This window comes from Caulobacter sp. CCG-8 (genome assembly GCF_037402475.1).
Classification (GTDB): Bacteria; Pseudomonadota; Alphaproteobacteria; order Caulobacterales; family Caulobacteraceae; genus Caulobacter.
In genome coordinates this window covers 56652-109163 of sequence record NZ_JBBEUD010000013.1, presented here as the reverse complement: position 1 = coordinate 109163, position 52512 = coordinate 56652, and the positions used below count along the sequence as shown (strand labels likewise).

Sequence of the window (52512 nt, the reverse complement as noted above, 5' to 3'; positions counted from 1 at the left end):
TTGCAGACATAGCGGTTGAAGCAACCCAGGCGATAGATCAGGGTCCCCTCGATCAATCGAATCTGAGGAGGCCGCCATGCAAGGCGATCCCGGCATCATCCGGCTCTTGAACGCGGTGCTCACCAACGAGCTGACGGCGGTGAACCAGTACTTCCTGCACGCGCGGATGTACGACAACTGGGGCTTCAAGCGCCTGGGCAAGATCACCTACGACGAGTCGATCGGCGAGATGAAACACGCCGACAAGCTGATCAACCGCATCCTGTTCCTGGAAGGCCTGCCCAACCTGCAGGACCTGCACAAGCTGAAGATCGGCGAGACCGTGCCCGAGTGCCTGGCCAGCGACCTGCAGGTCGAGCTGGGCGGCCGCGAGACCCTGATCCCCGGCATCATCCAGTGCGAACAGGCCCGCGACTATGTCAGCCGCGAGCTGCTGCGCGAGATCCTCAGCGACACCGAGGAGCACATCGACTTCCTCGAGATGCAGCTGGGCCTGGTCAAGTCGCTGGGCGAACAGAACTACCTGCAGAGCGCCGTGGGCGAGCTGCCGGCCTAGGGCTCGTAGAGGGGACGCCCCCTCCGTCGGGCTTCGCCCGCCACCTCCCCCGCTTCACGGGGGAGGAGAGGCCGCCCCTTTCCTCCTCACCCGCCCAGCGGGGGAGGTGGCGCGATGCGGATACGCATCGTGACGGAGGGGGCGTCCTTCCACCTCAGACATCCCGCGTCATGAACACTCGCGCGTCCTCGTCCAGGCCGCGCGCCCAGTGCTCCGCCCGGATCGCCAGCATACCCGGCGTCAGGGCCTCCACCTCCACAAACCCCAGCCGCCGATAGTACGGCGCGTTCCACGGCACCGCGCGGAAGGTCGACAGCGACAGGCCCGCCAGCCCCGCCGCCAGCGCCCGCTCCGCCGCCGCGTCCAGCAAGGCCGCGCCGATCCGGCGTCCCTCGAAGGCCGGCAGCACGTCGATCTGCTCGACATAGGCGTAGGTTTCGACCCGCCGGAACATCACGAAACCCGCGACGGTCCCGTCCTCGACCGCGACGATCAGGCCGCCGTCCGCGATCCGCGCGGCGAGCACCGCCGCGGGGCTGGGCTCGTCCGCCGCCAGGGCGTCCATCAGCCCGACGAACCGCTGGGCCGAGGCGCGTTCGAGGGCGCGGATCGTCTCGATCTCGTCGGGCCGGGCGGGGCGGAATTCGACCATGGCGGGCTCACAAACCGTTTCGCCGCCCTGGAACCAAGGTCCAGCTAGACGGGTTACAAGCATGTTTAGCGAGGAGTACCGCCATGCACATCCCGAACGGCCGATCCCACGGGAGGCGGACTCACGCCGGTCGCGAGTCGTTCGAGATGGACGCCAAGGCCGACACCGCCGTTTCGGCCGGCGCGCAGCTCGCCATCGGCCTGGCCCTGGCCGGCGGGGCGATCCTGGCCTCGACCCTGCTGGGCCGCCGCCACGAGCGGATGATCGACGACGAGGAATACGCGGTCGGCTACGCCGAGATGCACGAGCCGGTCGCCCATCAGCCCAAGGCCCTGACCAGCCTGATCCTGCCGCCGCTGTTCATCGCCATGACCCTTTCGGGGCTGCGCATCTGGAACGCGCCCTCCAGCCCCACACGCACCCGGGCTCTCACCCTCTGGAGCCTGGTCCAGGGCTTCAACGCCCTCTGGCTGGCCCTCGGCGCCAAGCGCGTCGGGGGACAGCTTGGCGCCGCCACGGCGTCCCTGGCCGCCTCGGGCGCCTACGCCCTGCAGGCCCGCAAGCTGGTGGCCCCGGCTTCGGGTTTCTCCAGCCCCTATCTGGGCTGGCTGGGCTTCGCCAACGCCCTGACCGAGGAGTTGTGGAAGCGTCCCCGCCGGGTGACCGTCCACTAGAAGAACGCCGTTCAGCGGCCGTTCAGGCGGCCAAGCTTTAGCTGTCCCCGAAACGTGTTTCGGGGAGGCTTTCCATGCGTGGTCTTCGGGTTCTGGGTCTGGCCGTCACGGTCGCCGCGCTGGCGGGCTGCGCCACCATGAGCAAGGAGGCCTGCCTGCAGGGCGACTGGGGCGCGCAGGGCTTCAAGGACGGCGAGGCGGGGCGCGCCCAGAGCCGGCTGGACGACCACGCCAAGGCCTGCGCCAAGGTCGGGGTGGTCCCCGAGGCTGGACCCTACTTCCAGGCCCGCGACCAGGGGCTGAAGCTCTATTGCACCCAGGACCGCGGCTTCGGCGAGGGCCGCGAGGGGAACAGCTACGCCGGGGTCTGCCCGCCGGGCGCCGAGCGCGGCTTCCTGGTCGGCTACGCCGACGGCCAGTTGGTCCATGCCGCCGTCTCGCGGCTGAGCCAGGCGGAGTCGGACCGCGACAGCGCCGACCACCGCGCCGAGAAGCGCGACCGCGAGGCGCGGGGCGTCGAGGACGAGCTGCAGAATCCCAAGCTGAACGACGAGCAGAAGCGCGAGCTGCGCGATCGCCTGAACCGCCTGCGGTCCGAACGCCGCCAGGCCGTCGAGGATGGCCGCCGGGCCGAGTGGGCCGCCCGCGACGCCGAGCGCGAGGTCGACGATCTGCACCACCGCTTCGGGGTGCGGTATGGGAGCTGGTAGTCACCCTCTCCCAGAGGGAGAGGGAGGGACCCATGCGCAGCATGGGAGGGTGAGGGGTTAAATCGTCAGACGGCGTGCCGGCAGGACGTCGTGAGAACTGCGGTGAGGGTGTAACCCCTCACCCTCCCACGCCTTCGGCGTGGGCCCCGCCCTCTCCCTCTGGGAGAGGGTGTCTATCGGACGCCCAGGGCGGCATCCAGGCTCCACTTCCCGCCGCCCTTGGCGACCAGGAACAGCAGGATCGCGGCCCACGACAGGTGGGTGCTCCAGGCGTCGGGATAGATGAACACCTCGATCACCAGGGTCATGCCCAGGAAGGCCAGGGCGGAAAGCCGGGTGAACAGGCCCAGCACCAGCAGGATCGAGAACAGGTGCTCGCTGTAGGTCGCCAGGTGCGCGGCGATGTCCGAGGGGATCAGCGGCAGGCGGTATTCGTCGGCGAAGAGCGAATAGGTCCCGTCGGTGATGTGCAGGATCCCGTCGACCTTGGTGCGTCCGGACAGGAAGAACACCGAGGCGATGCCCAGGCGCGCGACCAGGGTCAGGACCCCGTCGGGCAGGGCGCGATGGGCCAGGGCGGCCAGGCGGTCGAGCGGGCGGCTCCAGGGGCGCGCGGCGGCGGGGACGAGCATCTGGTCGGTCACGCGGGGTCTCCGGGGTCGAGGCCGACGAACACGCCGTCGGCGATGAGGGCGGCGAAAAGGGCGGGCAGGTCGGCGGCCGGATCGGCTTCGGCGGCGGCGGTGATCGCCTCGCCCAGGGTCGCGTCGGTTTCCGCGGCGGCCAGGAAGGCGTGGCCGGCGCGGTCGAGCAAACGGGCCGTCACGGCCTCGTGCGGGCGGACGATCAGGACGCCCTGCGGGTCTTCCGCCAGCTCCATCTCGCCGGGCTGGGGTTCGCGCGCCGCCAGCCACAGGCCGGGCAGGCCGCTGTCGAACCAGGCGAAGGCCAGGCTGGGATGCAGGCGCGGGCGGGCGGCCGCCAGGGCCTGGGGCTCCAGGGCGAAGGCCTCGGCGGCCAGCGGCCGGCCCTCGGGCGCGAACAGGGCGGTGGTCCACATCCCATCCATCCGGGCCATGGCCGGCAGGTAGGGCAGGTCGTCGGCCGGCGGGAAGCGCGCCAGCCAGTCCGGGAAGCCCGCGCCATAGGCCAGGAGGGCGGCGCTCTTCGGCGGATTGTCGCGCGCGAAGAGGGCGGCGGCCGCGCCGAACCAGTCGTCGCCGACCAGGCTGGCCACGGTCGGGAAGTTGGCGGCCAGGGCGTCGATGCAGCCCTTGGCGATGGTGTTGCGATAGACGGCCAGGCCGGCGGGATCGGTCTCGCCTTCCGGCAGCCAGCCGGCGATCGGCGCGGCCGTCCGCTCGGCGAGGGCGGCGGCGAAGGCGTCCTGGAATGTTCCGAGTTCACCCACGGGCGTCATCCCCGACAGGTTCGGGCCTGGACTGGGGAGAGGCGCATGCGCCTGTCCCATCAGCGTCCGCTGGAGCAGGCCATGCGCCCGGTCGCGCTCGGCCATCAGCACGTCGAAGGCGGGGATGTCGTCGTCGCGTTCGATCAGGGTGGGGCGCGGGCCGACGCGGTCGATCAGGCGGCGATAGAGGGCCCAGACGGGCTCGGCCACCGGCGCACCGTGGGTGTCGATCAGCAGGCTCGATCCGCTTCGCGCCTCATTGGCATCGACGCCGTGGCCGGCCAGGTGGATTTCACCGATCGCCTCGGCGGGCAGGACGTCCAGATAGGTCTCGGCGGCGTAGCCCAGGTTGCTGGCGCTGACGAACACGTTGTTGACGTCGACCAGCAGGCCGCAGCCCGTGCGGCGGGTCAGTTCGACGAGGAAGTCGGTCTCGTCCAGTTCATGGCCGGTCAGCGGCAGGTACAGCGACGGGTTCTCGACCAGGATCGTCCGTCCCAGGACGTCCTGCGTGCGGCCGATATTGGCGGCGATACGGTCGAGGGCGGCGCGGGTGCGGGGGAAGGGCAGGAGGTCGGGCTGGTGGACCCCGCGCCAGGCGCTCCAGGCCAGGTGTTCGGACATCACGAACGGCTCGAACCGGTCGGCCAGGGCCTTCAGGGCCAGGAGTTGGCCGAGGTCGGGATCGGCGTCGGCGGCCAGGGACAGGCCCACGCCGTGCAGCGACAGCGGGCGCGTCTCGCGGATCGCCTCCAGTCGGCGCAGGCGCGGTCCGCCGGCGGCCATGTAGTTCTCGGGATGGACCTCGAACCACAGCCCCTCGGCGTTGGCCGCGAGCGCGTCGTCATAGTGCTGCGGTTTCAGGCCGAGGCCGGCGGTGGGGGACATGGTCGCCATTCCGAAAACGAAAATCGGTTGTCATCCCGGAAGCCTCGTAGAGGCTGTCCGGGACCCAGGTGACTGGGCCAAGGCGGTGTGGCCGCCCCTGGGTCCCGGACAGCGCTACGCGCTTCCGGGATGACAACGAGAGAGGTGGCTTACGCCTTCGGCGGAGTCAGCGAGCCCGTGCCGTTCGGGGTCTTGATGGTCACGCAGGTGCCCTTGGCGACCTTCTTCCAGGCGTCGGCCTGGTAGTCGACCTTCGAGGTGCCCGCGCACGAGGTGCCGGCGCCGGCCTTGCAGTCGTTCTGGCCGGCCTTGGCCACGCCGTAGCACTTTTCCATTTCGGTCTTGGCCGGCTTCATGTCGTCGCGGGCCATGGCGGCGCCGGCGCTCAGGGCGAACACGGCGGCGAGGGCGAGGGCGGGAGTGCGTTGCACGGTACGGGTCATGGGGGGACGTTTCCTTCGTCTGTCCGACCGCGCCCGGCGCCGATCGTCGGCCCGTCCTGCGCGGTCATGGGGGAGTTACGGACGGGTGCGGCGAAAGGTTACACCGGTATCCGAACAAAAACGCGGCGGCCAAAACGGGGGTGTGAAAATCACCGCATCCGGTTCCCGCGCTCGCCCGCTTTCCGGTTGGGGCGACGCGGTGTAACCATCGGCCCGTCTCGCGCGAACAAGGGGGAGGCGTGACGGAAACCGAGGCCGCCCTGAAGGCGCTGATGCTGCTGGGCCTGGACGGCGACGCCCCGGCCTATCGGCTGTTGCTGTCCCAGTTGGGCGGTAGGCTCCGCGTCTATTTCGAGCGCCGCATGCGCGACGCTCCCGGCGATGTGGAGGACCTGGTGCAGGAGACCCTGATGGCGGTGCATACGCGGCGCGCGACCTACGATCGCGCCCAGCCGTTCACCCCCTGGGCCTTCGCCCTGGCGCGCTACAAGCTGATCGACCACTGGCGGCGGCGGAAGGTGCGGGCGGCCGTGCCGATCGACGACTATGTCGAGGTCCTGGCCGCCTACGCCCCGGAATCCGGCTCGGCGATGGACCTGGACCGCGCCCTGGACACCCTGCCCGAGCGCCAGCGCGAGCTGGTGCGCGCGGTCAAGATCGAGGGGCTGAGCCTGGCCGAGGCCGGCGACCGGACCGGCGTCTCGGAGGGCGCGGCCAAGGTCGCCCTGCACCGGGCGCTCAAGAGCCTGGGAGAAAGGATGCGCGGCCGTGCGGACGGATGATCTGATCGATCAGCTGGCGGCCGACCCGCGCGCCATCCCGGCCGGGGCGGTGCAGCGCCGCTTCCTCGGCCTGGCCGTGGCCGCCGCCCTGGCGGCCCTGGTCATGGTGCTGGCCTGGCTGGGCACGCGCCAGGACCTGGCCCAGGCCATGACCGGCCGGATGTTCTGGATGAAGGCGACCTATACCGGCCTGCTGGGCCTGGCCGGCTTCTGGGCGCTGGAGCGCCTGGCCCGGCCCGAGGGCGTCCCGAAGAAGGCGCTGCTGTTCGGGGCCCTGGTGCTGGCGCTGTTCGTCGGCCTGGGCTTCGGCCAATGGCTGGCGGCCGACTGGGCGCACCGCCGGTCGATGATGATGGGCGGGTCGTGGAAGGTCTGCTTCCGCTACATCCTGACCCTGGCCCTGCCGGGGCTGGCGGCGACCCTGGTCGTGCTGCGCGGCATGGCCCCGACCCGTCCGGCCCTGACCGGCTTCGCGGCGGGCGCCTTCGCCGGCGGCGTGGCGGCCACGGTTTACGGCCTGCACTGCGGCGAGAGCACGATGGTGTTCGTGGGCACCTGGTACACCCTGGGGGTGCTGGGCACGGGCGTGCTGGGCGCGGTGATCGGGAAGTGGGCGCTGCGGTGGTGAAATGAAGAAGGGCCGCACGGCTTTCGCCGGTGCGACCCCTCATCCGTCGGCTGGCGCCGACACCTTCTCCCGCGAGGGGAGAAGGGTGCGAAGACCTTAGTCCTTGGCGCGTTCCTGGTACGAACCGTCTTCCGTCAGGATGATCACCTTGGTGCCGGCCGAGATGTACGGCGGGACCATGGTGCGCACGCCGTTGCTGAGCATGGCGGGCTTGTACGACGACGAGGCGGTCTGGCCCTTCACCGACGGTTCGGTGTCGACGATCTCCAGCACCACGGTGCGCGGCAGTTCCAGGGCGATCGGCACGTCGTTGTGGGTCGACAGGGCGACGGTCATGCCTTCCTGCAGATAGGCGCCCAGGTCCCCGACCACGTCTTCCGTCGCCACGAGCTGGTCGTAGCTTTCCGGGTTCATGAAGTGATAGCCCTCGCCGTCCTGGTACAGGAAGGTGTGGTTGCGCTGGTCGACGAAGGCGCGCTCGACCTGTTCGGTCGTGCGGTAGCGTTCCGACACCTTCACGCCGTCCGAGATGCGGCGCATGTTCAGCTGGGTGACCGGCGTACCCTTGCCGGGGTGGATGTTTTCGGCGTTGAGGACCACGTAGAGCTTGCCGTCCATATCGACGACGGAACCCTTCCTCAGCGAGCTGGCGGCGACTTTAGTCACGAGTACGTCCTTGATCCCGCGGCGGCCTTAAGCCGCGCGAATTTGCGTTGGATATCGCCCTCCTATAGCGATCCTCGCCAAGTTCGCCACCCCGAGCAGAGCGTTTCCCGTGCCGACAGCCTCTCCTTCGCCCTGGTGGCGGCCCGAAAACCACGCCGACCGGCGGCCGTTCCTGCTGGCCCGCAACCGGATCAAGGCCGCTTTCCGCGCCTGGTTCGCCGAGCGCGGCTTCCTGGAGGTCGAGACCGCCGCCCTGCAGGTCTCGCCCGGCAACGAGGCGCATCTGCACGCCTTCGAGACCCGGGCCCTGACCTTGGGCGGCGAAAGCGCGCCGCTCTACCTGCACACCTCGCCGGAGTTCTCGTGCAAGAAGCTGCTGGCTGCGGGCGAGCGGCGCATCTTTGATTTCGGCAAGGTCTGGCGCAACCGCGAGCGCGGGGCGCTGCACCATCCGGAGTTCACCATGCTGGAATGGTACCGGGCGGGCGAGTCCTACCAGGCCCTGATGGACGACTGCGCGGCCCTGCTGGCCCTGGCGGCGGAAACGGCGGGAACCGTCGAATTCCGCTTCCGGGGCCATGTCTGCGATCCGTTCGCCCCGCCCGAGCGGGTGACGGTGGCGCAGGCTTTCGCGCGGCATGCGGACGTGGACCTGCTGGCCTCGATCGGGCCCGGCGGCGAGACCGACCGCGACACGCTCGCCGCCTCGGCCCGCGCGGCCGGAATCCGCGTCGCCGGCGACGACACCTGGGCCGACGTCTTCAGCCGGGTGATCGTCGAGAAGGTCGAGCCGAACCTGGGCGTGGGGCGGGCGACGATCCTCTGCGAATACCCGACCGCCGAGGCGGCCCTGGCCCGGCCCAAGCCCGGCGACCCGCGCGTGGCCGAGCGGTTCGAGCTCTATGCCTGCGGCGTCGAGCTGGCCAACGCCTTCGGCGAGCTGACCGACGCCGGCGAGCAGCGCCGCCGCTTCGAGGCCGAGATGGACGAGAAGGCCCGGGTCTACGGCGAGCGCTATCCGCTGGACGAAGACTTCCTGGCGGCGCTGGCGATCATGCCGCCGGCGTCCGGCTCGGCCCTGGGTTTCGACCGCCTAGTGATGCTGGCGGCGGGGGCCAGCCGGGTGGACCAGGTGCTGTGGACGCCGGTGGCGGGGTGACGCCGGGGACATGCCCTTGGGCGTGTCCCCAAACCCTTGCTCGGCGCCGGCGATGCAGCTGGGGACACGCCGCGAGGGCATGTCCCCGTCAGCGGGCCGCATTGCGTCCCCCGCCTAAACCCGCCATACCGCCCGCCTCATGACCGCCGCCCGCACCCTCCGCAGCGCCGCCGCCCTGGCCGAAGCCGGCCTGGTGGCGCCCGAGCGCCTGACCGCCCTGGAAGCGGTGGCGGCGCGCTATGCGGTGGCGATCACCCCGGCCATGGCCGAGCTGATCGATCCGGCCAACGAGAGCGACCCGATCGCCCGCCAGTTCCTGCCCCAGGCCGCCGAACTGGTCGAGAACCCCGGCGAGGTCGCCGACCCGATCGGCGACGAGACCCACAGCCCGGTCGAGGGGATCGTCCACCGCTATCCCGACCGCGTGCTGCTGAAGCCCACCCACACCTGCGCGGTCTATTGCCGGTTCTGCTTCCGCCGCGAGGTGGTGGGGCCCGACGGCGCCTCGAACCTGACGCCCGAGCAGCTGGACGCCGCCTTCGCCTACATCGCCGGCCGTCCGGAGATCTGGGAGGTGATCGTCACGGGCGGCGATCCGCTGGTGCTGTCGCCGCGCCGCCTGCGCGACCTGTCCGAGCGGCTGGCGGCCATCGACCACGTCAAGGTCGTGCGCTTCCACACCCGCGTGCCGGCGGTCGATCCCGAGGCGGTGACCGACGAGGTGGTCGCGGCCCTGAAGGCCAGCGGCAAGGCGGTCTATGTGGCCCTGCACGCCAACCATGTCCGCGAGCTGACGCCGGCGGCGCGGACGGCCTGCGCCAGGATCATCGACGCCGGCGTGCCGATGCTGAGCCAGACGGTGCTGCTGAAGGGCGTCAACGACGACCCCGAGGCCCTGGGCGCCCTGATGCGCGGCTTCGTCGAGACCCGCATCCGGCCCTACTACCTGCACCACGGCGACCACGCCCCCGGCACCGCTCACCTGCGCACCAGCGTCGAAGAAGGCCGCGCCCTGATGCGCGCCATCCGCGGCCGGTTCTCGGGGCTGTGCCAGCCGACCTACGTGCTCGACATCCCCGACGGCCACGGCAAGGTGCCGATTGGCCCGGACTACCTGGCGGTCGAGGGCGAGGTCGAGGACCCGAACGGCGGCGCGCACGCCTATCCGCCGAAGGGCTAGGGCGCCTTGCCGTCGGCGGCCGGGGCCTTGTCCTTCTTGGCGTAGTAGCCGCCGCAGATCCTCTGCAGGCCGAAGGCGTCGCGCCCGGTGTTGAAGTGGGTGGGCGTGACCTGGGCGGCCACGACCGGCGCGGTCACGCCGGGCCGCTCGGCCTTGAGCCAGGCCTCGAGCCCCGGTCGCCAGGGCTCCAGCTGCTCGGGCGCGGTCAGTCCCGGGCGCGAGCTGTCGAACAGGTAGTTGATGTCGGTGGACCGGGCGTAGCTGGGCAGGGCGCCCGAACCGACGGCCTGGCTCAGTTCCATCAGGCTGGCGGCGGGATCGTAGCGCCCGATGAACGTCACCTCGCCGGCCTTGACGTCGAACGTCCGGGAGTCGGCGTTGTAGCAGACGCCCCAGTTCATGACCGACATGCTGAGCAGCACGTAGCTGCCGGGCTTGGCCTTGGCCAGGTAGTAGGCGCGGGGCTGGTTCTTGCCGCCCACGCGGCCCAGATTGACCCATCCGCCGAGCGGGTTGGCGAGGGAAGCGTGCTCCTGGGGCGAGAACCGCGCGATGTTCAGCTGGTAGCCGCCGTTGGCGGCCGCCATGGGACCGCCGGGCTCGATCTCCAGCGCGACCAGGCCGTAGTCGGACGCCGGGTCCAGCTTCGGCTGGCCGGCGTGGGCCGCGCCGCCCGCCAGCGCGGTCGCCAGCGTGGCCGCCAGCATCGTTCCGTGTCGCATGATGTCCGCTCCCCCGAGCACAGCCTTTGCGCGAGTAGTCTGGGCGGTCGGGCGCGGAAGCGCAAGGCGGCCCCGGCCGCCGCCCAACGAAAAAGGCCTCCCGGGTCTCCCCGGAAGGCCTCATCGTTTTGCCGGGGACACGCCCAAGGGCATGTCCCCGATCGTGGACCTATTCCGCCGCCGCCTTCTTCGCCGCCGCGCCGAACTTGGCGTTCAGCTCGCCGGACGAATAGCGCTTGGCCATGGTCGCGGTGGACAGCGCCTTGATCTTGTCGGCGTGGCCGGCCGAGCCGAACTGCACGAAGCGGTCCTGGCAGACCTGGCGCATGGCTTCCTTGGCGGGCTTGAGATAGGCGCGCGGGTCGAACTCGTGCGGCTTCTCGGTCAGGATCTTGCGGATCGCGCCGGTGATGGCCAGGCGGTTGTCGGTGTCGACATTGACCTTGCGCACGCCGTGCTTGATGCCGCGCTGAATCTCTTCCACCGGCACGCCCCAGGTCTGGGGAATGGCGCCGCCGTACTGGTTGATGATGTCCTGCAGCTCCTGCGGAACCGACGAGGAGCCGTGCATCACCAGGTGGGTGTTGGGCAGGCGCTGGTGGATCTCCTCGATCACGTTCATGGCCAGGACGTCGCCGTCCGGCTTGCGCGTGAACTTGTAGGCCCCGTGGCTGGTGCCCATGGCGATGGCCAGGGCGTCGACGCCGGTGCGCTCGACGAACTCGACCGCCTGGTCGGGATCGGTCAGCAGCTCGTCGTGGCTCAGCACGCCCTCGAAGCCGTGGCCGTCCTCGGCCTCGCCCATGCCGCTTTCCAGCGAGCCCAGCACGCCCAGCTCGCCCTCGACCGAGACGCCGCAGCTATGGGCCATCTCGACCACCTTGCGGGTGACCTCGACGTTGTATTCGTAGGTGGCGGGGGTCTTGGCGTCCTCCATCAGCGAGCCGTCCATCATCACCGAGGTGAAGCCGTACTGGATCGCCGTGGCGCAGGTCGCCGGGCCGTTGCCGTGGTCCTGGTGCATGCACACCGGGATGTTGGGATAGATCTCGGCCAGGGCGTCGATCATCCGGGCCAGCATGATGTCGTTGGCGTAGCTGCGCGCGCCGCGCGACGCCTGGATGATGACCGGGGAGTTCACGGCTTCCGCCGCCTCCATGATCGCCAGGCCCTGTTCCATGTTGTTGATGTTGAAGGCCGGCAGCGCATAGTCATGCTCCGCCGCATGATCCAGCAACTGTCTTAGCGTGATCCTCGCCACGTGGTGTTCTCCTGCAAGCGTGAGTGAATTGGGTCGTTTCTTGTTGTTGGGGCCCGGCGCTGAAGCGCTCTTTGCCCAAGTTTTCCGGACCTCCGTGGTGTCCGTATTTTCGGTTCGGCGCGCCCTCCTGAGACGCGCCGAAGGGTCGTTTCTCCCTAGATCTCCAGAGCGGCGACGCCCGGAAGCGTCTTGCCTTCCATCCATTCCAAGAACGCGCCGCCGGCCGTCGAGACGAAGGTGAAATCGCCCGACACGCCCGCGTGGTTCAGGGCCGCCACGGTATCACCGCCGCCGGCGACCGCCACGATCTTACCCCCTTTGGCGAGTTTCGCGGCGTGTTTTGCCGCCGAAACCGTCGCTTCGTCGAACGGAGGCACCTCGAAAACGCCCAAAGGGCCGTTCCAGATCAGCGTATTGCTCGATTCCATGGCTTCGATAAGACGCTGGGCGCTCTTGGGGCCGGCGTCCAGGATCAGGTCGTCGGGCTGGACCTCGGAAAGCTCGCGGGTCTCGGCATCGACGCCGGGGGCGACCTTCTTGGCCACCACCACGTCGATCGGCAGCAGCAGCTCGCAGCCGCTCTTCTCGGCCGTGGCCATGATCTGGCGGGCGGTGTCGGCCAGGTCCTTCTCGCAGAGCGATCCGCCGACGTCGTGGCCCTGGGCGAACAGGAAGGTGTTGGCCATGCCGCCGCCGATGGCCAGGCGGTCCAGCTTGGCGACCAGGTTGTTGAGCAGGTCGAGCTTGGTCGAGACCTTGGAGCCGCCGACGATGCCCAGCACGGGCTTCCTCGGATTGCCCAGGGCCGAGTCCAGGGCTTCCAGCTCGCGCTGCATGGCCAGGCCCGGATAGGCCGGCAGAATCTTGGCCAGGCCTTCGGTCGAGGCGTGGGCGCGGTGGGCGGCGCTGAAGGCGTCGTCGACATAGAGGTCGCCGTTGGCGGCCAGGGCCTTGGCGAAGTCGGGGTCGTTCTTCTCTTCGCCGGCGTGGAAGCGGACGTTCTCCAGCAGGGCCACGCCGCCGTTCTCCAGGCCGTTCACCACCTTGGCGGCTTCGGGACCAACGCAGTCGCTGGCGAAGGCCACTTCCTGCTCCAGCAGCTTGCCCAGCGGCTCGGCCACGAAGGCCAGGCTCATCTCGGGCACCACCTTGCCCTTGGGGCGGTCGAAGTGGGCCAGCAGGATCACCTTGGCGCCCTGGGTCGACAGGTAGTGGATGGTGGGAAGGGCCGCGCGCAGGCGGGTGTCGTCGGTGATCTTCCCGCCGTCGACGGGCACGTTGAAGTCCACCCGGACCAGGGCGCGCTTGCCGGCGAGATCGGCGGTGTCGAGGGTGCGGAAGGGCATGACGGGATCACTCACATGGGATTGCAGGCGTAGGACATGCTGGAAGCCAGGTAGGCGACCAGCACGAACGCCAGAAAAGGGATGGCGGCGAACGCCAGATGAATCGGCCGGCTGCGGACGGACAGCGCGTAAAGCGACCAGAGCACGACCCAGGCCACGGCGAGGCCCAGCGCGGCCCAGCGGGAGGGGGCGGCTTCCGGCGCCCAGGCCAAGGGTATGAACCTCGGATTGGGGCCGAGGCTGGCTCGTCCCAGCCAGTAGCAGACCGGAGCGACCAGGCCGCCCCCCAGGATGCTCGTCACGGTCAGCAGGACGACGGCGACCCAGGGGCGGGCCCTGGTGAAGATCGTCTGGCTGGCGGCGGCGCTGGGCATCGTGGTCCTTGGCTGAGGCCGGCGTGCGCCGGTCAAAGGAAACCCCCGCGCCTCGGAGAGGGCGGGGGCTTGGAAGGCTGACCTAGAGGAACTTCGCCATCTCGAGAGCGGTGTCGCTCATGCGGGTCGCGAAGCCCCATTCGTTGTCGTACCAGCTGAGCACGCGGACCAGCTTGCCCTCGATGACCTGGGTCTGGGGCAGGGCGGCCGTCGAGCTGGCGGCGATGTGGTTCATGTCGTGCGAGACCAGCGGGTCCTTGGTGGTGAACAGCACGCCGTTCATCGGGCCGTCGGCGGCGGCCTGCAGGGCGGCGTTGACCTCGTCGACCGTGGTGTCGCGCGACGGCACGACCTTCAGGTCGATGACCGAGACGTTCGGGGTCGGGACGCGGATCGACGAGCCGTCCAGCTTGCCCTTCAGGGCCGGCAGCACCAGGCCCAGGGCCTTGGCGGCGCCGGTCGAGGTGGGGATCATGCTCAGGGCCGCGGCGCGGGCGCGGTAGAGGTCCTTGTGCATGGTGTCCAGCGTCGGCTGGTCGCCGGTGTAGCTGTGGATCGTGGTCATGTAGCCACGCTCGATGCCGGTCAGGTCCTGCAGCACCTTGGCCACCGGGGCCAGGGCGTTGGTGGTGCACGAGCCGTTCGAGACGATGATGTCGTCGGCGGTCAGGGTCTCATGGTTGACCTTGTAGACGATGGTCTTGTCCGCGCCGTCGGCCGGGGCCGAGACCAGCACGCGCTTGGCGCCGGCTTCCAGGTGCAGGGCCGCCTTGTCGCGGGCGGTGAAGATGCCCGTGCACTCGAACGCGATGTCGACGTTCAGGTCCTTGTGCGGCAGGTCCTTCGGGTCGCGGATGGCCGTGACCTTGATCTTGCCCAGGCCGACGTCGATCCAGTCCTCGCCCGAGGTGACCACGCCGGGGAAGCGGCCGTGGACGCTGTCGTAGCGCAGCAGGTGGGCGTTGGTCTCGACCGGGCCCAGGTCGTTGATGGCGACGACCTCGATGTCGCGGCGCGCATGTTCGGCGATGGAACGCAGGACGAGACGTCCGATCCGGCCGAAGCCGTTGATGGCGACGCGAATGGCCATGAGGTCTTTCTCCTAACGAGCGTTCGGCCGAGGCGACCGACGTTACCTTGATTTTGCAGCGCGTTTTGCGGGGCGGGGCGGGGAAGTCAACCCCAAGAAACCTGCGCGAGCGCTCACATAGGATGACCTATTGTTATCCGCACCGTTTCATCGCCCAATTGTCGCCATGGCGGGTGGCGAAGCGGACCGCAGTCTATATGTTGCGACGCATGATTTTGGGACGATGCCGATGACCCCGGGCGAAGGTAACGCCCTCGAACTGGCCGCGCGCCGCCTCGAGCGCGCCGTCAGCCAGCTGGAACAGAAGATCGCCGCCGAGCGCGCGGCGCGTCCGGCCGCGCCCGTTTCGGGCGAGCCGGGGCTGTTCGACGGCGACGCCGAAGCCGAGTCCAAGGCCGCGCGCCTGGCGCTGGACCTGGAGGCCGCCCGCGCCCGGGAGAAGGCGCTGGAGGAAGCCGGCGAGCAGGCCTCCGAGGCCCTGGGCCGCGCCATCGCCGAGATCCGCGCCGCCCTGGGCGACGAGAGCCTGATCACCGAAGGCGTCCACGACGACGACGAGGAAGAGGACTACGGCGACGACGGCGCCGATCTCTTCCCCGAGGATCGTTCGGAAAGGGAGGCCTGAGCCATGGCCCAACTGACCATCCAGGTGAACGGCCGGCCCTACACCGTCGGCTGCGAGGACGGGCAGGAAGCCCACCTCCTGGAGATCGCCCGCCTGTTCGACCGCCAGGTCCGCCAGGTCAGCCAGGACGTCGGCCAGCTGGGCGAGACCCGGCTGTTCCTGATGGGCGCCCTGCTGCTGGCCGACGAGCTGTCGGACCTGAAGCTGCGCCTGGCCCATGCCCAATCCGAGCTGGCCCGCCTGCAGACCGAACAGACCCGGGTAGAGGTCCGGGCCATCAAAGCCCTGGACGCGGCGTCCGAGAAGATCGAGGCCCTGGTCCAGGGCTGACGGCCTCCGGCCACCCTGGCCGGAATGCGCCTATCCCCGTCGGCATAATTGTGCTTGCCTCCAGCGCAATCTCGAGATGTGGAGGCGCCGGTGGGACAGAAGACGTTCACCTATCCGCGTGAGTTTTCCCTCGACGAGCTGAGCGAGGCGATCGCGGCCGACGAAGCCGGCGTCGGCAAGCTGGTCGGCCTCAATCGGCCCTTCGAGGGCAGCGTGGCGACCTTCGAGTACGGCGAGGGCCATCCGGAGAAGGGCGTGCGCCTCGTCCCCGCCGCCGGCGGCGTGCCGAAGGGCCACGCCAAGGTCTGCGAAGGCCAGGTCTGGGCCGGCGGCCAGGCCCAGACCGTGATCGCGGTGCGGGCCGACTGACCCCAGACTGGGTGGCTAAGGCGTGGCGGCGCCGGCCTTGGTCACGTGGTCCATGACCTGCTGGAACGGCGCGACCCAGATGTCGGGGTTCCGCTTGAGGTGATCCAGCAGCTGCTGGTGCGCTTGCGCCGAGACCTCGAGATAGTCGCCGCCCACGCCGTGGAACTGCAGCACGCCCAACCCTCCGGCCGCACGCACGCGCTCCACATAGGCGATCAATTGCGCGCCGTCGGGATGATCCACGGGGCCCCAGCTAGGCACGTTCAAGGGATCTAGCGACGCGGCGTCGGTGATCACCGACCGGTAGGCGTCGCCCCCGGTCCGCGCATAGCGGATCAGGCCGGAGGTCCGCAGGCCGCCGCGATAGTCCTCGCCGCCGACCAGGCTCTGGCTGCACGGATAGGCGTAGGTCCGCGCGGTCCGGCCGTCGATGCCGAACAGCACGGCGTTCATCACCCCGATCTCGGCCAGCATCGACTGCGTGTCGTAGGTTTCGGTCACATGGTGCTCGGCGCGGGGCAGCATGGCGCGCGGGCAGGGATGGTTCACCGAGTGGTTGCCCAGCTCGTGGCCGCTCTTCGCCGCCCGCCGCCATCGCAGCATCTCGGCCGGGGTCAGGCTGTCGGCGTCCAGGAAGAAGGTCCCCTTCAGTCCGGCCGCGTCCAGCTGCGGGATCGCGACGTCCAACTGCGAGGGCATGGCGTCGTCATAGGTCAGGACGATGGCCGCGCGCTTGCCCTTCGGCCAGGCGAAGGCGCCCTGGGCGGCGGCCGGTCCCGCGGCGGCCAGCGCCCAGGCCAGGGCGGCGAACAGGACCAGGCGCATGCTTTTCTCCATCCCCCGACCCCGACGGCCGTCGGGGCCTAGTCGTCCAACAGTTCAGCCAGGATCGCCAGCCCCCTCTCGGCCGCCTCGGGGTCGGCCAAGCTGAAGTTCAGCCGGATCGTCGGCGAGGCGCCGCCCTCGGCCAGGAAGTGGCTGCCGGGGGTGAACAGCACGCCGCGCTCGACGGAGCGTTTCAACAGGCGCTCGACGTCGGTCCCTTCGGCCAGGGTCAGCCAGAAGAACAGGCCGCCGGGCGGCAGCGACCACGAGGCCTTGTTGCCCAGGTGACGGGTCAGGGCGTCGGCGAAGGCGTCGCGCTTCCGGCGATAGAGGGCGGCGACCTGGTCCATCCGCTCGGCCCGGCCCGGGTCGTTCAGATACTGCAGCACCATCCACTGGCTGAGCCGGTTGGTGTGCAGGTCGGCCGCCTGCTTCAGCTGGACCAGCAGCGGGAAGAGGTCGGGCGAGGCGGTCAGGTAGCCCAGGCGCAGGCCAGGGGCGACGGTCTTGGAGAACGAGCCCTGGTAGATCCACGATCCGCCCGTCATGCCGGCGCAGACCGGGCGACGCTCGCACGGCTCGTAGACCAGGTCGCGATAGGGATCGTCCTCGAACAGGATCACGTCGCTGGCCCGGCAGGCGGTCGCCATCGCCGCGCGCTCGTCGGCGGTCCAGCAGTGGCCCGACGGATTCTGGAAGGTGGGGATGACATAGGCCATCGACGGCGGCGCTTCGCCCCAGCCGGCGCCGGGGCTCGACCGGTCGATGATCTCGAACCGCGCGCCGTAGAAGCGGAACACCTGCAGGGCGGCCAGATAGGCCGGCGACTCCACGGCCAGGGTCGTGCCGGCGTCGATCACCAGCTTGGCGGCCAGGTCGATGCCCTGCTGCGAGCCGGACAGCACCATCACCCGGTCGGCCTCGGTGTCCAGGCCCAGGGCGGCCAGGTCCCGGGCGATGCGCTCGCGCAGGGCCGGCTCGCCCTCGGTGGGGCCGTATTGCAGCAGGTCGCGCGGCGGCGGGGGCAGGTCCAGCCCCGCGAAGGTCTCGGGCGAGGGCAGGCCGCCGGCGAACGAGATCATGCCCGGGCGCTGCGACACGTTGAGCATGTCGCGCACCGGCGAGGGCCTGATGTCCGAACTCCGCACCGACAGCCGCGCCATCGCCGACCTCCCTCAACATTCCAAACAGCGTCAAACACCTTGACCTATCGACACCATGAGCCGACGCATCCTAAAGTGTCAACATGGTTGACCTGGATGATCCTGCCCTATCTGACGACCTGCATGAGGCGATAGAGCAATTCTATTTCGCCTATCGCGGATTCACGGACCGCCCTGACCGGATTCTCGAAAGGCGCGGGTTGGGCCGTGTGCACCACCGCATCCTCTATTTCATCGGCCGCCGGCCCGACGTGTCGGTGCGCGGCCTGCTGGACCTGCTGGCCGTCAGCAAGCAGGCCCTGAACGCGCCGCTGCGCCAGCTGATGGAGATGGGCCTGGTCGGGGCCGAGGCCGGAGTCGAGGATCGCCGGGTCAAGAACCTGCGCCTGACGGCGTCGGGCCGGAAGCTGGAAGCCGAGCTCACCGAGGCCCAGACGCGCCACCTGCGGGCGGCCTTCGACCGGGCGGGGGCGGAGGCCCACGCGGGCTGGACGGCGGTGATGGCGGAGCTGGTGAAGGGCTGAGGCGCACCCGCTTGCCCCCGCCTGACCGCTTCGCGGTCTGTCCGCCCCCATAGGGGGCGGAGCCTCGCGCTCTTCCCCCTCCGGGGGAAGACGATCGCGAAGCGATCCGTAGGGGGCAAGTGCGACAAGGTCCCCACTGGTATTCGTGACCCCGAACGCCTATCTTCTCCAGCGGCGGGTCTGCTGTGGCCCTCGTCGAAGATTTCTATTCCCAGGGACCTTAATCTCTCTATCGGGACCTGTTCCCTCCCGTGGCCGTGGCTGCGGGAACACGGGGCCCACCTGTAACTTACAGGTTCGAGTGGATTGAAACGTCTTCACGGTTCTTCACGGCGCCGCCACCTTCCCCCATTCTCATCCGATCCCGAACGCCTGGACGCGTGAGGTCCGCATGGAAAAGAGCATGGACAGGACTGGGGCCCTGATCGGCAGCGCGCTGTTCCTGGTCGTCGCCCCCGGCGTGGTGGCGGGGCTGGTTCCGTGGTGGCTGAGCGGCTGGCGGTTCGCGCCGCCGTTGCTGGGCCTGGAGGCCGGGCGCTGGCTGGGCGGGGCGCTGATCGTCGTCGCCGCGCCGGTGCTGCTGGAGGCCTTCGTCCGCTTCGCCCTGGAGGGCCGGGGCACGCCCGCGCCGGTCGCCCCGACCAAGACGCTGGTGGTGGGCGGCGCCTACCGCTTCGTGCGCAACCCGATGTACGTGGCCGTCGTGAGCCTGATCCTGGGCCAGGCGCTGCTGCTGGGCCAGGCCGTGCTGCTGGCCTACGGCGCGGCGGCCTGGCTGGCGATGCACCTGTTCGTTGTGTTCTACGAGGAGCCCCGGCTGCTGGGCGACTACGGCCAGGACTACGAGACCTTCCGCCGCCACGTGCCGCGCTGGCTGCCGCGCCTGCGCCCCTGGCGGCCCGCCGCCTCAGGTGGCAGAGGATAGCCATGGCCATCAAAGATCCCGCCGTCGCCAAGACCGCCCTGCGTCTGTTCGTCCGCAGCCGCCGCAAGGAACTGGCCCTGGAGCATCCCGAGGCCGACTGGCGGGTGGTGGACGTGGCGCGCGAGCCGCTGACGCGGCGGTTCCCCGACCCGAAGGGCAGGATCGCGGCGGTCTATCACGGCCTGGGCTCGGAGCTACCGGCCCGCCTGCTGGCCGACTGGCTGGCCGAGGCGGGGTGGACCCTGGCCCTGCCCAGCGTCGAGGGCGCCGATCCGGAAGGCCATGGCGGCCACATGGTGTTCCGGCTCTGGACGCCGGGCGAGCCGCTGGTCCGCGACGCCATCGGCCTGGTCGCCCCCGCGGCCGACCGGCCGATCGTCCAGCCCGACCTGGTGGTCGCGCCCCTGCTGGCCTTCGACCGCGAGGGCCGGCGCCTGGGCCAGGGCGGCGGCTACTACGACCGGGCGCTCGAGACCTTGCGGGCCCGCAAGGCCGTCTTCGTGCTGGGCCTGGCCTATGTGGGCCAGGAGACACACGGCCTGCCCGATGAGCCCCACGACCAACGATTGGACGCCATCCTGACGGAAAGCGAGTATATCGCCGTCCAAGAGGACTAATTCATGCGTTTTGCTTTCTTCGGCGACGTCGTGGGCAAGTCGGGCCGCGACGGCCTGGCCGACCACCTTCCCGCCCTGCGCCGCCAGCTCCAGCTGGAGTTCGTGATCATCAACGCCGAGAACGCGGCGGCCGGCTTCGGCATCACCGAGAACACCGCCCGCGAGCTGTTCGAGGCCGGGGCCGACTGCCTCACCCTGGGCAACCACAGCTGGGACCAGCGCGAGGCCCTGACCTACATCGTGCGCGAGCCGCGCCTGATCCGTCCGGCCAACTATCCGATCCTGTCGGACGCCCCGGGCCGCGGCAGCCACCTGTTCCAGACCGACAGCGGCAAGACCATCATGGTCATCAACCTGCTGGGCCGGGTGCACATGGACGCCATGGACGACCCGTTCGCCGCCGCCGATCGCGAGCTGGACAAAGCCCCGCTGGGCCAGGTGGCCGACGCGGTGGTGGTCGACATGCACTGCGAGGCCACGTCCGAGAAGATGGCCATGGGCCACTATTGCGACGGCCGCGCCAGCCTGGTGGTGGGCACCCACACCCATGTGCCGACCGCCGACGCCCAGATCCTGCCCGGCGGCACCGCCTACCAGACCGACGCCGGGGCCTGCGCCGACTACGACAGCGTGATCGGCAACCAGAAGGACGAGCCGCTGCGGCGGTTCACCACCAAGATCAGCGGCGGCCGCTACCAGCCGGCCAGCGGCCCGGCCACGGTCTGCGGCGTGTTCGTCGAGACCGACGACCGCACGGGCCTGGCGGTCCGCGTCGAGCCGATCCGCGTGGGCGGGCGGCTGAAGGAGACGGTTCCGGCGGTGTAGCCCCTCCCCGGAGGAGGGACGGGCTTTCCGGCCCGATCCTTCAAGCCATCCGCGCTTGCGCCCGTCACACCTTCGGCCAACAGTCCTCGCCGACTTTCAACCGAAGGAGCTCCCCCATGACCGACGCCATCTACACCGCCCACGCCCACGCGGTCGGCGGCCGCCAGGGCACGGCCAAGACCGACGACGGCCATCTGGACGTCAAGCTGGGCTACCCCAAGTCGATGGGCGGCAACGGCGAAGGGACCAATCCCGAGCAGCTGTTCGCGGCCGGCTACGGCGCGTGCTTCCTGGGCGCCCTGGGCCTGGTGGCCCGCAACCAGGGGATCAAGCTGGGCGAGCACAGCCTGGACAGCGAGGTCGACCTGATCAAGGACGAGACCAGCTTCCACGTCGGCGTGCGCCTGACCCTGAACGCCCCGGAACTGGACCGCGAGACGGCGGAGAAGCTGCTGCACACCGCCCACGAGGTCTGCCCGTACTCGAAGGCGACGCGCGGCAATATCGATGTCGTGCTGAAGGTGGCCTAGGGCCGATCGACTTCACGGCCGGGGACATGCCCTTGCGGCGTGTCCCCAAGGCTGGCTCGGTGCGTCGTCCGGGGACACGCCGCAAGGGCATGTCCCCGATCCTAGCGCCGCCTTTCCGAGACGCGGTGGACGATCAGGTCGTCGATCTCCAGCCGGCGGAACCGGGCCTTGCCGACCGAAAGGCGTCCGATGGCCAGGGCGCCGATGGCGATCGCCCCCACCGCCAGCGCGCCGACCGCCATCCCGCCCAGCGCCGCCGCGCCGGTCGACAGGGCCCCGGCCGCCGCGGCGCCCGTCGCCACCCCGGAGGGCCTGTCGGCCGCGTGGATCGCCTCCTGGTCCTGCGCCTCGAACTGGCCGAGGCGCGCCGGGTCGAACTGTTCGGACAGGAAATCGGACGGGGTCATCGGGCGCCTCCAGCATGGGCTTCTAAGCTTGGAGGATGACAATATGGGGCGCCAAGCGCTAGAAGCGCGCCCTACCTTTCCTCGCAGACGAGAGAAGAGCCCCGCGAATGGCCGGCCACTCGAAATTCAAGAACATCATGCACCGCAAGGGCCGCGCCGACGCCGCGCGCTCCAAGCTGTTCTCCAAGCTGTCGCGTGAGATCACCGTGGCGGCCAAGGCGGGCCTGCCCGACCCGAACATGAACCCGCGCCTGCGCCTGGCCGTGAACAACGCCAAGGCCGAAAGCCTGCCCAAGGACGTCATCGACCGCGCGATCAAGAAGTCGCAGATGGGCGACGCGGCCGACTACACCGAGATCCGCTACGAAGGCGTCGCCGCCGGCGGCGTCGGGATCATCGTCGAGGTGCTGACCGACAACAAGAACCGCGCCGCCGCCAACGTCCGCTCGTACTTCACCAAGATGGGCGGCAACATGGGGGCCACCGGCTCGGTCACCTTCAACTACGACCGCGTCGGCCAGATCAGCTATCCGGCCAAGGCCGCGTCGGAAGACGACATGATGGAAGCCGCCATCGAGGCCGGCGCCGACGACGTCGTCTCGGACATGGACGAGGAGGGCGAGGGCCACACGGTCTACACCGCCTTCGAGGACCTGAACGACGTGGCCGCCGCCCTGGAAGCCAAGTTCGGCCCGGCCGCCAACACCAAGATCGCCTGGCGCCCCAAGAGCCAGGTCCCGGTCACCGGCGACGCCGTGGCCACGCTGATGAAGCTGCTCGACGCGTTGAACGAGGACGACGACGTCCAGGACGTCTACTCCAACGAAGAGATTAGCGACGAGGACGCGGCGAAGCTGGCGTGATCCTGGCCGGGGACATGCGCTTGTGCGTGTCCCCGCCCGTGTTCGCGGCCTCGCCGATATTTCCAGGCTTTGACGCCGGGGATGACAGTGGGGACACGCACAAGTGCATGTCCCCCGGCCGAAAGCCGCGCCCAGCCTGACCGCTGGGCGCGGCTTTTGCGTTCTTCAACCCCTCACCCGACCTCGCTCCGCGAGGCCGCCCTCTCCCCCAAGGGGAAAGAAGGCGCCGAAATCAGGGAATTCCCTGATTTCTTGACGCGCATTTCCCGCCGGCTGAACGGATTCCGCAAGCTGGAGTGTTTGGTTCCGGGGCCGACAGGCTGGGGAACGACATGGAACGCCTTCGCTTTCGCACGCTGGGGGAAATCCTCTACGAGGTGATGACCGGGCTGCTGTTTTATCCGCGCACGCTGTGGCGCGTGCTGCTGTGGCCGGCCGAGACCCTGGTCCCGCCCTCGGCCGGGCGACATGACGAGGCCGCGGCGAGCGGCGCGCCGCCGGACCTGGTCAGCCCGCCGCTGTTCCTGCTGATCTCCATCGGCCTGGCCCACGCCCTGGACCTGTCGCTGCGCGGCGAGCTGGGCGAGGCCGCCGCGTCGCCGGGCTTCGGCCCGCTGCTGTTCCGCGCCCTGGTCTTCAGCCTGTTCCCGCTGGTGATGGCGGCGGGCACGCTGCAGCGCCAGGGACGCCCGGTCGACCACGCCACCCTGCGCGAGCCGTTCGAACTGCAGTGCCTTTGCGCCGCGCCCTTCGCCCTGTCGCTGTCGGTGGCGGTCATCCTGCTGGGGTCGCCCACGGCGCCGACCCGGCTGGCGGGCGGGGCGATCGCGGCGGCGGCGGTGGCCTGGTATCTCAGCGTCCAGACCCGCTGGCTGCACCACCGGCTGGCGGTGGGCGGCTTCCGGGCTTTTCGGACGGCCGCCTGGCTGTTCGCCGTGGCCGTGGCCTGCTGCCTGCCGCCCGCCCTGCTGATCCTGGGGCCGCGCGGTCTGCAGGCGGGGTGAAATCCCGCCGTCGGAGGGGCGGGGCGGCTTCCCGGCCCCCGGGGCGCCGCGCTATGCTGGAGCCATGTCGCTGCGGGTGCACATCGATACGGACTGCGGCGTGGACGACGCCCTGGCCCTGGCCATGCTGGCGCGCTCGCGCGACGCGGTGGAGATCGTCTCGGTCTCGGCGGTGTTCGGCAACACCTATGTCGACCAGGCCGCCGCCAACGCCCGGGGGGTGCTGCGCCTGGCCGGCTGTCCGGCCGAGGTCTATATCGGCGCCGGCTCGGGGGTGGCCAAGCGCCGCGTCGAGCGGATGCGCCCGGCCCACGGCGTGGACGGCCTGAACGGCGCCGGCTTCTCCCAGCGCTGGAAGCTTCCCGAGCTGGACCGGGGGCAGGGCGGCAGCCTCCTGGCCTTCCGCGCCCGGGCCAAGGTGGCGGGCTTGTTCCTGGGACCGCTGACCAACCTGGCCCACGGCCTGCTGGAGGACCCCGGCGCGTTCCGCGACTGGCGGCCCACGATCATGGCGGGCGCCTTCGCGGTCGCGGGCAAGGCGACGGGCGGGGCCGACTTCAACAGCTGGAGCGACGCCGAGGCCCTGGCCCGGGTGCTGGAGCGCGGGGTCATGCCGCGTCTGGTGCCGCTGGACGTAACCTCGCGGATCACCCTGACCGCCAAGGCCATGGCCGAGGGCTCGACCGCCTGCGGCTCGCCCCTGTCGGCCCGGCTGAACAAGGCCCTGGGGCCCTACATGGCCTTCCACGGCCGAGCCTGGGGGCTGGAGGCTGGTTGCCATCCGCACGACGCGGTGGTCGCCGCCGGCCTGGTGGCCCCGTCGCTGTTCACCTTCGAGCCGGCGCGCCTGCGGGTGATGACCGACGGCGAGCACCTGGGCCGCATCGAGCGGATCGAGGGCGAGCCGAACGCCGAGGTCTGCGTCGGCGTCGACGTGGCGGCCGTCGAGGCCCTGCTGCTGGCGCGGCTGTTCTGCGCCCCGGCCCTGAACCCGGCCTAGACGGGATCAAGCTTAAGGTTTCGTTAGGCAAACAGCGCCTTTTCCTGGGGCGCGAAACCGGCGATGGTGCGAGAACACATGATGAACGCGAATCGCACGCCTATCCGAATCCTGGGGTTGGACCCCGGCCTGCGCCGCACCGGCTGGGGCGTGCTCAGCGTCGAGGGCTCGCGCATGAGCCACGTCGCCCACGGGGTGATCGCGCCCGACGACAAGATGGACTTCGCCGACCGCCTGCTGGCCCTGTTCGAGGGCATCGGGGCGGTGATCGAAGAGCACAGGCCGGACGAGGCGGCGGTCGAGGAGGTGTTCCTCAACACCAACGCCCAGTCGACGCTGAAGCTGGGCCACGCCCGCGCCGCGTCGCTGATCGCCCCGGCCCGCGCCGGGCTCGTCGTGGCCGAATATTCGACCCGCCTGGTCAAGAAGGCGGTGGTCGGCACCGGGGCGGCCGACAAGGCCCAGATCGGCTTCATGATCGCCCGCCTGCTGCCCACGGCCGGCAAGACCACGGCCGACTGCGCCGACGCCCTGGCCGTCGCCATCACCCATGCGAACCTGCGCGTCGCCAATCGGAGAGTCGCATGATCGGAAGACTGCGCGGGGCGGTGGCCGAGGTCGGCGAGGAAGAGGCGCTGATCGACGTCATGGGCGTGGGCTATGTCGTGCGCTGCGGCGCGCGCACCCTGCAGCGCCTGCCGGCCCTGGGCGAGGAGGCCCTGCTGCACATCGAGAGCCAGTGGAGCGAGAGCGCCGGCCTGCGGCTCTACGGCTTCCTGGCCCGCGACGAGCGCCGGGCCTTCGTGCTGCTCCAGGCCATCCAGGGCGTGGGGCCCAAGGCGGCCATGGCCGTTCTGGACGTGCTGTCGCCGGCCGAGCTGGCTTCGGCCGTGGCGCGCGAGGACAAGGCCGCCGTGGGCCGCGCCAACGGCGTGGGTCCGAAACTGGCCCTGCGCATCGTCACCGAGCTGAAGGACAAGCCGATCATCGACGGTCCGGTGTTCATGGGCGCCCCGACCACGGCCGCGCCCGCGACGCCCGCCAAGGCCGCCCCGACCGGCGACGCCGTCGCGGCCCTGATGGGCCTGGGCGTGGCCGAGGTGAACGCCCGCCGCGTGATCGAGGCCGCCGCCGACAGGCTGGGCGAAGAGGCCACCGTGCAGCAGCTGATCAAGGCCGGGCTTCAGGAGCTTGGCCGGTGAGCGCGGCCGCGCGAACGAAGACGCTCCCCCCGGGGAGCTATCGCGGAGCGACTGAGGGGGCTTTCATATGACCCGCATCGTCTCCGGCGAACCTCAGCACGGCGAAGCCATCCCCACCGCCTCGGACCGCGCCCTGCGGCCCCAGACCCTGGCCGAGTTCGTCGGCCAGGAGCAGGCCAAGGGCAATCTGCGCATCTTCATCGAGGCGGCCAAGGGCCGGGGCGAGGCCCTGGACCACGTGCTGCTGTTCGGCCCGCCCGGCCTGGGCAAGACCACCCTGGCCCAGATCGTCGCCCGCGAGCTGGGCGTGAACTTCCGCGCCACCTCCGGCCCGGTGCTGAACAAGGCCGGCGACCTGGCGGCGATCCTGACCAACCTGGAAGCCAACGACGTCCTGTTCATCGACGAGATCCACCGGCTGCCCTCGACCGTGGAGGAGATCCTCTATCCGGCGATGGAGGACCACGTGCTGGACCTGGTGATCGGCGAGGGGCCTTCTGCGCGCTCGATCCGCATCGACCTGGCGCCCTTCACCCTGGTGGCGGCCACCACGCGGGCGGGCATGCTGGCCACGCCGCTGCGCGACCGCTTCGGCATCCCGATCCGCCTGGAATTCTACACCCCGGCCGAGCTGCGCCACGTGCTGCTGCACGCCGCCCGCAAGATGGGCGCGCCGCTGTCGGACGACGGGGCCGACGAGATCGCCAAGCGGGCCCGGGGCACGCCGCGCGTCGCCGGCCGGCTGCTGCGCCGGGTGCGCGATTTCGCCGCCGCAGACGGCGCGACGGTGATCGACCGCAAGGCGGCGGGGATGGCCCTGGCGCGGCTCGAGGTGGACGAGAGCGGCCTGGACAGCCTGGACCGCCGCTACCTGCGCGCCATGATCGACAACTACGGCGGCGGCCCGGTGGGCGTGGAGACCATCGCCTACGCCATCGCCGAGGCCCGCGACGCCGTCGAGGACGTGATCGAGCCCTATCTGATGCAGCAGGGCTTCATCCAGCGCACCCCGCGCGGGCGGATGGCCTGCGGCAAGGCCTATCTGCACCTGGGCTTGCCGGAACCGATGGCGGCCCCGAAGATCGTGCAGGGCGGGCTGTTCGGGGAAGAGTGACGATGAATTGGCTTGGCCGTCGCTGGCGGTTTGAGACGCGGCTGACGCCGGAGCAATGCGCCGAGCGCCTGCGAGGCGGTATCGACGGCTATTTTGGACTGTTCGGCACGAAGCCCGTGATCGGCCATGCCAGCACGCGTGGTGCAAGCCTGCGCAAGCGGATTTGGTACCGGAACTCCTTCCAGAGCGTGTTGAGCGCCCGGTTCCTCGGCGAGCTCGGCTCTACGGCGGTCGAGTGCCGCTCGGGGATGGGCTATTTCGCCCTGGTCTTCCTAGTCGTCTGGAGCGGGATCATGCTCTCGTTCGGCGGCTCGATCCTGCTTTCGGCGCTAAACGATCCGAGCCCGAACGGGCCGGGCGCCGGGGTCGTGTTCTTTCCGCTGACCATGATCGTCTTCGCCGCGATCTTCGTCGCGTTCGGCCGCTGGCTGGCCCGCGAGGAGGACGCGTTCCTTGAACAGTTCCTGCGCCAGCGGCTCGACGCCTCTTCGATCGGCGCGGTGTTCGACTAGGTTCGCCGGGCAGGGAGGGCGCCCATGGGCCGACGCGACGTCATCGAGGTTCCCAAGGTCCACCGGCCGCCCGATCCGATGGTCGTTCCCAAGCGGCCGAACGTCTGGACCTTCCACACCGCCGTCCCGCCCGACCAGATCGCCGCGCGCCTGGCGCCGACGATCGGCGTCGACGTCGGCCCGAACGGCTCGCAGCCCGTCGTCGGCGCCGTCGCCCCGACCGGCGCGGAGATTCATCGCCGCCCCGCCCAGTCCAAGGACACCCGGCTTCCGATGACCCTGGACTGGGCCGCCCAGGGCGAGGGGAGTTTGGTGACCTGCCGCATGCGCCTGCCGTATGCGGTCGTCGCGGTCATCGGCGTCCTGATGTTCGTGGCGCTGGCGTCCTTGACCCAGATCCCGGCCGCGATCGCGGCCATCGCGGTCCACGCCGACCATGCCGTCGGCGTCAGGCGCGGCTCTCCCGTTTCGGACCTGATCGAGCCGTTCATCGCGACGGCGATCGCCTATGGCGTCTTAAGGTTCGTGCGGACCCGCGCCGAACGTGATCGCGTCTTTCTGATAGATCACGTCACCCGCGTGCTTCAGGCGGGGCCGGTTCGGGAAGGGCGTGAAGGGCCTCGGAGCGGCGCCCATTCCCCCTTCGGGAACGAGCCCGCTATAAGCTGACCATGACAGATCTTCCCCAGCCCACACCCGGCGTCTTCGAGGGGCGAGAGCACCAGCTCCCGGTCCGCATCTACTACGAGGACACCGACTTCTCCGGCATCGTCTACCACGCCAACTACCTGCGCTATTTCGAGCGGGGGCGGAGCGACTTCTTCCGGATGATCGGCATCTCGCACACGGCGTTGCACAAGGCCGACACGGCCTTCGCGATCGTGCGCATGGAGCTGGACTTCAAGCGCGCCGCCCGGATCGACGACGCCCTGGTGGTGCGCACCACCTACGACCGGGTGAAGGGGCCGCGGCTGTTCGTCAGCCAGCGGATCACCCGCGGCGACGAGCTGATCTGTCAGGCGGCCGGCGAGGCGGTCTGCATCACCCTGGACGGCCGCCCGCGCAAACCGACGGCCGAGATGCTGGCCCAGATGGCGCCGTGGCTGGAGGTTTAGCGACCGCCCCCGACGGTCGTCATCCTCGGACTTGTTCCGAGGACCCCTCTGTCGGCTGAGCTGTCGCTTCAAAGGTGTCCGCCGCCTCACCGTTCCACGGATCATCCTTCTTCGAAGCTGAAGCAGGGGTCCTCGGAACAAGTCCGAGGATGACGGGTGTGGGCGCACCCACCAAAAAACCGCCTCCCTCGCCGATTGTCATAGTTTCACCATTGCCCCGCTTCATGTCAGTAAGGGCGCAACGGAACCCCGGAAGGCCCCGCCGCCTTCCACGATACTGACGCCCCAACGGAGCAGGACCCCGCATGGACGCCGCCGCAGGCCCGCAGAGCTTTTCCTTCATCTCGCTGTTCATGCAGGCCGACTGGGTCGTGAAGGGCGTGATGGTCGGTCTGATCCTGGCCTCGCTGGGCTCGTGGGCGGTGATCATCGACAAGCTGTTCCGCTTCTCGGGCCTGAACAGCGCCGCCAACCGATTCGAGGACCAGGTCGGCTCGGGCCAGGGGCTGGAGGAGGTCGCGGCCCAGGCCGGCGCCAATCCGCGCCACCCGCTGCCGCGCATGCTGCAGCTGGCGCTGAAGGAATGGCGCGACGCCAAGGCCAAGGGGCCGGTGGGCGAGGCCCAGGCCGCCTTCCTGATCCAGCGCATCGACCGGATGATGGACACCCTGATCTCGCGCGAGACCGGCAAGGCCGAGGAAGGCCTGGGGAGCCTCGCCATCGTCGCCACCGCCAGCCCGTTCATCGGCCTGTTCGGCACGGTCTGGGGCATCATGCACGCCTTCCAGAACATCGCGATCTCGAAGAACACCTCGCTGGCCGTGGTGGCCCCGTCGATCGCCGAGGCCCTGTTCGCCACCGCCGTGGGCCTGATCGCCGCCATCCCGGCCTATATCGCCTACAACAAGTTCTCGACCGACGCGGGCAAGTTCGCCGGCCGGCTGGAGAACTTCGCCGACGACCTGTCGACGGCCATCCAGCGTCGCCTCAGCGAGCGGGTCTAGCCCCATGGCCATGTCCGCCAACGACGCCTTCGCCACCGGCGGCCGTCGCGGCCGCCGCCGCGGACGCCGGCGGGGCAAGGGCGCCCTGTCCGAGATCAACGTCACCCCGCTGGTCGACGTCATGCTGGTGCTGCTGATCATCTTCATGATCAGCGCTCCGCTGCTGACCGCCGGCGTGCCGCTGGAGCTGCCCAAGACCGAGGCCGCCGCCCTGCAGAACCAGCAGGAGCCGATCACGGTGTCGATCAAGGCCGACGGCGCGGTATTCATCGGCGAGGGCGAGGTCCCGTTCGGCGAGCTGGCCCCGCGCATCTCGTCGATCGCCGGCGACGGCTACGACAAGCCGATCTTCGTGCGCGCCGACGGCAAGGCCAACTACGCGACCGTCGCCCAGGTGATGGCCGCCCTGTCCAACGCCGGCTTCGCCAAGATCAACCTGCTGACCGACACCGGCGGCCCCTCGTCGGGCGCTTCGGCCAAGGCTGACGGCGCGGGCGACCTGCGTCCGGCGCAGTGAGGCGGTCGCCCGGTGACCCGTAGGGACGACAAGACCAACTTCTCTCCGGCCCTGGTCGGGTCGATCGGCCTCCACGTGCTAGTGGTGGCCGCGATCCTGATCGGCCCGTGGAAGCCGTCCAAGCCGGTGATCATCGGCGAGAGCGTGCCGGTAACCATCGTCACCGAGGGGCCGACCAACGTGCGGCCGGCGATCGAGGACGTCGTCGACCAGACCGCCCAGACCGAGGAGCCCACGCCCGAGGCCGACCCGCAGCCGCCGGCTCCCGTGCCCGCGCCGGTCCCCACCCCGGCCCCCGCGCCGCCCAAGACCGCGACGCCGGCCCCGACGCCCAAGCCCACCCCGACCAAGCCGGTCCCGGCCAAGCCCGAGCCCGACTTCTTCGCCTCGTTGGAAAAGACCCTGGCCAAGACGCCCAAGGCGACCGGCAAGCCCGTGGCCAACGCGCCCAAGGGCCCGACCCGTCCGGAGACCGCCACCCAGGCCCGTCCGGGCGCCGGGGCGATGACCGGCCTGCAGGCCGCGGCCATCAACGGCATGAAAGACGAGATCCAGCGCCGCTGGAACCCCAACTGCGAGGTCGAGGGCGGCGCGGCCGTCCAGGTCAAGGTCAGCTTCAAGCTGGCGACCGGCGGGCGCATCGTGGGCCAGGTGACGGCCGGCGACGCCGAGCGTTCGTCCGATCCGGTGGTCAAGGCCGCCGCCGACCGGGCGATCCGCGCGGTCTACCAGTCGGCGCCCTTCGAAGGCCTGCCGCCGGACTATTATGGCCAGCAACTCAATTTGAACTTCAAGGCGCGCGACGCTTGCGCGGCGCGATAGGGAGGACCCGAAGCATGAACCTGAAGTCCGTCTTCAAAGGCCTGACGACCGCCGCCGTCCTGGCGTTGTCCGTGGCCGCCTTCGCGCCGACCGTCGCCCGCGCCCAGATCGAGGTCGACATCGACAAGGGCGCGGTCAAGCCGCTGCCGGTGGCCATCCCCGCCTTCTCGGGCGGCGGGCGCGGGGCCGAGATCTCGCAGGTCATCAGCGGCAATCTGGAACGCTCGGGCCTGTTCCAGCCGCTGAACGTCGCCAACGTCGCCGACAAGCTGGCCGACGTGAACGTCCAGCCGCGCTTCCCCGACTGGCAGGCCACCGGGGCCCAGGCCCTGATCAACGGCCAGGTCACGGTCGGCGCCGACGGCGTGCTGCGCGTCGACTTCCGCCTGTGGGACACCTTCAGCCAGCAGCAGCTGCTGGGCCTGCAGTTCACCTCGACGGCCGAGAACTGGCGCCGCGTGGCCCACAAGATCAGCGACGCGGTCTATGAGCGCCTGACCGGCGAGAAGGGCTATTTCGACACCCGCGTGGTGTTCGTGGCCGAGAGCGGCTCCAAGCTGGCCCGGGTCAAGAAGCTGGCGATCATGGACCAGGACGGCGCCAACCCGCAGTACCTGACCGACGGTTCGTACATCGTCATGACCCCGCGCTTCTCCTCGACCAGCCAGGAGATCACCTACATGGCGCTGCGGCCCACGGGGTCGAGCATCTATCTGACCAACCTGGAGACGGCCCGCACCGAGACCATCGGCAAGTTCCCGGGCATGGTCTTCGCCCCGCGCTTCTCGCCGGACGGCAGCAAGGTGGCCTTCTCGGTCGAGAAGGGCGGCAACAGCGACATCTACGTGCTGGACCTGCGCAGCCGGCAGTCGACGCGGATCACCACAGACCCGGCCATCGACACCTCGCCGTCGTTCTCGCCGGACGGCAGCCGCATCGTGTTCAACTCCGACCGCGGCGGCCAGGCCCAGATCTACGTGATGAACGTCGACGGCAGCGGCGTGCGTCGCATCTCGTACGGCGGCGGCCGCTACACCACGCCGGTGTGGAGCCCGCGCGGCGACTACATCGCCTTCACCAAGCAGACCGGCGGCGAATTCCACATCGGGGTGATGAAGCCCGACGGCGGCGACGAGCGCCTGCTGACCACCAGCTACCTGGACGAAGGCCCCACCTGGGCCCCCAACGGCCGGGTGCTGATGTTCTCGCGCGAGAGCTCCAGCGGCAATTCGCGGCTGTGGACGGTGGACATCACCGGCCGGATCCTGCGCCCCGCCGCCTATACCGGCGCCGCCTCGGACCCCGCCTGGTCGCCGCTGCTGGATTGATCCACACGACTTTGAGGCAACCTCTGCCGTAAAGGCGCGTTGCCTTAGAGTCGTTCATCCGACGTTCACCCGCCAGGTGAAACCACGTGGGCGTGCGACATTCTGACGCCATTGTGAGGTGCAAGGTACGATTTGGCGCGGCGCCACGAAGGCTACACGCGTTAGAAGTATGAACCTTGGCCGTGGACTTGAGGAGAAACTGGATGAGCTTCGACACCCAACGCGTTGCTAGACTGGCGATGATCGGCCTGGCCGCCGCCTCGCTCGCCGCCTGTGCTTCGCGGCCGAAGCCGCAGGGCCCCGCGGCGCCGACGCAACCGGCCCCGACCCAGCCCGAGGCTCCCTATACGCCTCCGGCCACGCCGCAATCGCCGGTCAACCAGGGCCCGCTGCCGGGCACGGTGCAGGACTTCGTGATCAACATCGGCGATCGCATCTACTTCGCCACCGACAGCTACGACGTCACCCCCGACGCCCAGGCGGTGCTGGCGGCCCAAGCCCAGTGGCTGAACCGCTATCCGGCCGTGCGCGTGCGCATCGAAGGCAACGCCGACGAACGCGGCACCCGCGAGTACAACCTGGCCCTGGGCGCCCGTCGCGCCAACGCCGTCCGCGAAGTGCTGATCGGCGCGGGCGTCTCGGCCTCGCGCATCGAGTCCCTGTCGTACGGCAAGGAACGTCCGATCGATCCGGGCACGGGCGAAGATTCCTGGGCCAAGAACCGTAACGCCCGCACCGCCATCACCGACGGCGCGCGGTAAGACCGATATCCCCGTCTCCGCCTGGAGACGGGGCTTCGACGCTGTCATCCCGGAAGCGCCCGCGCTTTCGGGATGACGACGTTTTGAGATGCCGACCTTTTGAGATGCCGCCGGGCGCGATCTCGTCCCATCGTGACGCCCTGGCCTCTAGCGCCGCACTTTTGTCCGCAACCGGGGCATAATCGCCGACATGAAGCTGAAAGCCGCTCTGCTCGCCTCGGTCCTGGCGCTCACCGCCATGCCCGCCCTCGTCACGCCTTCCCTGTCCATGGCCCAGACCGCCATGCCCGACCCGCTGGACGACCGTTCGGTCAAGCGGCTGGACAAGATGGAGAAGGTGGTCCGCGAGCTGCGGGCGATCGTCTTCCAGGGCCGCGACACCGGCAAGCCGGTGGTGGTGCAGGCCGCCGAGACCGACGCCCAGATCGCGGCGCTGTCGGAAAAGCTGGCCGACCTGGAACAGACCCTGACCAAGCTGAACGGCCAGAACGAAAGCCTGACCCACGACCTGGACGTGGCGCGGCAGGCCAATGACGGCCAGAAGGCCCGCGCCGACGCGCTGGACCAGCGCCTGGCCGCCCTGGAGAAGCGTCTCGCCGACCAGGAGGCCGCCGCGGCCGCCGCGGCGGCGGCGACCCCGGCCGCGCCCGCCGCTGTCGCGACCCCCACCGATCCGAACGCCGCCTTCAAGTCGGCCCGCCAGCTGCTGCTGGACGGCGACTACGGCGGCGCCGAACAGGCCTTCGGCGGCTATGTCGAGGCCTTCCCCGACAGCGCCAAGGCGCCGGAAGCCCGCTACTGGCTGGGCGAGACCCAGTTCGTGCGCGAGGCCTACAGCGACGCCGCCGGCAACTATCTGGGTTCGCTGCGCGGCTGGCCGCAGACCAGCTGGGCGCCCGACGCGGTGGTGAAGCTGTCGCGCTCGCTGGTGGCGCTGAAGAAGCCCGCCGACGCCTGCAAGGCCCTGGACGAACTGAGCAAGCGCTACCCCAAGGCGCCGAACGCGGTCGTCTCCAAGGCCACCGCCACCCGCGTCCAGGCCAAGTGCGCGACGTAGCGCTCCAGATCTATTGATCCGCTCATCCCGGCGAATGCCGGGACCCAGATGGAATGGCGGTGTGATGGGTTCCTCGAACTCAGCGCTTGTCCAATCAGCCCGAGCGCCTCTGGATCTGGGGCCCGGCATTCGCCGGGATGAGCGGAACGAGGAGGGGCGCATGATCACATCCTTCACCGCCGTCCTCGACCGCCGCCTGCGTCCGGACGCCGCCGCGCCGCTGGCCGTCGGTTTTTCCGGCGGCGGCGACAGCCTGGCCCTGCTGATCCTGACCCTGGACTGGGCCCGCGCCCACGGCCGTCCTGTCATCAGCCTGACCGTCGACCATGGGCTGAACCCCGCCAGCGCCGCCTGGACCGCCGACGCCGTCGCCAAGGCCCGCGCCCTGGGGGCTGAGGCGCGCGCCCTGGCCTGGACCGGGTCCAAGCCCGCCACCGGCCTTTCCGCCGCCGCCCGCGCCGCGCGCCACGCCCTGCTGGGCGAGGCCGCCCGCGCCGCCGGGGCGCGCGTCCTGCTGCTGGGCCACACCCGCGACGACCTGGCCGAGGCGGCCGTGATGCGGGCCGGGGGCTCGACGGTGTCCGATCCCCGCGCCTGGGCGCCGTCGCCGGCCTGGCCGGAAGGGCGCGGCGTGTTCGTGTTGCGCCCCCTGCTTGAGGTGGGACGCGTCGATCTTCGCGATTGGCTGGCCGCGCGGGGCGAGACCTGGCTGGACGACCCGGCCAACGCCGATCCCCGGTCGGCCCGGGCCAGGGCGCGGCGGTCGCTCGCCGCTTCCGACGCGCCCGGCGGACCGGAGGAGGGGGCGGACAGGCCGATGGAGGCCGCGCCTTCGCCGTTCCAGGGAGGAGAAGGCTGGCTCGCGCTCGCCCGAACGGCTCCCGCCGCACACGTCGCCGCAGCCTGCCTGTGCGCGGCCGGGACGACGCGCCCGCCGCGCGGCGAGCGGCTCCAGCGCCTGGTCGCGCGGATCCGGGCCGGCGAGGACTTCACCGCCACCCTGGCCGGGGCGCGGATCGAGGCGGCGGGGGAGGCGGTGTCGTTCTTCCGCGAGCCGGGCGAGGTCAGACGCGTAGGTCCTCCCCTTGTGGTGGAGAAGGCCCTGGACCCCGGCCAACCCGTCGTCTGGGACGGCCGCTGGGAGCTTACCGCCGCCGAGCCCGGCCTGGTCGTGCGCGCCCTGCAGGGCCTCGCCGCCCGCCTGCCCGCCGCGCAACGCCAGGCGCTGAAAGGCTTTCCGCCCGCCGCCCGTCCCGGCCTGCCGGTCGTCCTGGCCCCGGATGGGACGCCGACTTGCCCGATCCTTGCAGAGGCGAAAGCCGTGCGAGCGCGTTGTCTTGTGGTGGATCGTTTCGAGGCGGCGACGGGCCGTGTCGATCAAGAGCCCGCGACATGATATCCCGCGCGTGGCGAAATCGGCCGGGCCGTCCTATCTTGGTAGGTCAGAGACTATCGTTGGGAAGACAACGCGTATGAATTTGAAGACCCTGGGCATCTGGGCGACCATCGTGGTGGTGCTGGCCATGGCCTATCTCGTCGTGAGCCAGGGCGGTAAGCCCGGCGGCAGCGGCGAGGTCAGCTACTCGCAGCTGCTCAAGAACGTCGATAGCGGCGATGTCAAAGAGGCCAACATCAACGGCGACGTCGTCAAGATCCAGCCGAAGACGGGCAAGCCCTATCAGGTGAACGTGCCGCCGAACTCCGAGGACCTGGTCAAGCGCCTGGAGGCGCGCGGTTCCTCGATCGTCTACCAGAAGAGCGGCTTCAGCCCCTTGGCCCTGCTGTTCAACATGCTGCCGATCCTGCTGCTGATCGGCGTGTGGATCTTCTTCATGCGTCAGATGCAGGGCGGCACCAAGGGCGCCATGGGCTTCGGCAAGTCCAAGGCCCGGCTGCTGACCGAGAACAAGAACCGCGTGCTCTTCGACGACGTCGCCGGCGTCGACGAGGCCAAGGAAGAGCTGCAGGAAGTGGTCGAGTTCCTGAAGGACCCGGCCAAGTTCCAGCGCCTGGGCGGCAAGATCCCCAAGGGCGCCCTGCTGGTCGGCCCTCCCGGCACCGGCAAGACCCTGATCGCCCGCGCCGTGGCCGGTGAAGCCGGCGTGCCGTTCTTCACCATCTCCGGTTCGGACTTCGTCGAGATGTTCGTCGGCGTCGGCGCCAGCCGCGTGCGCGACATGTTCGAGCAGGCCAAGAAGAACGCCCCCTGCATCATCTTCATCGACGAGATCGACGCCGTCGGCCGCCATCGCGGCGCCGGCCTGGGCGGCGGCAACGACGAGCGCGAGCAGACCCTCAACCAGCTGCTGGTCGAGATGGACGGCTTCGAGGCCAACGAAGGCATCATCCTGATCGCCGCCACCAACCGTCCCGACGTGCTGGACCCGGCCCTGCTGCGTCCGGGCCGCTTCGACCGTCAGGTCGTGGTGCCCAATCCGGACGTCTCGGGCCGCGAGAAGATCATCCGCGTGCACATGAAGAACGTGCCGCTGGCCGCCGACGTCGACGTCAAGACTCTGGCCCGCGGCACCCCCGGCTTCTCGGGCGCCGACCTGGCCAACCTGGTCAACGAGGCGGCCCTGACCGCCGCGCGCAAGAACCGCCGCATGGTCACCATGCACGACTTCGAGCACGCCAAGGACAAGGTCATGATGGGCGCCGAGCGCCGCTCGATGGCCATGAGCGAGGACGAGAAGAAGCTGACGGCCTATCACGAGGGCGGCCACGCCATCGTGGCCCTCAACGTCGCCGTCGCCGACCCGGTCCACAAGGCCACCATCGTGCCGCGCGGCCGGGCCCTGGGCATGGTCATGCAGCTGCCCGAGGGCGACCGCTACTCGATGAGCTACGACATGATGACCTCGCGCCTGGCCATCATGATGGCCGGCCGCGTGGCGGAAGAGCTGATCTTCGGCAAGCACAAGATCACCTCGGGCGCCTCCAGCGACATCAGCGCCGCCACCAGCCTGGCCCGCAACATGGTCACCCGCTGGGGCTTCTCGGACGAGCTGGGCACCGTGGCCTACGGCGACAACCAGGACGAGGTGTTCCTGGGCCACTCGGTGGCCCGCACCCAGAACGTCTCGCCCGAGACCATGATGAAGATCGACAGCGAGGTCCGTCGCCTGGTCAAGGGCGGCGAGGACGAGGCCCGCCAGATCCTCACCGAGAAGCTGGACGGCCTGCACTCGGTGGCCAAGGCGCTGCTGGAGTTCGAGACCCTCAGCGGCGACGAGATCATCGGCGTCATGAAGGGCATCCCGCCCGTCCGCGTCGAGGACGAGAGCAACAAGATGCCGACGGGGCCGGTGGCCTCGGTGCCGGTGTCGACGGGCGTCACCGCCTAGGCCTCGGCGTCTCGAGACCAAGTTGGAAGAGCCGGATCGGTCCGCCGATCCGGCTTTTTCTTTGCGCCGGTTCTTTGCATCCCCGCGGCGACGGCGCTAAGCCTGAAGCGGGGCCGCGACGCGCGGCGGGGAGGCATGACATGAAAAACGCGATCATCGCCCTGGCGGGCGCGACGGTGCTGGCCCTGGCGGGCGGGGCCGCCCAGGCCCAGGCCATCCACAAGGACGGCATGACCGGCCCCGAAGTGGCGGCCTGGCTCCAGAAGGGCGGCTACAAGGCCGTGCTGAGCAAGGACGACGGCGGCGATCCGCTGATCGACAGCGCCGCCGACGGCCACAGCTTCAAGATCTATTTCTACGACTGCGACGCGACCAAGCGCTGCAAGGCGCTGCAGTTCTCGGCCGGCTTCGACCTGAAGTCCGGCCTGACCCTGGCCAAGGCCAACGAGTGGAACCGCAAGAACCGCTATCTGAAGGTCTATCTCGACGACGACGGCGACCCCTACGTCCAGTACGACGTCAACGTGAACGCCGGCCGCACGATCCCGGGCCTGGACGACGACTTCAGCGTCTGGACCGGCATGATCGGCGACTTCACCACCTTCATCGACTGGTAGGGCTGCGAACGCCCCCTCCGTCACGTCGCTGCGCGACGCGCCACCTCCCCCGTACGGGGGAGGAGAGGCCGGTTCCGCTTCCTCCTCACCCGCAACGCGGGGGAGGTGGCGCGATGCGAATACGCATCGTGACGGAGGGGGCGTCGCGGGCCTAAAACCCCGTCCATGACATCCCAACACCCTCGCCCCCGCGTCATGGGGATCGTCAACGTCACGCCCGACAGCTTCTCGGACGGCGGGCGGTTCCTCGATCCCGGCGCGGCGCTGGACCAGGCGCGGCGGCTGATCGACCAGGGCGCCGACATCCTCGACATCGGCGGCGAGAGCACCCGGCCCGGCGCGACGCCCGTGCCGGCCGCCGAGGAGATCGCCCGCGTGGTCCCGCTGATCGAGGCGATCCGCGCCACCAGCGACGTCGCCGTCTCGATCGACACCATGAAGCCCGCCGTGGCCCGCGCCGCCGTCGCCGCCGGGGCCACGATCTGGAACGACGTGGCCGCCCTGCGCTTCGCGCCCGATGCGCCCGAGATCGCCGCCGAACTGGGCTGCGAGGTGGTGCTGATGCACATGCTGGGCGAGCCGGGGACCATGCAGGACGCCCCGCGCTACGACGACGTCGTGGCCGAGGTCGAGGCCTTCCTGCTGGCCCGCGCCTTCACCGCCATGGCCGCCGGGGTGGCGCGCGAGAAGATCTGGCTCGACCCGGGCATCGGCTTCGGCAAGACCCCGACCCACAACCTGGCCCTGCTGGCCGCCCTGCCGCGCTTCAAGGCCCTGGGCTATCCGATCCTGCTGGGCGCCAGCCGCAAGCGTTTCATCGCCGCCCTGGACCCGCTGGGGGCGGAGGCGGGCGACCGCCTGGGCGGCTCCCTTGCGGCCCACCTGCACGGCGCGGCGGCCGGCGTGGCGGCGGTGCGCGTCCACGACGTGCGCGAGACGGTCCAGGCGCTGACGGTGTGGGGCGCGATCGGCGGTGCGGGCTAGACCCGCGCCAGTCCCGCCCGCTGCGGCAAGGTCTCCGGCGTCCGCACGTCCCAGGCCAGGCCCAGGCGCTCCAACAGGCGGATGAAGGCGAAGCCCCAGTCGGCTTGCCCGGGATACAATCCCAGCCTCGCCGAGCCCGGCCAGGCGTGGTGGTTGTTGTGCCAGGCCTCGCCCATGGTCGGGATCGCCGCCCAGGGCACGTCGTGTGCCTGGACGCCCGAGGCGGTCACCAGCCAGCGCTGCGGTCCGGTGGTGTGCGCCAGGCGGCCGACGTACCAGTGGCCGGTCACCGACACGCAGACCCGCGCGCAGACGCCCCACAGCAGCCACGACCAGCCGCCCAGCGCGAACAGGACGACCGCCACGGGCAGCTGCTGCAGCATCCAGGTGCGTTCCAGGAAGCGGTAGAACCGGTCGTCGGCGATCCGGGCCGGGATCGCCTGGCGCGGCGCCGCGTCCAGCACCAGCCGGCCGTGCAGGTTCCAGGCGTAGTCGGTCCAGAACCCGGCGCGGTTGGCGAGGTACGGGTGACAGGCCGGCTGGCGCTGGCCCCAGTCGCGCAGGTCGTGGGCGGCGATCATGGCCAGCGGCCCGCTCATGCCCACCAGCGTGCCCAGCCACATCATCAGGCGGTCCAGCCACCGGGGGCTTTGGAAACTGCCGTGGATCAGCCGCCGGTGGAAGCCGACCGAGTGGCCGACCAGCAGGGTCGCGCCGATCAGGACGACGAACACGCCGAGCCCGCTCCAGGTGAAGACGAACGGCGCGGCCAGGGCGCCCGCCAGCATCGCGCCCTGCCAGAGCGAGGTCGCCGGCGCCCAGACCACCCGGCCCGCCAGGGCGTCGCCGCCCGCGTCCTCGGCGATGGAATGGACGGCGTAGGGATCGTCGTGAGGGTGCGAACTCATCTGGCGTTTTCCTTTTCGTCCCGGCTCACCACGACCACCACCCAACCGGCGACGGCGCCGCTCAGGCCGAGGACGACCGTCATGATCAGGAAGGGTTTGGGATCGTCGGCGGAGTGAAAGCCGAGGCCCTGGAGGAGCAGGCTGGACGCCATGAAGGTGGCCGGGCCGCCGAACGCCGCGCCCGCCCAGGGCGAGCGCCATCCCAGGGCCCACAGCATCCACCAGCCGGGTATGCCGATCATGATCAGGCCCATGGCCCATATGGTCAGTGTGGAGACAAAGACCGTGAGCATGATCAGAACCGCGCCGACAACCGCCTGTCCGAGAGTCTCCACTTGCGTGGTGGCGAGACCCCCGATCGCGATCGCCGCGCCCGGAAGGCCGGCCCCCGTCAGCGCGCCGGCGACCAGGCCCCTGATCGCGTTCCGCGGCGGCCAGACGGAGTCGTGGCGGGCCGTCGCGCTCATCGGTCGGCGCCTTGCGAGCCGTAGGCCGCTCCTGCCGCCACCCAGCCCACGACCGCGCCGATCAGGGCCAACACGCCGGCCATCGGCAGGAGCCCCCAGGGCTGGTCGGCCAGGCGTGGGTTGAGCCCCAGACCGAGCATCCAGGACACGACAAGGGTCGCCACGCCGCCGAACCCCGCGCCAGCCCATCGTGAGCGCCATCCCAAGGCGTGCAATGCGGCCCATCCGGGCAGGCCGACCACGATCAGTCCGCCGGCCCAGACCGGAAGCGAGAACAGGAAAAACAGGAACGCGACCATCACGCCGTTCCAGAACGCCTCGAAACCGCCCTGCATCAGGCTGGCGATCGACACCACGACGACGACCACGGCCGCGAGCGACCCTGATCCCGTGAAGGTTCCGGCGGCCAGGGCCCGGGCGACCCTTCCAGGCGACAAGGCGGAGGCGCGGCGATCGATCAGAGCGGCGTCCATGGCGGTATCCTCGGTTGAAGATAAGCTATTCCTTAAATACCTTATCGCTAATTTGCAAGCGGTTAGCGAAGCGCTTAAATACCTTCCCATGCAGCGCGTGTTCGAAGCCCTCTCCTCGACGGTCCGCCGGAAGATCCTGGCCTATCTGGCCCATGCCGATCTGACGGCGGGGGACATCGCCTCGCGCTTTTCGATCTCCAAGCCGGCGGTGTCGCAACACCTGTCGATCCTGGAGGCGGCGGGCCTGGTGCGCAGCGAGAAGCGCGGCCAGTTCGTGCACTACAGCCTGGTGCGCGACAGCCTGGTCAATACGCTGAACGACTTCGTCCAGGAGGTCTGCCCGGTGTCCAAGCCGCTGAAGACCGAAAGCGCCCGCCTGAAGGACGAGCGCGAGGCCTAGCCGACCGCCGCGCCCATGCTAGCCTTCTTCCAAAAGGGAGGGGCCGATGCTGCGGATCGAACCAGCCGAGGGGCTGCGCCAGGCGGCGCAGGCGGATTGGCGGACGCTGGGCGCGATCACCGCCGAGGCCTTCGCCGAGGACCCGGTCGCCACCTGGACCTTCGACGGCAAGCCCTGCCTGAAGCCCGTGTTCCAGCGCCTGGCGCGGGACGTCTACCTGCCGCGCGGGATTTGCCACCTGGCGGACGGCGACAGGGGCGCGACCATGTGGCTGCCACCGGGACCGAGCAAGGAACTGCCGCCGCTGTCGCTGCTGGGCGCGGCGGCCCGGCTGCTGGTCGACGGCGGGCCCAAGGCCATGAAGCGCGCCCTGGCCGTCGACGCCGAGATGGTGCGCCGCAAGCCCAAGGCGCCCCACGTCTACCTGTTCACGATCGGCGTGCTGAGCGAGGCACGGGGCAAGGGGCTGGGGCGGCGGCTGCTGGCGCCGGTCCTGGCCGGCTGCGACGCGGCGGGCCTGCCGGCCTATCTGGAGAACAGCAATCCGGCCAACACCCCGCTCTACGAAGGGGCGGGATTCCGCACGCTGGAGGTCTTCGCCCCCGCGCCCGGCGCCCCGCCGCTGGCGGCGATGTGGCGGGAGCCGCGCGCCTGACCCAGGCCTCTTGCGTCCGCCCCCTTGCGTCCAGGGACGAAACCGCCAAGCTGCGCGGCCTAGTCGGGAGACCCCATGCGTTCCGTTCTCATCGCCGCCGCGCTCGCCGCCCTCCTGGCCCTGGCCGGCCCCGCCTCCGCCGCCGAGCCCGCGCCCAAGCCGGCCAAGGTCCAGCCCGTCCTGAAGACCGTCGCCGCCGATGTCGACGCCAAGGCGCTGGAGGCCACGATCCGGTCGCTGGTGGGCTTCGGCACCCGCCACACCCTGTCGGACACCACCTCGGACACCCGGGGCATCGGCGCCGCGCGGCGCTGGACGGCGGCGCGGTTCGCGGCGATCTCCAAGGACTGCGACGGCTGCCTGACGGTCGAGACGCCCAGCAAGACCTTCACCGGCAAGCGGGCGCCGAACGGCGTCGAGATCGTCGACGTGCTGGGGATCCAGCGCGGGACCACCGATCCGGACCGGGTGGTGATCATCGCCGGCCACATCGACAGCCGGGTCAACGACGTGATGGACGCCACGACCGACGCGCCCGGCGCCAACGACGACGGCTCGGGCGTGGCGGCGGTGCTGGAGGCGGCGCGGGTGCTGTCCAAGCACAAATTCCCGGCCACCATCGTCTATGCGGTGCTGTCGGGCGAGGAGCAGGGCCTGTTCGGCGGCCAGCTGCTGGCCCAGACCGCCAAGGAGAAGGGCTGGAAGGTCGAGGCCGACCTCAACAACGACATCGTCGGCAATGTCCACGGCATCGGCGGGACCGTGGACCGGACCCACGTGCGGGTGTTCTCGGAAGGCACCAAGGCGGTCGAGACGCCGGAACAGGCCAACACCCGGCGCTACAACGGCGGCGAGGTCGACAGCCCGTCGCGCAACCTGGCCCGGTTCATGGACGGCCTGGCCGACCGCTACGTGAAGGGGCTGGACGTGGTGATGGTCTACCGCACCGACCGCTACGGCCGGGGCGGCGACCAGGTGCCGGTGCTGGAGGCCGGCTATCCGGCCGTGCGGGTCACCGAGGCGGCCGAGCACTACGACCGCCAGCACCAGACCGTCCGCACCGAGAACGGCCGGGCCTATGGCGATGTGATCGAGGGCGTGGACTTCCCGTATCTGGCCCAGGTGACGCGGCTGAACGCCGTGACCCTGGCCGCCCTGGCCTCGGCCCCGGCCCCGCCGTCGGGCGTCAAGATCGAGGGCGCGGTCAGCGCCGACACCAAGGTCTCGTGGACGGCCGTCCCGGGCGCGGCCGGCTACCGCGTCTGGTGGCGCGGCACGACCGAGCCGCGGTGGAGCCGCGCGCGGGCGGTCGGGGCGGAGACCTCGACGACGCTGAAGAATGTGGTGATCGACGACTGGTTCTTCGGGGTGTCGTCGGTCAGCGCCGACGGCTGGGAGAGCCCGGTGGTGTTCCCCGGGGCGGCGGGGAGCTTCGAGAGCGTGGGGAAGTAGGTCCGGACGTCGGGCTGTAGCCACTTGCCCCCTACGGACCGCTTCGCGGTCGTCTTCCCCCATAGGGGGAAGAGCCGCGCGGCGAAGGCTCCGCCCCCTACGGGGGCGGACAGGCGACGAAGTCGCCAGGTGAGGGCAAGTGGGTGAGCCACCGTCCAAGGCGCCTACCCCATACCCCCGACTCCCCGCTAGAAGAGCCCATGACCAGCGCCCCCCACCAAGGCCGCGTGCTCGTCCTCGCCGGATCGGATTCCGGCGGCGGGGCGGGGATCCAGGCCGACATCAAGACCATCACCGCCCTCGGCGGCTACGCGGCCACGGCGATCACGGCGATCACCGTGCAGAACACCCTGGGCGTCACCGGCGTCCACCCGATCCCGCTGGAGATCGTCGAGGCCCAGGCCCGCGCCGTGCTGGACGACATCGGGGCCGACGCCTTCAAGACCGGCATGCTGGGCGACGCCGCCACGGTCGAGGTCGTGGCCCGGGTGCTGGACAGCGCCCCAAAAACACGAAATGGGGCCGTCCCCGCCGTCATCGACCCGGTGATGATCGCCAAGGGCGGCGCCTCGCTGCTGGCCGAGCAGGCGATCGGGGCGCTGAAGAGCCTGCTGGTCCCGCGCGCGGCCCTTCTGACCCCCAACGCCCCCGAGGCCGCCGCCCTGACCGGTCTCGCGGTCGAGACCACCGACGACCTGCGCCGGGCCGGCGAGGCCCTCTTGGAGCTGGGCGCCCACGCGGTGCTGATGAAGGGCGGCCACGTCGCGGGCGAGCGGGTCGTGGACCTGCTGATCACCCGCCAGGGCGAGACCGCCTTCGAGGGCGAGCGGATCGAGACCCGCCACACCCACGGCACCGGCTGCACCCTGGCCAGCGCCTGCGCCACGGGCCTGGCCCAGGGCCTGGGCCTGACGGAGTCGGTGGCCCGGGCCTGGAACTACGTCCACGAGGCCATGCTGCGCGCTCCGGGCTTCGGGGCGGGGCACGGTCCGCTGGATCATGCGTGGGTGGTGCGGAAATGAGCGACCTGGAAGCCCGCCTCGTCGACATCGTCCGCAGCGTCCCGACCACGATGCAGGTGCTGCGCACGGCCCGCGACCTGGGCCTGCCCGACGCCATGGTCTTTTCCGGCGCCGTCTACCAGCCGGTCTGGAACCACCTGACCGGCCGGGCGCCGGACTACGGGATCAAGGACTACGACCTGGCCTATCACGACGCGTCCGACACTTCGTACGAGGCCGAGGACGTGGTCATCAAACGGGTGGCCGCCGCGTTCGAGCCGCCGCTGCGCGACCTGGTCGAGGTGCGCAACCAGGCCCGCGTCCATCTGTGGTTCGAGAAGAAGTTCGGGGCCGACGAGCCCTATCCGCCGCTGGAGTCCAGCGCCGAGGCTCTGAAGCGCTTCGTGGCCACGGCCTTCTGCGTGGGCGTGCGGATGGAGGCCGACGACAGCCTGTCGGTGTTCGCGCCGTTCGGCCTGGACGACCTGTTCGCCCTGTATCTGCGGCCCAACCCGCTGCGGGTGAAGGGGGCGGGCGGCTGGGCGCGCACGACGGGCTCGGCCCAGGCGCGCTGGCCGGAGATCACGGTCGAGGGGCAGTGAAGACCCCCTCAGTCGCTCCGCGACAGCTCCCCCAGAGGGGGAGCCGCCGCTACATTGTCCCGCGTGACAATGTTCGAATTGATCCATGCTGGGGCGATGGTTAGGCGTTGAGGAACAGGAGCCCCGCCATGCGCCAGTGGACCGTCGACGCCTTCGCCTCCGGCCCGTTCAAGGGCAATCCGGCCTGCGTGGTCGAGCCGTTCGACGCCTGGCCCGAGACGGCCTGGATGCAGGCCCTGGCGGCCGAGAACAACCAGGCCGAAACCGCCTTCCTGCTGCGCACCGCCGATCCGGCGCGGTTCGGCCTGCGCTGGTTCACCCCGACGGTCGAGGCCCCGATCTGCGGCCACGCCACCCTGGCCAGCGCCCATGCCCTGTTCGAGGAGGTGGGCGTCGACGTCCCGCTGCTGACCTTCGACACCCTGTCGGGCGCGCTGACCGTGCGCCGGGTCGACGGTGTGTTCGGCGGGCGGGGGCTGGAGATGGACTTCCCGGCCGATCCGCCGCGGCGGGTCGAGGCGGGGCCGGACCTGGCCAAGGCCCTGGGCGTGGAGCCCCTGGAGGTCTGGGCGGGGCAGTACCTGCTGGCCGTGGTCGCCGACGAGGCGACGGTGCGCGGGCTGTCGCCCGACCTGGCGCTGCTGAACACGGTCGGCGGCGGCCTGGCCAAGGGCGGGGCGGGTCAGGCGATCGTCGCCGCCCTGGCCGATCCGGGGCGGGACTACGCGGTGGTCAGCCGGTTCTTCGCGCCGGGCTGCGGCATTCCCGAGGATCCGACCACGGGTTCGGCCCACTGCATCCTCATGCCGTTCTTCGGCGAGCGGCTGGGGGCGGCGACCCTGCGGTTCCACCAGGCCTGTCCCGGGCGGGGCGGGGACCTGGAATGCGAAAACCGCGGCGCGCGCGTTCTGTTGCGCGGCCGCGGCTTCACGATGGTGGAGAGCCGGCTGAGGGTGGAACCGGCTCTCCGTTAGCCCTCACGGGCCTAGTAGCGACGGCCGTAGCGGTCGCCGTCGTGGCGCTCGTAGCGGATCTGGGCGCTGATGCGGTCGTAGCGGCGATCCAGGTCGGCGCGTTCCCAGCCGCTCAGGCCGCCGCGACGATAGCGGCTTTCCAGACGGGCGGTTTCACGCAGGTCGCCCTTCAGGCGCCAGGCTTCGTTGCGAGTCAGGCCGCCGCTGCGGATGCCCATGTCGATCCGCTGGTCCAGGCGGGCGACACGGTCGCCGCCGACGTCCTGGTAGCCGCGGTCATAGCCACGGTCGTAGCCGGGACCGGGGCCATAGGCCTGGGCCGAGGCGACAGCGGGGACGGCGGCGGCGACAGCCGAGACCGCGGCGATCGAAAGCAGAATCTTTTTCATCGGTACGGTTCCTCTTGAACATTTCCGACGCCCGACGGGGACGACGTTGACGACAAGAGACCACACCCAGCCTGAAGCGGTTCTGAGCCGCTCGTTATGTTCTGTTCAGGTACCTGAACACCCCAAACGCCCGCTCATCCCGGCGAATGCCGGGACCCAGATCCCAAGGCGTCTGGGCTGGTTGGATGAACGCCGAGCTTCTGGAGCCCGCCACACCGTTATTCCATCTGGGTCCCGGCATTCGCCGGGATGAGCGGAGCTGTTAAGCCGCAGCCGTCTTCGCGCCGTCGCGCCGGGCGATGGCCACGGCGGTCTCGATGGCGTCGTACAGCTTGGTGACCTCGATCGGCTTGGCGACGTGGCCGTCCATGCCGGCGGCCATGTAGCCCTCGACCTGGTGGACCAGGGCGTTGGCGGTGACCGCGACGATCGGGATGCGTTTGCGGCTCTCGCTGACCTCGAGCGCGCGGATGGTGCGGGCCGCCTCGACGCCGTCCATCACCGGCATGTGGATGTCCATCAGGACGATGTCGTGGCCGCCGCGCTTCCAGGCTTCGACGCAGGCCGCGCCGTCGGCCACCAGCTCGACCTCGGCGCCCAGCGGGGCCAGGACGGCGGCGATGACCTTCTGGTTGGTCGGATTGTCGTCGGCGGCCAGCACCCGCAGGCGGCGCTCGGATTCGATCGGCGGCGGGGCCGCCTCGACCTGGGCCGGCACGGTCGCCTCGCCGCGCGGCATGGCCACCACGACGGTGAAGGTCGAGCCCTGGCCCTCGCGGCTCTGCACATGCACGCCGCCGCCCATCAGGGTGGCCAGCTCGTTGCAGATCGACAGGCCCAGGCCCGAGCCGCCGAACCGGCGGGTGGTCGAGCTGTCGGCCTGGACGAACTTGTCGAACAGGCGGGGCAGGGTCTCGGCGTCGATGCCGATGCCGGTGTCGACCACGTCGACGCGCAGGCCGCTGCCGTCGTCGGCCGAGGCGAAGCGCACCGAGACGCTGCCTTCCAGCGTGAACTTCAGGGCGTTGGAGACCAGGTTGCCCAGGATCTGGCGCAGGCGGTCGGCGTCGCCGCGCCACGAACCCAGGGCTTCGGGCGCGACGAAGACGCCGAACTCCAGGTTCTTGGCCCGGGCCTGGGTGGTGTAGGACTCGCGGACCGACAGGGCCAGGCTGGCCAGGTCGAAGTCGCGCTCCACCAGGTCCAGGCGCCCGGCCTCGATCTTCGACAGGTCCAGCACGTCGTTGAGCACCGACAGCAGCAGGCCGCCGGATTCGCGGATCACCGACAGGCGCTCGCGCTGGGCGGGGCTGAGCTCGCCCATGGCCATCACCTCGGTCATGGCCAGCACCCCGTTCAGCGGGGTGCGGATCTCGTGGCTCATATTGGCCAGGAAGTGCGACTTCAGGACATTGGCGGCGTTGGCGTCGTCGCGCGCCTTGACCAGTTCGGCCATGGCGCCGCGCAGGTCGTGGTCGTTGATCTCCAGCCGCGAGACCAGATGGTTGAAGCTGTCGGTCAGGCTCTGGAAGACGTCGTCGTCGGCGGCCTGCTCCACCGGCTTGAACTGGCCGTTGGCGGCCACTTCGCGCATGGCGTTGGACAGGCGCTCCATCGGCTTGGTCATGCGGCGGGCCAGGCCGTTGGCCAGCAGGATCGCCAGGCCGGCCGAGCCGAAGAACAGGGTGCCGGTCAGGGCCAGGTCGCGGGCCACGATGTCGGTCAGGCTGGGGCGGCGGGCCGCCAGGGACAGGGTGCCGACCTGGCGCGACCCCAACTTCACGGGGCGGACCAGGGTGTCGACTTCGGAATCCTTGGCCGCGCCCACCTGGGCCACGGGCTGGCCGCTCATGTCGATCAGGCTGACGGAGACGACGTTGGGCGCCTTGGCCACCGCCTCGAGGGCGCGATAGACGCCGACGGTGTTGTGGTCGGCCATCGGCGCGGCGGCGCCGGCCGCCACCATCTGGGCCAGGATTTCATGATTGGCCCGGGATTCCTGGCGGGCGACGCTCCACTGCTGGACCATGAAGCATAGGCAAGCCGCCAGCAGCGCGACCACCGTGGTGGTCAGCGCGACAGCCGAAATCCGCGCCTGCAGAGGCGCGTGAGTCGCGGCTTCAGAGCTGCGGCTGTCGTCGATCATTTCCCGTCCCAGGAGAATCCTAGAGGTCGAGCTTGCCCCAATCTTCCTAACGCTTCGCTTCCAAGATACAGCGGCCCCGCGACAAAACAACGTTAACGCGCATTTCTCATTGCACAGTTCTTAACTTTTCGTTTACCTCTATCCTTAGTCTTTCATTAAGGAGATGGGGCGTGGAAAAGGTTTTTGTCGTCAAGCGTGTGGCCAGCAAGCTGCATGGGACCGAGGCCGCGATCGACGCGGCGATGGTGCAAACCGCCGAAATGATGTCGGAACTCGTCCAAGCCCGTAAGGATCTGGGCCTGTCGCCGACCTTCGCCGCCGACGTCACCAGCAAGGTGATCGCGGCCATGTCCGCTCTGTCGGAAGCTCGCGAAGCCATGGTCTCGGCTCACGCCGACCTGGATGAAAAGCGTCTGCGTCTGGGTGTCCGCACCAAGATGATCGGCTGGGACATGAAGGACGGTTCGTTCGCTTCGGCCGACGTCCAAGGCTCCGAGCGGATCGCCGAAGCCGGCTAATCGAAGCCAGCTAAGCAATATTGCAAGAGTTTAATCCCTAGGGTCTCTAATTCGCGTTAGAGACTCTAGGGATGCACCTGCAAATCGCACCTCTGCTGGGATGGAGCGCCACCTTCTTGGTGTGCGGCTTGGCGTGGATCAAAGGGTCCGCGGCCGAGCGCTGGGGCAGCTTGATCGTGCTGGCCGGATCGGTGGTCGCCCTGATCATCCAGATGGTCCTGCCCCCGCGGCCCGAGGCGATCGCCCTGCTGCTGTCCGAAGGGCTCTATAGCCTCGCCTTCCTGATGCTGGCCCTGCGCTACACCAGCCCCTGGCTGGGCGGCGCGATGCTGCTGCAGGCCACGCAGTTCGGCCTGCACGCCTACTACATCGTCGCCGAGCGCAAACACGACCTGACCTACGGGATCGTCAACAACCTGAATTCCGCCGGGGTGCTGGTCTGCATCCTGTTTGGGATTTTCGCCTCGGCGCGCCGCCGGGCCCGCGCCGCAAAATAATTGCCTGGTACGGACGATTTGTCCGTCGCGCGGCAAAATCTCTCCTTGCCTTCGTCGCCGAAACGGGGTTTCTCGCCGGCGGGCCACATCCCCCCAACGGGATGCAGTCCATCTGTAAGGATGGGAGACATCGCTATGACCACGACCCTCGCCAAGCCGGCGATCCGCCCGGCTCGTCCCGAGTTCTCTTCCGGCCCCTGCGCCAAGCGCCCCGGCTGGACCCCCGAAAATCTCAGAAACGCCGTATTGGGCCGGTCGCACCGCTCCAAGCTGGGCAAGGGCCGCCTGAAGGCCGCCATCGACCAGACGCGCGAAGTGCTGGAAGTCCCCGCCGACTTCCTGATCGGCATCGTCGCCGGTTCGGACACCGGCGCCGTCGAGATGGCGATGTGGTCGATGCTGGGCGCCAAGCCCGTGCAACTGCTGGCCTTCGAGTCCTTCGGCAAGGACTGGGTCACCGACGTGACCAAGCAGCTGAAGCTGCCGAACGTGGAAGTGCTCGACGCGCCCTACGGCCAGCTGCCCGACACCTCCAAGGTCGATCCGGCCAAGGACCTGGTCTTCACCTGGAACGGCACCACCTCGGGCGTCCGCGTCCCGAACGCCGACTTCATCAGCGCCGACCGCGAAGGCATCACCATCTGCGACGCCACCAGCGCCGCCTTCGCCCAGGACCTGGACTGGACCAAGCTCGATGTCGTGACCTTCTCCTGGCAGAAGGCGCTGGGCGGCGAGGGCGCGCACGGGATCCTGATCCTGTCGCCGCGCGCCGTGGCCCGTCTTGAGAGCTACACCCCCGCCTGGCCGATGCCGAAGCTGTTCCGCATGACCAAGGGCGGCAAGATCGCGGCCGACATCTTCGAGGGCGCGACGATCAACACCCCGTCGATGCTCTGCGTCGAAGATGCGCTCGACGCCCTGAAGTGGGCTTCGTCCATCGGCGGCCTGGAAGCCATGCAGGCCCGCGCCGACCAGAACCTGGCCGTGCTGGCCGACTGGGTGGCCAAGACCCCGTGGGTCGAGTTCCTGGCGGCGACGCCGGAAATCCGCTCCAACACCTCGGTGTGCCTCAAGGTCGTCGATCCCAAGATCACGGCGCTGTCGGACGACGCCCAGGCCGACTTCGCCAAGAAGCTGGCCTCGCTGCTCGAGAAGGAGGGCGCGGCCCTCGACATCGGCGGCTATCGCGACGCCCCGGCCGGCCTGCGCATCTGGTGCGGCGCCACCGTCGAGGCCTCGGACCTCGAGGCCCTGACGCCGTGGCTGGACTGGGCGTTCGCGTCCGTCTCGGCCGAACTGGCCGCCGCTTAACCTAGCGCCCTAGAACCCCCTCAGTCGCTCCGCGACAGCTCCCCCGGAGGGGGAGCATCGCAGCGGGCAGGTCCTCCCCCCCTCTGGGGGAGGCAGCCCGAAGGGCCGGAGGGGGCCTTCACCGCACCCCATTCTCCGCAAGGAACCCCGACATGACCGCTCCCCGCGTCCTCATCGCCGACAAGCTCAGCCCCGCCGCCGTCGACATCTTCAAGAACCGCGGCCTGGACTTCGACATCAAGACCGGCCTGTCCAAGGACGAGCTGATCGCCGTGATCGGCGACTATGATGGCATCGCCATCCGCTCGGGCGCCAAGCTCGACAAGGACGTGATCGCCGCCGCCCACAAGCTGCGCGTCATCGCCCGCGCCGGCATCGGCGTCGACAACGTCGACATCCCGGCCGCCACGGCCAAGGGCATCGTGGTGATGAACACCCCGTTCGGCAACTCGATCACCACGGCCGAGCACGCCATCGCCATGATGTTCGCCCTGGCCCGCCAGCTGCCCCAGGCCGACGCCTCCACCCAGGCCGGCAAGTGGGAGAAGAACCGCTTCATGGGCGTGGAGCTGTTCGCCAAGACCCTGGGCCTGATCGGCGCCGGCAACATCGGCGGCATCGTCGCCGACCGGGCGCTGGGCCTGAAGATGAAGGTCGTGGCCTACGACCCCTTCCTGTCGCCGGAACGCGCCATCGAGATGGGCGTCGAGAAGGTCGAGCTGGAAGAGCTGCTGGCCCGCGCCGACGTCATCACCCTGCACACCCCGCTGACCGACAAGACCCGCAACATCCTGTCGGCCGAGAACCTGGCCAAGACCAAGAAGGGCGTGCTGATCGTCAACTGCGCCCGCGGCGGCCTGGTGGACGAGACGGCCCTGCGCAAGCTCCTGGACGACGGCCACGTGGGCGGCGCGGCCTTCGACGTGTTCGTCACCGAGCCGGCCAAGGAGAACCCGCTGTTCGGCTCGGACAAGGTCGTGGCCACCCCGCACCTGGGCGCCAGCACCGCCGAGGCCCAGGAGAACGTGGCCCTGCAGGTCGCCGAACAGGTCAGCGACTACCTGCTGACCGGTGCGGTCACCAACGCCCTGAACAGCCCGTCGATCACGGCGGAAGAGGCCCCCAAGCTGAAGCCGTTCGTGGCCCTGGCCGAGAAGATCGGCGCCCTGGCCGGCCAGATGGTCGACTTCGGCATTTCGGCGATCGACATCGCCTTCGAGGGCGAGGTCTCCAAGCTGAACGTGAAGCCGATGAGCTCGGCGGCCCTGGCCGGAATCCTCAAGCCGATGCTGGCCGAGATCAACATGGTCTCCGCGCCCGCGGTGGCCAAGGAACGCGGCATCACCGTCTCGGAGAGCCGCCAGGAGGTCAGCCCCACCTATGACAGCCTGATGCGCATCACCATCACCACCGAGAAGGGCAAGCGCGCCTTCGCCGGCACGGTGATCGCCGGCGCGCCGCGCATCGTCGAGGTCAAGGGCATGGAGCTGGACGCGGGCTTCTCGCCGGCCATGCTCTACATCAACAACCTGGACAAGCCGGGCTTCATCGGGGCGCTCGGCATGCTGCTGGGCGAGGCGGGCGTCAACATCGCCACCTTCAACCTGGGCCGGGTCTCGGCCGACGAGGACGCCATCGCCCTGGTCGGCGTCGACCAGGCCCCGGACGAGGCCCTGCTGGCCAAGATCCAGGCCCTGCCGCACGTCAAGGAAGCCCGCGCCCTGACGTTCTGATCCTCCTGAACCCTTCTCCCCTTGCGGAAGAAGGTGTCGGCGCAGTCGACGGATGAG

62 protein-coding genes and 1 pseudogene are annotated in these 52512 nt (G+C 70.0%); 44 read left to right on the top strand and 19 right to left on the bottom strand.

The window, feature by feature from the left end:
- Window positions 1-76: 76 nt before the first annotated feature.
- A complete protein-coding gene (gene bfr, locus WAE60_RS14345; protein WP_029907174.1) occupies window positions 77-556 on the top strand; it encodes a bacterioferritin in 480 nt (159 codons plus the stop codon).
- Window positions 557-710: 154 nt separating this feature from the next.
- Here the strand turns inward: bfr and WAE60_RS14340 are convergent, their stop codons facing one another.
- Window positions 711-1208 (bottom strand): GNAT family N-acetyltransferase, encoded by a 498-nt coding sequence (locus WAE60_RS14340; RefSeq protein ID WP_337687211.1) that lies wholly within the window; start codon window positions 1206-1208, stop codon window positions 711-713.
- Window positions 1209-1291: 83 nt separating this feature from the next.
- Here WAE60_RS14340 and WAE60_RS14335 point away from each other — a divergent pair, with 83 nt between their 5' ends.
- On the top strand, window positions 1292-1882 hold the full coding sequence (locus WAE60_RS14335; RefSeq protein ID WP_029907176.1) for a TspO/MBR family protein: 591 nt from the start codon (window positions 1292-1294) through the stop codon (window positions 1880-1882).
- Between the two features lie 74 nt (window positions 1883-1956).
- Window positions 1957-2592 carry a DUF2799 domain-containing protein gene (locus tag WAE60_RS14330; protein ID WP_029907177.1) on the top strand — a complete coding sequence of 212 codons (636 nt, stop codon included), beginning with the start codon at window positions 1957-1959 and terminating at the stop codon, window positions 2590-2592.
- Window positions 2593-2765: 173 nt separating this feature from the next.
- On the opposite strand, the gene WAE60_RS14325 is transcribed toward WAE60_RS14330, so the two are convergent.
- From WAE60_RS14325 to WAE60_RS14310, 4 genes and pseudogenes are all read right to left on the bottom strand, one after another.
- Window positions 2766-3236, bottom strand: coding sequence for a DoxX family protein (locus WAE60_RS14325; RefSeq protein ID WP_337687210.1), 471 nt, complete (start codon window positions 3234-3236; stop codon window positions 2766-2768).
- Complete coding sequence (locus WAE60_RS14320; protein WP_337687294.1) at window positions 3233-4012, bottom strand: DNA-binding domain-containing protein; 780 nt, start codon at window positions 4010-4012, stop codon at window positions 3233-3235. Before WAE60_RS14320 ends, WAE60_RS14325 begins: the two co-directional genes overlap by 4 nt.
- 63 nt (window positions 4013-4075) lie before the next feature.
- Window positions 4076-4891 (bottom strand): annotated as a pseudogene (locus WAE60_RS14315) (DUF692 domain-containing protein); the annotation flags it as partial.
- Window positions 4892-5040: 149 nt separating this feature from the next.
- The gene (locus WAE60_RS14310; RefSeq protein WP_029907181.1) at window positions 5041-5334 is read right to left on the bottom strand and encodes a DUF2282 domain-containing protein; all 294 of its coding nucleotides are present in this window, start codon (window positions 5332-5334) and stop codon (window positions 5041-5043) included.
- A 239-nt stretch (window positions 5335-5573) separates the two neighbouring features.
- Here WAE60_RS14310 and WAE60_RS14305 point away from each other — a divergent pair, with 239 nt between their 5' ends.
- Both WAE60_RS14305 and WAE60_RS14300 read left to right on the top strand, forming a co-directional pair.
- Window positions 5574-6116, top strand: a complete 543-nt coding sequence (locus WAE60_RS14305) for a sigma-70 family RNA polymerase sigma factor (RefSeq protein ID WP_337687209.1) — start codon at window positions 5574-5576, stop codon at window positions 6114-6116.
- Window positions 6103-6744 carry an NrsF family protein gene (locus WAE60_RS14300; RefSeq protein WP_029907183.1) on the top strand — a complete coding sequence of 214 codons (642 nt, stop codon included), beginning with the start codon at window positions 6103-6105 and terminating at the stop codon, window positions 6742-6744. Before WAE60_RS14305 ends, WAE60_RS14300 begins: the two co-directional genes overlap by 14 nt.
- Before the next feature lie 96 nt (window positions 6745-6840).
- Here WAE60_RS14300 and efp read toward each other — a convergent pair whose 3' ends face one another.
- Complete coding sequence (efp, locus tag WAE60_RS14295) at window positions 6841-7410, bottom strand: elongation factor P (RefSeq protein ID WP_029907184.1); 570 nt, start codon at window positions 7408-7410, stop codon at window positions 6841-6843.
- Window positions 7411-7519: 109 nt separating this feature from the next.
- Here efp and epmA point away from each other — a divergent pair, with 109 nt between their 5' ends.
- Window positions 7520-8569 (top strand): EF-P lysine aminoacylase EpmA, encoded by a 1050-nt coding sequence (epmA, locus tag WAE60_RS14290; RefSeq protein ID WP_337687207.1) that lies wholly within the window; start codon window positions 7520-7522, stop codon window positions 8567-8569.
- A gap of 139 nt (window positions 8570-8708) precedes the next feature.
- Complete coding sequence (locus WAE60_RS14285) at window positions 8709-9749, top strand: lysine-2,3-aminomutase-like protein (RefSeq protein ID WP_337687205.1); 1041 nt, start codon at window positions 8709-8711, stop codon at window positions 9747-9749.
- Here WAE60_RS14285 and WAE60_RS14280 read toward each other — a convergent pair.
- The 5 genes from WAE60_RS14280 to gap all read right to left on the bottom strand — a co-directional run bounded on the left by WAE60_RS14280 (window position 9746) and on the right by gap (window position 14542).
- Window positions 9746-10471 (bottom strand): hypothetical protein, encoded by a 726-nt coding sequence (locus WAE60_RS14280; protein WP_156035536.1) that lies wholly within the window; start codon window positions 10469-10471, stop codon window positions 9746-9748. The genes WAE60_RS14285 and WAE60_RS14280 overlap by 4 nt on opposite strands.
- Before the next feature lie 169 nt (window positions 10472-10640).
- The gene (fba, locus tag WAE60_RS14275) at window positions 10641-11732 is read right to left on the bottom strand and encodes a class II fructose-bisphosphate aldolase (RefSeq protein WP_029907188.1); all 1092 of its coding nucleotides are present in this window, start codon (window positions 11730-11732) and stop codon (window positions 10641-10643) included.
- A gap of 155 nt (window positions 11733-11887) precedes the next feature.
- Window positions 11888-13078 (bottom strand): phosphoglycerate kinase, encoded by a 1191-nt coding sequence (locus WAE60_RS14270; protein WP_337687201.1) that lies wholly within the window; start codon window positions 13076-13078, stop codon window positions 11888-11890.
- An 11-nt stretch (window positions 13079-13089) separates the two neighbouring features.
- On the bottom strand, window positions 13090-13452 hold the full coding sequence (locus WAE60_RS14265; protein WP_029907190.1) for a hypothetical protein: 363 nt from the start codon (window positions 13450-13452) through the stop codon (window positions 13090-13092).
- An 82-nt stretch (window positions 13453-13534) separates the two neighbouring features.
- Entirely contained in the window at window positions 13535-14542 is a 1008-nt protein-coding gene (gene gap, locus WAE60_RS14260) for a type I glyceraldehyde-3-phosphate dehydrogenase (protein ID WP_337687200.1), read from the bottom strand.
- A 229-nt stretch (window positions 14543-14771) separates the two neighbouring features.
- Between gap and WAE60_RS14255 the strand changes: the two genes are divergently transcribed.
- The 3 genes from WAE60_RS14255 to WAE60_RS14245 all read left to right on the top strand — a co-directional run bounded on the left by WAE60_RS14255 (window position 14772) and on the right by WAE60_RS14245 (window position 15866).
- Complete coding sequence (locus WAE60_RS14255) at window positions 14772-15167, top strand: hypothetical protein (protein ID WP_035018056.1); 396 nt, start codon at window positions 14772-14774, stop codon at window positions 15165-15167.
- Window positions 15168-15170: 3 nt separating this feature from the next.
- Complete coding sequence (locus WAE60_RS14250) at window positions 15171-15497, top strand: cell division protein ZapA (RefSeq protein ID WP_029907193.1); 327 nt, start codon at window positions 15171-15173, stop codon at window positions 15495-15497.
- Window positions 15498-15587: 90 nt separating this feature from the next.
- A complete protein-coding gene (locus WAE60_RS14245) occupies window positions 15588-15866 on the top strand; it encodes a hypothetical protein (protein WP_337687198.1) in 279 nt (92 codons plus the stop codon).
- A 15-nt stretch (window positions 15867-15881) separates the two neighbouring features.
- On the opposite strand, the gene WAE60_RS14240 is transcribed toward WAE60_RS14245, so the two are convergent.
- The gene (locus WAE60_RS14240) at window positions 15882-16691 is read right to left on the bottom strand and encodes a polysaccharide deacetylase family protein (RefSeq protein ID WP_337687196.1); all 810 of its coding nucleotides are present in this window, start codon (window positions 16689-16691) and stop codon (window positions 15882-15884) included.
- A 38-nt stretch (window positions 16692-16729) separates the two neighbouring features.
- Window positions 16730-17854 carry a PLP-dependent aminotransferase family protein gene (locus WAE60_RS14235; RefSeq protein WP_337687195.1) on the bottom strand — a complete coding sequence of 375 codons (1125 nt, stop codon included), beginning with the start codon at window positions 17852-17854 and terminating at the stop codon, window positions 16730-16732.
- Between the two features lie 209 nt (window positions 17855-18063).
- Between WAE60_RS14235 and WAE60_RS14230 the strand changes: the two genes are divergently transcribed.
- From WAE60_RS14230 to WAE60_RS14210, 5 genes are all read left to right on the top strand, one after another.
- Window positions 18064-18378, top strand: a complete 315-nt coding sequence (locus tag WAE60_RS14230) for a MarR family transcriptional regulator (protein ID WP_231499371.1) — start codon at window positions 18064-18066, stop codon at window positions 18376-18378.
- Between the two features lie 391 nt (window positions 18379-18769).
- Window positions 18770-19303, top strand: a complete 534-nt coding sequence (locus WAE60_RS14225; RefSeq protein WP_337687193.1) for an isoprenylcysteine carboxylmethyltransferase family protein — start codon at window positions 18770-18772, stop codon at window positions 19301-19303.
- Between the two features lie 2 nt (window positions 19304-19305).
- Window positions 19306-19920: a 5-formyltetrahydrofolate cyclo-ligase gene (locus WAE60_RS14220; protein WP_337687192.1), complete on the top strand. Its 615-nt coding sequence runs from the start codon at window positions 19306-19308 to the stop codon at window positions 19918-19920.
- A gap of 3 nt (window positions 19921-19923) precedes the next feature.
- The gene (locus tag WAE60_RS14215) at window positions 19924-20745 is read left to right on the top strand and encodes a YmdB family metallophosphoesterase (protein WP_029907200.1); all 822 of its coding nucleotides are present in this window, start codon (window positions 19924-19926) and stop codon (window positions 20743-20745) included.
- 116 nt (window positions 20746-20861) lie between these two features.
- Window positions 20862-21275 carry an organic hydroperoxide resistance protein gene (locus WAE60_RS14210; RefSeq protein WP_029907201.1) on the top strand — a complete coding sequence of 138 codons (414 nt, stop codon included), beginning with the start codon at window positions 20862-20864 and terminating at the stop codon, window positions 21273-21275.
- 101 nt (window positions 21276-21376) lie between these two features.
- Here the strand turns inward: WAE60_RS14210 and WAE60_RS14205 are convergent, their stop codons facing one another.
- Complete coding sequence (locus tag WAE60_RS14205) at window positions 21377-21682, bottom strand: hypothetical protein (protein WP_337687190.1); 306 nt, start codon at window positions 21680-21682, stop codon at window positions 21377-21379.
- 107 nt (window positions 21683-21789) lie between these two features.
- Between WAE60_RS14205 and WAE60_RS14200 the strand changes: the two genes are divergently transcribed.
- The 19 genes from WAE60_RS14200 to folP all read left to right on the top strand — a co-directional run bounded on the left by WAE60_RS14200 (window position 21790) and on the right by folP (window position 38929).
- Window positions 21790-22545 carry a YebC/PmpR family DNA-binding transcriptional regulator gene (locus tag WAE60_RS14200; protein WP_029907203.1) on the top strand — a complete coding sequence of 252 codons (756 nt, stop codon included), beginning with the start codon at window positions 21790-21792 and terminating at the stop codon, window positions 22543-22545.
- A gap of 332 nt (window positions 22546-22877) precedes the next feature.
- Complete coding sequence (locus WAE60_RS14195; RefSeq protein WP_337687188.1) at window positions 22878-23549, top strand: hypothetical protein; 672 nt, start codon at window positions 22878-22880, stop codon at window positions 23547-23549.
- A gap of 64 nt (window positions 23550-23613) precedes the next feature.
- Window positions 23614-24549, top strand: coding sequence for a nucleoside hydrolase (locus WAE60_RS14190; RefSeq protein ID WP_337687186.1), 936 nt, complete (start codon window positions 23614-23616; stop codon window positions 24547-24549).
- Window positions 24550-24615: 66 nt separating this feature from the next.
- Window positions 24616-25137 (top strand): crossover junction endodeoxyribonuclease RuvC, encoded by a 522-nt coding sequence (gene ruvC, locus WAE60_RS14185; RefSeq protein ID WP_197026631.1) that lies wholly within the window; start codon window positions 24616-24618, stop codon window positions 25135-25137.
- Complete coding sequence (ruvA, locus tag WAE60_RS14180; RefSeq protein WP_029907207.1) at window positions 25134-25751, top strand: Holliday junction branch migration protein RuvA; 618 nt, start codon at window positions 25134-25136, stop codon at window positions 25749-25751. The genes ruvC and ruvA overlap by 4 nt, the downstream gene beginning before the upstream one ends.
- Before the next feature lie 67 nt (window positions 25752-25818).
- On the top strand, window positions 25819-26865 hold the full coding sequence (ruvB, locus tag WAE60_RS14175) for a Holliday junction branch migration DNA helicase RuvB (protein ID WP_337687183.1): 1047 nt from the start codon (window positions 25819-25821) through the stop codon (window positions 26863-26865).
- Between the two features lie 2 nt (window positions 26866-26867).
- Window positions 26868-27377, top strand: a complete 510-nt coding sequence (locus tag WAE60_RS14170; protein ID WP_337687181.1) for a hypothetical protein — start codon at window positions 26868-26870, stop codon at window positions 27375-27377.
- 24 nt (window positions 27378-27401) lie between these two features.
- The gene (locus tag WAE60_RS14165; protein ID WP_337687180.1) at window positions 27402-28046 is read left to right on the top strand and encodes a hypothetical protein; all 645 of its coding nucleotides are present in this window, start codon (window positions 27402-27404) and stop codon (window positions 28044-28046) included.
- Between the two features lie 2 nt (window positions 28047-28048).
- Complete coding sequence (locus tag WAE60_RS14160) at window positions 28049-28492, top strand: YbgC/FadM family acyl-CoA thioesterase (protein WP_337687178.1); 444 nt, start codon at window positions 28049-28051, stop codon at window positions 28490-28492.
- 305 nt (window positions 28493-28797) lie between these two features.
- Window positions 28798-29496, top strand: coding sequence for a protein TolQ (tolQ, locus tag WAE60_RS14155; RefSeq protein WP_029907211.1), 699 nt, complete (start codon window positions 28798-28800; stop codon window positions 29494-29496).
- A 4-nt stretch (window positions 29497-29500) separates the two neighbouring features.
- The gene (locus WAE60_RS14150) at window positions 29501-30013 is read left to right on the top strand and encodes a biopolymer transporter ExbD (RefSeq protein ID WP_029907212.1); all 513 of its coding nucleotides are present in this window, start codon (window positions 29501-29503) and stop codon (window positions 30011-30013) included.
- A 12-nt stretch (window positions 30014-30025) separates the two neighbouring features.
- Entirely contained in the window at window positions 30026-30835 is an 810-nt protein-coding gene (locus WAE60_RS14145) for an energy transducer TonB (RefSeq protein WP_337687177.1), read from the top strand.
- 14 nt (window positions 30836-30849) lie between these two features.
- Entirely contained in the window at window positions 30850-32163 is a 1314-nt protein-coding gene (gene tolB / locus WAE60_RS14140; RefSeq protein ID WP_337687176.1) for a Tol-Pal system beta propeller repeat protein TolB, read from the top strand.
- Between the two features lie 188 nt (window positions 32164-32351).
- Window positions 32352-32924 (top strand): peptidoglycan-associated lipoprotein Pal, encoded by a 573-nt coding sequence (gene pal, locus WAE60_RS14135; protein ID WP_337687289.1) that lies wholly within the window; start codon window positions 32352-32354, stop codon window positions 32922-32924.
- A gap of 190 nt (window positions 32925-33114) precedes the next feature.
- Complete coding sequence (gene ybgF, locus WAE60_RS14130; protein ID WP_337687175.1) at window positions 33115-33981, top strand: tol-pal system protein YbgF; 867 nt, start codon at window positions 33115-33117, stop codon at window positions 33979-33981.
- 160 nt (window positions 33982-34141) lie between these two features.
- Entirely contained in the window at window positions 34142-35377 is a 1236-nt protein-coding gene (tilS, locus tag WAE60_RS14125; protein ID WP_337687173.1) for a tRNA lysidine(34) synthetase TilS, read from the top strand.
- 76 nt (window positions 35378-35453) lie between these two features.
- On the top strand, window positions 35454-37328 hold the full coding sequence (gene ftsH / locus WAE60_RS14120; RefSeq protein ID WP_029907218.1) for an ATP-dependent zinc metalloprotease FtsH: 1875 nt from the start codon (window positions 35454-35456) through the stop codon (window positions 37326-37328).
- 140 nt (window positions 37329-37468) lie between these two features.
- Entirely contained in the window at window positions 37469-37945 is a 477-nt protein-coding gene (locus WAE60_RS14115; RefSeq protein WP_337687172.1) for a YbjN domain-containing protein, read from the top strand.
- Window positions 37946-38110: 165 nt separating this feature from the next.
- Complete coding sequence (gene folP, locus WAE60_RS14110) at window positions 38111-38929, top strand: dihydropteroate synthase (protein ID WP_337687171.1); 819 nt, start codon at window positions 38111-38113, stop codon at window positions 38927-38929.
- On the opposite strand, the gene WAE60_RS14105 is transcribed toward folP, so the two are convergent.
- From WAE60_RS14105 to WAE60_RS14095, 3 genes are read right to left on the bottom strand one after another with little or no spacing between them, the layout of a single operon-like run.
- Window positions 38926-39837, bottom strand: coding sequence for an acyl-CoA desaturase (locus WAE60_RS14105; RefSeq protein WP_337687170.1), 912 nt, complete (start codon window positions 39835-39837; stop codon window positions 38926-38928). The genes folP and WAE60_RS14105 overlap by 4 nt on opposite strands.
- Window positions 39834-40304 carry a hypothetical protein gene (locus WAE60_RS14100; protein ID WP_337687166.1) on the bottom strand — a complete coding sequence of 157 codons (471 nt, stop codon included), beginning with the start codon at window positions 40302-40304 and terminating at the stop codon, window positions 39834-39836. Before WAE60_RS14100 ends, WAE60_RS14105 begins: the two co-directional genes overlap by 4 nt.
- Window positions 40301-40777: a hypothetical protein gene (locus WAE60_RS14095; protein WP_337687164.1), complete on the bottom strand. Its 477-nt coding sequence runs from the start codon at window positions 40775-40777 to the stop codon at window positions 40301-40303. The genes WAE60_RS14100 and WAE60_RS14095 overlap by 4 nt, the downstream gene beginning before the upstream one ends.
- An 88-nt stretch (window positions 40778-40865) precedes the next feature.
- Here WAE60_RS14095 and WAE60_RS14090 point away from each other — a divergent pair, with 88 nt between their 5' ends.
- The 6 genes from WAE60_RS14090 (at window position 40866) to WAE60_RS14065 (ending at window position 45861) form a co-directional block, all read left to right on the top strand.
- Window positions 40866-41177 carry a metalloregulator ArsR/SmtB family transcription factor gene (locus WAE60_RS14090; protein WP_051695042.1) on the top strand — a complete coding sequence of 104 codons (312 nt, stop codon included), beginning with the start codon at window positions 40866-40868 and terminating at the stop codon, window positions 41175-41177.
- 46 nt (window positions 41178-41223) lie between these two features.
- The gene (locus tag WAE60_RS14085) at window positions 41224-41832 is read left to right on the top strand and encodes a GNAT family N-acetyltransferase (RefSeq protein WP_337687162.1); all 609 of its coding nucleotides are present in this window, start codon (window positions 41224-41226) and stop codon (window positions 41830-41832) included.
- 75 nt (window positions 41833-41907) lie between these two features.
- On the top strand, window positions 41908-43284 hold the full coding sequence (locus tag WAE60_RS14080) for a M20/M25/M40 family metallo-hydrolase (protein WP_337687160.1): 1377 nt from the start codon (window positions 41908-41910) through the stop codon (window positions 43282-43284).
- Window positions 43285-43484: 200 nt separating this feature from the next.
- Complete coding sequence (gene thiD / locus WAE60_RS14075) at window positions 43485-44306, top strand: bifunctional hydroxymethylpyrimidine kinase/phosphomethylpyrimidine kinase (RefSeq protein WP_337687158.1); 822 nt, start codon at window positions 43485-43487, stop codon at window positions 44304-44306.
- A complete protein-coding gene (locus tag WAE60_RS14070; protein WP_337687156.1) occupies window positions 44303-44887 on the top strand; it encodes a nucleotidyltransferase family protein in 585 nt (194 codons plus the stop codon). Before thiD ends, WAE60_RS14070 begins: the two co-directional genes overlap by 4 nt.
- Window positions 44888-45015: 128 nt before the next feature.
- Window positions 45016-45861, top strand: a complete 846-nt coding sequence (locus WAE60_RS14065; RefSeq protein WP_337687155.1) for a PhzF family phenazine biosynthesis protein — start codon at window positions 45016-45018, stop codon at window positions 45859-45861.
- Between the two features lie 11 nt (window positions 45862-45872).
- Here WAE60_RS14065 and WAE60_RS14060 read toward each other — a convergent pair whose 3' ends face one another.
- Window positions 45873-46250: a hypothetical protein gene (locus WAE60_RS14060; protein WP_337687153.1), complete on the bottom strand. Its 378-nt coding sequence runs from the start codon at window positions 46248-46250 to the stop codon at window positions 45873-45875.
- Between the two features lie 262 nt (window positions 46251-46512).
- Window positions 46513-48396: an ATP-binding protein gene (locus tag WAE60_RS14055; protein ID WP_029907231.1), complete on the bottom strand. Its 1884-nt coding sequence runs from the start codon at window positions 48394-48396 to the stop codon at window positions 46513-46515.
- 170 nt (window positions 48397-48566) lie between these two features.
- Here WAE60_RS14055 and WAE60_RS14050 point away from each other — a divergent pair, with 170 nt between their 5' ends.
- The 4 genes from WAE60_RS14050 to serA all read left to right on the top strand — a co-directional run bounded on the left by WAE60_RS14050 (window position 48567) and on the right by serA (window position 52455).
- The gene (locus WAE60_RS14050) at window positions 48567-48914 is read left to right on the top strand and encodes a hypothetical protein (RefSeq protein ID WP_029907232.1); all 348 of its coding nucleotides are present in this window, start codon (window positions 48567-48569) and stop codon (window positions 48912-48914) included.
- A 119-nt stretch (window positions 48915-49033) separates the two neighbouring features.
- Window positions 49034-49411: a hypothetical protein gene (locus tag WAE60_RS14045; RefSeq protein ID WP_231499378.1), complete on the top strand. Its 378-nt coding sequence runs from the start codon at window positions 49034-49036 to the stop codon at window positions 49409-49411.
- Between the two features lie 135 nt (window positions 49412-49546).
- Window positions 49547-50722 carry a phosphoserine transaminase gene (locus WAE60_RS14040; RefSeq protein WP_029907234.1) on the top strand — a complete coding sequence of 392 codons (1176 nt, stop codon included), beginning with the start codon at window positions 49547-49549 and terminating at the stop codon, window positions 50720-50722.
- Between the two features lie 152 nt (window positions 50723-50874).
- Window positions 50875-52455: a phosphoglycerate dehydrogenase gene (gene serA / locus WAE60_RS14035; protein WP_337687152.1), complete on the top strand. Its 1581-nt coding sequence runs from the start codon at window positions 50875-50877 to the stop codon at window positions 52453-52455.
- Window positions 52456-52512: the final 57 nt, after the last annotated feature.

Excerpts from the sequence above, each read along its gene's own strand:
- WAE60_RS14320 (WP_337687294.1), bottom strand. The coding sequence starts at position 4,012 with ATGACGCCCGTGGGTGAACTCGGAACATTCCAGGACGCCTTCGCCGCC.
- WAE60_RS14205 (WP_337687190.1), bottom strand. The coding sequence starts at position 21,682 with ATGACCCCGTCCGATTTCCTGTCCGAACAGTTCGACCCGGCGCGCCTC.
- tolB (WP_337687176.1), top strand. The coding sequence starts at position 30,850 with ATGAACCTGAAGTCCGTCTTCAAAGGCCTGACGACCGCCGCCGTCCTG.
- ruvA (WP_029907207.1), top strand. The coding sequence starts at position 25,134 with ATGATCGGAAGACTGCGCGGGGCGGTGGCCGAGGTCGGCGAGGAAGAG.
- serA (WP_337687152.1), top strand. The coding sequence starts at position 50,875 with ATGACCGCTCCCCGCGTCCTCATCGCCGACAAGCTCAGCCCCGCCGCC.
- WAE60_RS14255 (WP_035018056.1), top strand. The coding sequence starts at position 14,772 with ATGACCCCGGGCGAAGGTAACGCCCTCGAACTGGCCGCGCGCCGCCTC.
- WAE60_RS14070 (WP_337687156.1), top strand. The coding sequence starts at position 44,303 with ATGAGCGACCTGGAAGCCCGCCTCGTCGACATCGTCCGCAGCGTCCCG.
- WAE60_RS14225 (WP_337687193.1), top strand. The coding sequence starts at position 18,770 with ATGGAAAAGAGCATGGACAGGACTGGGGCCCTGATCGGCAGCGCGCTG.
- ybgF (WP_337687175.1), top strand. The coding sequence starts at position 33,115 with ATGAAGCTGAAAGCCGCTCTGCTCGCCTCGGTCCTGGCGCTCACCGCC.
- WAE60_RS14310 (WP_029907181.1), bottom strand. The coding sequence starts at position 5,334 with ATGACCCGTACCGTGCAACGCACTCCCGCCCTCGCCCTCGCCGCCGTG.
- gap (WP_337687200.1), bottom strand. The coding sequence starts at position 14,542 with ATGGCCATTCGCGTCGCCATCAACGGCTTCGGCCGGATCGGACGTCTC.
- WAE60_RS14170 (WP_337687181.1), top strand. The coding sequence starts at position 26,868 with ATGAATTGGCTTGGCCGTCGCTGGCGGTTTGAGACGCGGCTGACGCCG.
- WAE60_RS14340 (WP_337687211.1), bottom strand. The coding sequence starts at position 1,208 with ATGGTCGAATTCCGCCCCGCCCGGCCCGACGAGATCGAGACGATCCGC.
- WAE60_RS14270 (WP_337687201.1), bottom strand. The coding sequence starts at position 13,078 with ATGCCCTTCCGCACCCTCGACACCGCCGATCTCGCCGGCAAGCGCGCC.
- tolQ (WP_029907211.1), top strand. The coding sequence starts at position 28,798 with ATGGACGCCGCCGCAGGCCCGCAGAGCTTTTCCTTCATCTCGCTGTTC.
- WAE60_RS14220 (WP_337687192.1), top strand. The coding sequence starts at position 19,306 with ATGGCCATCAAAGATCCCGCCGTCGCCAAGACCGCCCTGCGTCTGTTC.
- WAE60_RS14115 (WP_337687172.1), top strand. The coding sequence starts at position 37,469 with ATGAAAAACGCGATCATCGCCCTGGCGGGCGCGACGGTGCTGGCCCTG.
- bfr (WP_029907174.1), top strand. The coding sequence starts at position 77 with ATGCAAGGCGATCCCGGCATCATCCGGCTCTTGAACGCGGTGCTCACC.
- thiD (WP_337687158.1), top strand. The coding sequence starts at position 43,485 with ATGACCAGCGCCCCCCACCAAGGCCGCGTGCTCGTCCTCGCCGGATCG.
- WAE60_RS14280 (WP_156035536.1), bottom strand. The coding sequence starts at position 10,471 with ATGCGACACGGAACGATGCTGGCGGCCACGCTGGCGACCGCGCTGGCG.
- WAE60_RS14090 (WP_051695042.1), top strand. The coding sequence starts at position 40,866 with ATGCAGCGCGTGTTCGAAGCCCTCTCCTCGACGGTCCGCCGGAAGATC.
- WAE60_RS14330 (WP_029907177.1), top strand. The coding sequence starts at position 1,957 with ATGCGTGGTCTTCGGGTTCTGGGTCTGGCCGTCACGGTCGCCGCGCTG.
- WAE60_RS14210 (WP_029907201.1), top strand. The coding sequence starts at position 20,862 with ATGACCGACGCCATCTACACCGCCCACGCCCACGCGGTCGGCGGCCGC.
- WAE60_RS14335 (WP_029907176.1), top strand. The coding sequence starts at position 1,292 with ATGCACATCCCGAACGGCCGATCCCACGGGAGGCGGACTCACGCCGGT.
- WAE60_RS14150 (WP_029907212.1), top strand. The coding sequence starts at position 29,501 with ATGGCCATGTCCGCCAACGACGCCTTCGCCACCGGCGGCCGTCGCGGC.
- WAE60_RS14200 (WP_029907203.1), top strand. The coding sequence starts at position 21,790 with ATGGCCGGCCACTCGAAATTCAAGAACATCATGCACCGCAAGGGCCGC.
- WAE60_RS14250 (WP_029907193.1), top strand. The coding sequence starts at position 15,171 with ATGGCCCAACTGACCATCCAGGTGAACGGCCGGCCCTACACCGTCGGC.
- WAE60_RS14165 (WP_337687180.1), top strand. The coding sequence starts at position 27,402 with ATGGGCCGACGCGACGTCATCGAGGTTCCCAAGGTCCACCGGCCGCCC.
- WAE60_RS14080 (WP_337687160.1), top strand. The coding sequence starts at position 41,908 with ATGCGTTCCGTTCTCATCGCCGCCGCGCTCGCCGCCCTCCTGGCCCTG.
- tilS (WP_337687173.1), top strand. The coding sequence starts at position 34,142 with ATGATCACATCCTTCACCGCCGTCCTCGACCGCCGCCTGCGTCCGGAC.
- WAE60_RS14085 (WP_337687162.1), top strand. The coding sequence starts at position 41,224 with ATGCTGCGGATCGAACCAGCCGAGGGGCTGCGCCAGGCGGCGCAGGCG.
- WAE60_RS14195 (WP_337687188.1), top strand. The coding sequence starts at position 22,878 with ATGGAACGCCTTCGCTTTCGCACGCTGGGGGAAATCCTCTACGAGGTG.
- WAE60_RS14160 (WP_337687178.1), top strand. The coding sequence starts at position 28,049 with ATGACAGATCTTCCCCAGCCCACACCCGGCGTCTTCGAGGGGCGAGAG.
- WAE60_RS14100 (WP_337687166.1), bottom strand. The coding sequence starts at position 40,304 with ATGAGCGCGACGGCCCGCCACGACTCCGTCTGGCCGCCGCGGAACGCG.
- WAE60_RS14235 (WP_337687195.1), bottom strand. The coding sequence starts at position 17,854 with ATGGCGCGGCTGTCGGTGCGGAGTTCGGACATCAGGCCCTCGCCGGTG.
- WAE60_RS14040 (WP_029907234.1), top strand. The coding sequence starts at position 49,547 with ATGACCACGACCCTCGCCAAGCCGGCGATCCGCCCGGCTCGTCCCGAG.
- WAE60_RS14285 (WP_337687205.1), top strand. The coding sequence starts at position 8,709 with ATGACCGCCGCCCGCACCCTCCGCAGCGCCGCCGCCCTGGCCGAAGCC.
- WAE60_RS14105 (WP_337687170.1), bottom strand. The coding sequence starts at position 39,837 with ATGAGTTCGCACCCTCACGACGATCCCTACGCCGTCCATTCCATCGCC.
- WAE60_RS14265 (WP_029907190.1), bottom strand. The coding sequence starts at position 13,452 with ATGCCCAGCGCCGCCGCCAGCCAGACGATCTTCACCAGGGCCCGCCCC.
- WAE60_RS14190 (WP_337687186.1), top strand. The coding sequence starts at position 23,614 with ATGTCGCTGCGGGTGCACATCGATACGGACTGCGGCGTGGACGACGCC.
- ftsH (WP_029907218.1), top strand. The coding sequence starts at position 35,454 with ATGAATTTGAAGACCCTGGGCATCTGGGCGACCATCGTGGTGGTGCTG.
- WAE60_RS14065 (WP_337687155.1), top strand. The coding sequence starts at position 45,016 with ATGCGCCAGTGGACCGTCGACGCCTTCGCCTCCGGCCCGTTCAAGGGC.
- folP (WP_337687171.1), top strand. The coding sequence starts at position 38,111 with ATGACATCCCAACACCCTCGCCCCCGCGTCATGGGGATCGTCAACGTC.
- WAE60_RS14055 (WP_029907231.1), bottom strand. The coding sequence starts at position 48,396 with ATGATCGACGACAGCCGCAGCTCTGAAGCCGCGACTCACGCGCCTCTG.
- WAE60_RS14215 (WP_029907200.1), top strand. The coding sequence starts at position 19,924 with ATGCGTTTTGCTTTCTTCGGCGACGTCGTGGGCAAGTCGGGCCGCGAC.
- WAE60_RS14060 (WP_337687153.1), bottom strand. The coding sequence starts at position 46,250 with ATGAAAAAGATTCTGCTTTCGATCGCCGCGGTCTCGGCTGTCGCCGCC.
- WAE60_RS14095 (WP_337687164.1), bottom strand. The coding sequence starts at position 40,777 with ATGGACGCCGCTCTGATCGATCGCCGCGCCTCCGCCTTGTCGCCTGGA.
- ruvB (WP_337687183.1), top strand. The coding sequence starts at position 25,819 with ATGACCCGCATCGTCTCCGGCGAACCTCAGCACGGCGAAGCCATCCCC.
- WAE60_RS14240 (WP_337687196.1), bottom strand. The coding sequence starts at position 16,691 with ATGCGCCTGGTCCTGTTCGCCGCCCTGGCCTGGGCGCTGGCCGCCGCG.